Raw genomic sequence first — 48,021 nt, forward strand, 5'->3', positions numbered from 1 at the left:
AGGAGGTAATCATGTCGTCCCTTCCTTCCACCGTAGAGCCTTACTGGCGCGACTCCGTTTCGCTTCCGTCGTTTCCGAAGCTCGATGCGGACATTTCCGCCGACGTCGCAGTCATCGGCGGCGGCATTTCCGGGATTACAACAGCGTATTTGTTGTCGGCGCAAGGGGCGCGCGTCGCCCTTCTGGAAGCCGACCGGCTCCTGAACGGCACGACCGGCCATACGACAGCGAAAATCACCGCCCAGCACGATCTCGTCTATGATGAATTTCTCAACCATTTCGGTGCAGAAAAGGCGCGACTCTATTATGACGCCTGCATGGACGCACTCCAGTTTATCCGCCGCACGATCGAAGAACAACAAATAGACTGCGACTTTTGCGAGCAAGATGCCTATATTTATACGATGTCTTCCTCTTCTTTCCAAAAACTAGTGAAAGAATGGGAAGCGTACGAACGGCTCGGCATTGACGGCGCCTTCGTTGAGTCGATCCCGCTCCCGCTGCCGGTGGCGGCAGCGGTCGTGATGAAGAGGCAGGCGCAATTTCATCCGCTCAAATATTTGGCCAAACTCGTCGATTCGATCACACAGGCTGGCAGCGCCATTTACGAACACACACCAGCGGCGGATATTGAACAAGGAAAAAGGATGACAGTCATTACGCGAGACAAAAAACGGGTTGAGTGCGACCATGTCGCCGTCTGTTCTCACTTTCCGTTTTACGACGGCGGGTTTTACTTTTCGCGCATGTACGCTGAACGGTCGTACGTATTGGGAGTGACGATCACTGAACCGTACCCGGGCGGCATGTATTTAAGCGCCGATGAACCGAAACGCTCGATCCGCTCCGCAGCGGCAGGCAGCGAGACGCTTATCCTAATTGGCGGCGAAAACCATAAAACCGGCCAAGGCGTGCCGACGATGCGTCATTACGAGGCGCTGTCCTCGTTCGCTTCGCAGCTGTTTACGGTGAACGACATCCGTTACCGTTGGTCCGCCCAAGATTTGACGACGCTGGACAAAGTGCCGTACATCGGCCCGATGACGGCAGGGACGCCAAACATTTATGTCGCGACAGGGTACCGGAAGTGGGGGATGACGAACGGGACGGTCGCCGGGATGCTTTTGTCTGACCTCATCCTCGACCGCGACAACCGATACCGCGACTTGTACTCCCCGTCGCGCTTTTACGCTGATCCAAGCATGAAGCAGTTTTTCACGACAAACCTTGACGTCGCCAAACATTTGCTGGAGGGAAAGATCGAACCGGTTGTCCGCCGGCCGCAAGATTTGACGCATGGCGAAGGGGCGGTTGTCTCGGTCAACGGAAAGCGGGCTGGCGCCTATAAGGACGAAGCCGGGGTGCTCCATGTCGTCGACACGACGTGCACCCATATGGGTTGCGAGCTGGAGTGGAACAGCGGCGACCGGACATGGGACTGCCCATGTCATGGCTCGCGCTTCTCGATCGATGGCGATGTTATCGAAGGACCGGCGAAACAGCCGCTCGCGCGCATTGAACTTGATGACGCGAAGTGACGCGCTGACGCAGGACGGCGGCGCGTGCAGAACATCGTCGCAATCGGCATGTCGACCTTGAGTTCCAATGGGGGTTGGGAGCGTATGTTCCTAACCCCCTTATCGTTTTCATTTGCCGATAGCGCATTTCATGATAAGATGAAAATTAGAGTGGACTGCATGTTGTATGATGTTTTCGGGAGGGATGACGCATGGACCTTGAACCGATTTTTCTCACCCCTGTCTTCCAAGAACGGATTTGGGGCGGCACGAAGCTCGCCGAACGATTCGGCTACGACATTCCGTCTTCGCAAACAGGGGAATGCTGGGCGGTGTCCGCCCATCCGCACGGGCAGACGGTCGTCGCCCGCGGACCGTTTGCCGGGATGACGCTCGGACAATTATGGGAGGAACGCCGCGATTTGTTCGGCCACTTCCCGTCTGACCGCTTCCCGCTGTTGACCAAAATTTTGGACGCCAACGCCGACTTGTCAGTCCAAGTCCACCCGGACGATGAATACGCCAAAACGCATGAAGGCGGAGAACTCGGCAAAACGGAGTGTTGGTACATCATCGACTGCAAGCCGGGCGCTCAGTTGATTTACGGCCATTATGCAGAAACGAAAGAAGAGCTGCGCGCGATGATGGAAGCGGGGGAATGGGATCGTTTACTTCGGAAAGTGCCGATCCGCCCCGGCGACTTCTTCTATGTCCCAAGCGGCACGATCCACGCCCTTTGCGAAGGGACGCTCGTCCTTGAGACGCAGCAAAGCTCAGATACAACCTACCGCGTCTACGATTACGACCGCGTCGACAGCCAAGGGCGGAAGCGCGAGCTTCATCTCGAGAAAGCGATTGACGTCACGACCGTCCCGCATCGCGACATCGATGTCCACCCCCATGTCGCCGAATTTCCCGGCGCGACGGTGACGACCTTCGTGGAAGGAGACTACTTCGGCGTCCAAAAATGGGACGTCCATGACGCGTTCGCGTCAGAACAGACGAAACCGTTTCTCATCGTCAGCATCCTAAAAGGTGAAGGTGAGCTCGTTCATAATGAGCGGATATACGCGATCCGCCAAGGCGGCCACTTTATTTTGCCGCACCAATTTGGCCGGTTCACGATCCGTGGGATGCTTGAGGCGATCGCCTCATGGCCGCGGGCAGGCAAATAAACGACTGGCTTCCTCAACCAATGGGTTGCAACATACAAAAAAGGTGTCCTCTTGCCTTTGGGACACCTTTTTCTATTGTCCACCCGAGAAGGGGACGGCTGAACAGAACATGCCGTTCAACAATAGGATTTCACCCATGAAGAAATCCCATCATCTTCCCCGCTTAGGAGAAAGATGTCCCTTTCATTTGACCGAGACGATACACAGAGGCAATATGCCGCGCCGTTTGTGTCACATAATGTTCTGCCTGCTCCAACGCTTTTTCAAGCGGCACGACGCCGGGCACGATCGTAAACAGCGCGTCGATGCCATGATCCAACACGACGGCGCTGTCGTCGCCCAACGACCCGGCGATGCCGATGACGGGGACGCCGAACTGTTTCGCTGTCTTGGCGACGCCGATCGGCGTTTTGCCGAACACCGTCTGTCCGTCAATCCGCCCTTCGCCGGTGATGACCAAGTCAGCGTCTTTGACGCGCTCCGCGAGCTGAACCGTCTCGATCACAATCTCTACGCCGCGCTTTAGCTCGGCCGGGAGAAACGCGAGCAGTCCCGCCCCCAACCCGCCGGCCGCACCCGCTCCCGGGATGTCGCCGACTTGTTTGCCGAGATCGCGTCGGATGACATCTGCGTAATGCGCCAAATTCCGGTCGAGAACGGCGACCATGTCCGGTGTCGCCCCCTTTTGCGGACCGAAAATGGCCGACGCTCCGTTCGGACCGGTAAGCGGGTTGTCGACGTCGCACGCCACGTCAATGCGGACTCCCCCAAGACGCGGGTCGAGACCGGAAAGGTCAATCGCATGCAAATCGGCCAGCGCGCCGCCGCCCGGACCGATGTCGCAGCCGTCTTCGTCCAAAAGCCTTCCCCCGAGCGCCTGCACCATGCCGGCCCCACCGTCGTTCGTCGCGCTGCCGCCAATGCCGATGATGAGGTGGGTGGCGCCGGCATCCAGCGCTGCAAGGATCAACTCCCCTGTCCCTCGCGTCGTCGTCACCAATGGGTTGCGCCGGTCGCGCGGGACAAGGTGCAGCCCTGAGGCGGCGGCCATCTCAATCACCGCCGTCTTCCCATCGCCAAGCAAACCAAAAAACGCCCGCACCGGCTCGCCGAGCGGCCCGGTCACTTCCGTTTCGACGATGCGGCCGCCGGTCGCATCAACGAGCGACCGCACCGTCCCTTCCCCGCCGTCGGCCATCGGCACCTTAACGTATTCCCCCTCCGGAAACACCGTGCGAAACCCACGCTCGACCGCCTCGGCGACTTCGAGCGCAGAAAGGCTTTCTTTAAATGAATCAGGGGCAATAACGATTTTCATTCTTTTTCCCTCCTCTTTTGTCTCCATCCAAACCTTGAAAACGAAAAGTCATCGGAAACGGCTGTCTTGGCACAAACGATGACAATAGCCTCCACTATAAGTTGTTCGCCAACCGAAGCGCTGCTTCCTTTGAGCGCAAACAAATCGCCAACATACTTACGCCACGAACAAGCCATGGCTGCTCGTAGCCGTCATAAGCGGGAAAAGAGAAGCGCCAAACACCTCAGCCGCCGCAATCGTATTCGGATTCGGCGATATGATATTTCCGGCCTTTCCGTCGCCGACAACGCCGCAATCGCGCTAGCTGTACTGGAAGAACCACCTATGCTTTATCTGCTTCCCTTTTCATTCAGCGAAATAAGCACGATCCAGCTGTATAGTTCACGAAAGAACCGGCATCGATTGGAACCAACTTTCACTCAATATGTGTCAAATTTTGTGGAAAAAAGGCGAAAAACAATGCCATTTCGTCTATTTTCACAATTGTGTATATAGTACTATAATAGATGTAACCATATGTTCGTTTGTTCCAATTGGGAACATCTTGATTCTATAAAAAAGACGGTTTCCAAATTCACCGTTCGCCATCGCCGGCTATAATCCGTATTTTTGCTGAAAGCCACTGGCATGTGAGCAGCCTTCCTTTTCTTTTTTTTGGAATCACTTCATCAACGCCGAAGTTGTCAGAGGTCAGATTTATAGGAGAGAGAGCCGAGATGTTACTCCGAGCACGACCGATGATTTTTGCTGTTTTTTCCGCATCCATTGTTGTTGTTTTTGTGTCAGAACCGCCTTCCTTCGATCGCACCTATGTCATCGCTTTGCTGTTTTATTGGCTGTTTTCCAGCTTGTATTCACACTTGCGCGTCATAGACAAAACGAAAAACAATATTCCCGTTGATTACGGCATTAACTATAGTTTATCGTTCGCCTTATTTGCCGGCCCGTTCGGGCTGTTTATCTTTGAAGCGTTGTTTCGCTTGACTGAACATATAGCAAAAAAATATTTGAAAACAGCGGAACCCGATGAATGGCTGCACACATTGTACAACATCGGCTCGTTTGTGACGTTCAATTCGCTCGCGTTTGCCTTATACAATCTCCTTGGTCCGCTGTTTCAGTCTATTCCGTTCATTGGCTTCTGGCTGCTTTTATTCCTGCTCGTCATCGTCGTTTCCTTTTTGACTGACTGTTGCCTGATCATCATTTTTTATATAACCGGCGACATTCAGACACAGCGCGAGGCGTTGGATTTTATTAAGACGAGAAGCTGGATGGACATGGGAAAAACGGCGCTGACAAACGGTCTGTTATTTCTCTTTTTGCAAGAACAGCGGTGGGATATGCTTTTGAGCTTATTTTTGCTGAATTACTTCGTCAGCCGCTCGTTCTTTTCCAAATCGCAAAGCATCCAGCATAAACTAGAACGCGACCACTTCGAAAAAATGGCCTACACCGACTTTTTGACCGGCATCCATAACCGCGCCTACATGGATCAAACGATCGCCAAGCTAAACGGATCCGGTGAATGGATTGGCGTCGTCGTCGCCGATATCGACAATTTTAAAACGATCAACGACACGTATAACCATGCCGTCGGCGACGAGGTGATCCGCCATTTCGCCTCAACCTTGAAACAGTTTCTCAAAGAGGGCGATTTTTTGTTCCGCAGCGGCGGTGAAGAATTTACGATGTTTTTGCGTAATCGCACATTTGAAGAGAGCGTCCGGCTTGTCGAGGAGATTCGAGAAGCAGTGCGCCATAGCACTGTGTTGGTCGATTATATGGCGGCAAAACGTCCCATTGCCTATACGTCGTCGTTCGGTCTTTACTTTTGTCAAGCAGAAGGAACGATGTCAATTGAAAAAGCGTACATTTATGCCGACCATTTATTGCTCCGTTCGAAAGAAAGCGGCAAAAATAAAGTATCAGCCCAATGCGGGGGAGTTGCATAAATTAGGCGGCTCTCCCCTGACTTTTCCTTAGCGCAACCCTCTTTTCCTGCTATATTTCCCTAAACGTCATTTGGCATAACACCTTAATCAAGATTCGCGATCTGTCAAACCAATGCGGCGCCCCTTGAGTGAATAACCTAAAAATTCCTTAATTGAAAAAGATTTCCATAAAATAATGAGACCGCTTCATCATTACACAAACGGTGATTGATGAAGGATAGCCGTTGTGCTGCATTGGCGGCAACGGCTATTTGAATCAAATGTCTCATACTTTATCCCCCATATTCAACCGTAATGGATAAATCTGCGATAGAACGTCTTCATCCCATCATGAAACTAAGAAATGGAAAAACCCCATTTACTTATGATACGGTTCCCCGCGGTTAATGCGAAATGCGCGGTAAATTTGCTCGAGCAAAATGAGGCGCATCAGCTGGTGTGGAAACGTCATTTTCGAAAACGACAGCGTCTCATCGGCGCGCGCCATCACTTGTTTGCTTAAGCCAAGCGAGCCGCCGATGACGAACACCACTTTGCTTTTGCCGTAGGTGGCGAGCTCATCGAGACGGGCGGCGAATTGCTCGGACGATTGCATCTTCCCTTCAATCGCGAGCGCGATGACGTGAGCGTCATGCGGAATTTTCGCCAGCAGCCGTCCTCCCTCGCGCTCTTTGATTTGTTCCTCCTCAAGTTCGCTCGCCCGCTCCGGCGTTTTTTCATCAGCGACTTCGATGATGTCGATTTTGGCGTATGCGGACAGACGCTTTGTATATTCATTAATTCCAGCGATTAAATATTTTTCCTTCAATTTACCCACAGCGACAATGGAAATATGCACAAACAACCCCTGCCTTATAAACAGCTTATCAACAAGATTTATCCACATATACACAACACATATCCACATGTTGTGAAAAAACTGTTATCCTCCTACGACATATACAGCTTGTTTCGAGCAAAAATAGCACTGTTTTTCGCTGTTGTCCACAGGCAGGAGATCCGGCGCCTGTTCCGTTTCATCTACATATTGATCAATGGCGATGTCGACATGTTCTTCACATGTGAATATCATCATTCTCGCCCCTCTCCTTGTGGAAAAAAGAAGGAGCGTTTTCGCTCCCTCCATTCGTTTAATACGACTCACGCGCCAGCTTCATCGTGACCGTGCGTTTTTTCCCATCACGATAAAACGTGACTTCCATCCGGTCGCCGATCGATTTTTTCGTATACAAATATTTGCGCAAATCAAGCACGTTGCGGATTTTTTCGCCGTCAAGCGCCACGATGACATCAAACTGTTTTAAGCCCGCCTGTGCGGCCGGCGACATCGGCACGACTTGAATGACCGCCGCTCCTTCCGTTACGTTCGGCGGCAAATGGAGCGTCGCCTGCAAATGGTACGATGGGATGTCGCTCAGCGAGCGAAGTTCAACGCCCATGTACGGACGGCGCACTTGTCCGTATTTTTCCAAGTCCGAAATGATCGGAATGGCCGTGTTGATCGGGATCGCGAACCCGATGCCTTCAACCGCCTCTTGGGCGATTTTCATCGAGTTGATGCCGATGACTTGCCCTTTGATATTGACAAGAGCGCCGCCGCTGTTGCCCGGGTTGATCGCCGCATCTGTCTGCAATACTTCTGCGTTCCAGTCTGGAGCGCCGTCTTGGTCCAAATCGACTTCGACCGTCCGGTTCGTTCCGGAAATAATGCCTTGTGTCACCGAGCCGGCAAACTGCAAACCGAGCGGGTTGCCGATGGCAATGACTGGCTCGCCTGGCTTCACCGTATCGGAGTTGCCGAACTGGGCGACTTTTTTCACATGCTTCGCGTCAATTTCCAAGACGGCTAAATCCATAAGCACATCACTGCCGAGCAGCTTCGCCGGCACTCTCGTCCCATCTTTGAGGCTCACTTCGAGCTGACTGGCGTTTTCAACAACATGATGGTTCGTGACGATAAACGCCCGGCCTCCCGCTTTCTTGTAAATGACGCCCGATCCGACGCCAGCCTCGCCTCCTTGCGACCAGAAGCTGGCTTCTTGAATGTTGACAACGCCGACAACCGCATCCGACACTTGGTCGATCGCCTTTGTCACCGCCGTCGTCACATCTACGGAAACACTCTGCCGAATCGGTGGAGTTCCATTTTCCTCTGTTTTTGGCTCTTCCTCTGCTCTTTGATTCGGCACAACATCATACGGGAGGATATCCCAACGGGAAAGCGCCGGAATGGACATGAGGACGAGCAGCCCTCCTAACACGGCGCCGACAAGCGCGGAAACAAACGATCCGCTGCGCCGCTTCCTCCTCGTTTGTTCGTACGGCTCATAATGGTCGTCGTAGTATCCCATGCTCACCCTCCTTTCCACATTCGTCTCCATCCCTCATTATAATCATGAACAGGAGAAAAAATCCAACAAATGTGTCTCCCTCAGTTTCGGCAAAACGGGCTTTATACATACGCTAGTGCCGTCGCCCGACGCGGATCGGTATCATACAAACGAAAGCGGGCGCCGACCGCTAAGCCTTTCTGTTCCAACACTTGCGTCACGGTCATGCGCGCCAGCTCTTTCATATTGTTATCTTGGCTCAAATGGGCCAAATAAATTTGCTTTGTCCGGTCGCCGATCACGTCAGCAAGCGCCAAACCCGCTTCCTCATTCGAAATATGGCCGACATCGCTTAAAATGCGGCGCTTGACGCTCCATGGATATCTCCCCATCCGCAGCATGCCGACGTCATGATTGCTTTCAAACACGAACACATCCGCGTTTTCAATCGTCTTTTTGATCCGCTCGCTCACATAGCCGGTATCGGTGAGCAACGCAAGCTTTTTCCCTTCATAGTGGAAAACGTAAAACATCGGCTCGGCGGCGTCGTGAGAGACGCCGAACGATTCGACGTCAACATCGCCGAACGTCCTTACCGCGCCGAGCGGAAAGACAAATTTTTGCTCGGGCGGAATGTCGCCGACCGTTTGTTCCATCGCCCGCCACGTTTTTTCATTGGCATACACCGGCAGCCGATACTTGCGGGCAAGCACCCCGAGCCCTTTAATATGGTCGCTATGTTCATGGGTGACAAGCAGCGCATCAAGCTGCTTTGGATGGCGGCCGATCTCAGCAAACAACTCCTCAAGCTGCTTGCCGCTCAAACCGGCGTCAACAAGCAGGCGCTGGCGGTCTGTCTCAATGTAAAAGGCATTGCCGGTGCTGCCGCTGGCCAGCACACTAAATCGCATCGTCATGTTCTTTCACTCCAGCACATTTCCTTGATCATTGATCACTTGCCCTTCAAACGCATTGACGAAATAGTCTTCCTTCCGATTGACAACAATATGCCAAGTTGGAGTCAACACTTGGGATGCAGTAAATTGAACAAGCCCGTAATAGCCAAGCTCCACTTTCGTGACGCGGTCGCCCGGCTGCAAATGCCCTTTTCGGTACAACGTCTCAATGGCTTTAATCGCCGGGACGATATCTTGCTTCCGCTCGTACTTTTCCAAGTCGCTGAGCATCGTCTGTTCATACGACAGCGCTTCCCGTCTCCCGTTGACATGGATGACGAGCTTGCTGTTTTCATTGCCGTAAATCATCTTGCCGTCATACATTTGGTAGCAGGTCAAGATTCCTTGTTTTTCATCAAACGACCAAAAGGCATATTGCCCGCCGCCGATGATGTAGCGCTGCAAAAACTCACGCAGCTGGTATGGATCGTCAATCGGCAGCGCAACCGGATCGATGAACGTCCCTTTGACTTTCGTTTCTCCTTCGATTTTCACTTTTTGCCCGGGCAGCTTTTTTACATCCGCCATGGTGAATGAGCGGCTTTTGCCGCTGACATACGCCGCTTTCGTCACTTCTTTAGGCAGATCCACATACGTAATGCCGTTCGCCTCAAGCTGCTCTTCAATCGTCGTTTCCAAAATGACATCGAGCTGGCTGCTGTTTCGTTTTTCCATAAACTGATAGCCTAAAAAGCAGTCGAGGATGAGGAACACGATAATAAAAATCGTCTTCGTTTTACTCCAGTCCATTTGTTCCCCCTCCTCCCGCCTCATCGCCCATGTTTACCTTTTTCCACGTTTGTCCGTACAAGTAGAACCATGCCGGTTCAAGGCGGATGACTTTTTCCCGCTCCGGATCTTTGATGAGCTCATAGCCGATGGCGATATCTTTGATGAGCGATTTGCGAACGCCTTTCGTCTGTTCGAACCAGTTGACGACCTCATGGCCGGACGGCAGCGTTTTTGGTGTGCGGTTGCGATCCGCGATTTCAAGGCGGAAGAGCGGACGCTGGTATTTCATCAAATCGGACGCTCCCCACGTCTCCACGATTTCTGACATGCCGTATTCATTAAAGACTGGATAGCCGTTGACGACAAGCCGGAACGTGACTTTTCGATCCTCCTCGCTCCAGCGGGCGAAATGATACAGATCCGTCCAACCGCCATGCTCATTGACGAAATCAATGCTTTTTTGGATGATATGGGTTTCTTGCTCCGTTTGTCCCATATTCGAGACGCGCGCCGCTGGATTCACATACAGCAGCATCCGTTGAAGAAAATCGACGTCCATCAGCCGCGAACCGTCTGTATATTCTTCGCCAAACGGAATCAAATCTTTTTTGACAAAGCTTGGATCGCTAAAGAGCGCTTCTTTAAACTTGTCTGCGTCCAGCTCGTCGGTATAATATTGCAGACTGCTGAGCACCACTTCTTTTTCCGGCAAATACAACTGCTTCGTTTCGCTGACCGGATAAGCGAAATAACGCGGAAAATGGCTCGCTTCTTTCGCCAGCCGGCCGATCGCCGATAAGGAGGCATCGCTGGCAATCGCCTTGTAAATTTTGCGCTTGTCGGTCGCGATGAAGTAGATGGGGAACTCGTCCTTCCCGCCGAGCGGGACGAGCAGGCGGTCAAACGCCAAGCCGTCGAGCCCCCTGTCATCGATCGTGAAAATCAATCGGTATATGTCGATCGGCACCTCATCGGGGTAAATGATCTCAAGCCGCTCTTTGCCGTTTAAAAACGATAAAAACTTCCCTTGCGGAACAGAAGACGAAACATCTTCGAAATCATCAAGCGTCCATCTTCTCATTTCTTTCAGCACTTCATTTTTCTCTTCGTCTTTCGTCACAGCATAGGGGACGCCGTTTTTATGAATAAGAATCTGCTTTGGCTGCACGACCATCGCTGTATCCACTTGCGTATTGCTCACGGAGACGTGTTGAATGTATTCGTCGTTTTGCAGCACGTCGTATTTCGGATGATATGTCCATAAGGCAAACGTTAAGGTAATGCTGATGAGCACAAGCAACGTCAACACGATGGTTTTGATCGTTTCATACATCGCACCAGTCATCCTTTTGCTCGCGTTCTAGCGGCAGCGTAAAATAAATCGTCGTTCCTTTATGCTCCTTGCTTTCTGCCCAAATCGTCCCGCCATGGGCAAGAACGACTTCTTTGGCAATGGCCAGCCCAAGCCCCGTACCGCCCAATTTGCGCGACCTGGCCTTGTCGACCCGGTAAAACCGTTCGAAAATTTTTGCCAAGTCGGCTTTCGGAATGCCGACTCCTTCGTCGCTGACGCTGACAATAATTTCATCAGCAAGTTTGCGGACGCGAAATGTAATCGTCCCTCCTTGCGGAGAGTACTTCAAAGCGTTCGAAATAATGTTGTCTAACACTTGCGTAATTTTATCTTCATCAACTTCAATAAAAATCGCCTCGCGCGGAATTTTGCGAACGAACCGGATGTTGTCGCTTTTCGTCAACTCAAATCGGTCAATGACTTTATGGAAATAGGCTGAAAAATTGATCCACGTTTTCTTCAGCTTGTAGTCTTTGCTGTCGAGCTTGGACAGATGGAGCAAGTCGTTGACAAGCCGAATCATCCGTTCCGTTTCATTTTGCACGACTTGAATGAACCTCGGCGCGATGTCTTTATCTTGCCAAGCGCCGTCAGCGAGCGCTTCTAAGTAGCTTTTCATCGTGGTGAGCGGCGTGCGCAATTCATGCGACACATTGGCGACAAACTGCCGCCGCTCGCGGTCGATTTTTTCCTGTTCGGTAATGTCGTGCAAAACGACGATCAACCCGTTGACAAATCCGCCCTCTTTTTGAATCACCGACAACGACGCGCGCAAAATATACAGTTCCTCATCCGTGCTGAAATCTAAAATGAGCGAATCGCGCTCCTCAAGCAGCGTTTCAAACGTATACTGGTCGGCAATGCCAAGCACGTCGACGATCGAACTCGACAGCACTGTTTCACGTGAAACATTCAAAATGTTTAACGCTGCATCGTTAATGAGAATGACGCGCCCGCGACGGTCGGTCGCAATGACGCCATCAGTCATATGCGTCAAGACGGACTCGAGCTTGCGCCGTTCCCCTTCCGTCGTCGCCTGCGCTTCCTGCAGTTTTTTGGTCAGATTATTGAACGTCATCGCCAATTGGCCGATTTCATCATAGCCGTACACTTTGACCTTGCGGGAGAAATCTCCCCTCGTCATCGCCAGCGCTTGCCGGCGCATATCGGAAATCGGCCGGGTGATCGTGCGGGACAAAAAAATGCCGAGCACGGCGGTAATGGCGAGAGCGATCCCCGTCCCGGTCGCCAAAATCATATTGATTTGCCGCATTTGCGAAAAGACGTTTTCCATCGAGGCGATGACGTAAATGACACCTTTGATTTCGCCGCTCGTTTTGATCGGAGTCGACGAAATGTACATGCGATGACCTGTTTTCGAATCGAGCAGCATCCGGTCGACGATTTCGCCGGTGACGAGGGAACGTTTTACATAAATCTCGGTCGTCCGCTTTCCGACGATGTTTTGCATATACGGATTGGATGTCGCAAGCACTTTCCCTTTCTCATCGATGACGCGCACTTCGGAAATGTCTTGGGAAACGAAATCATGAAGAAGCGAACGGATGTCTTCTTCCAATGTCGGGCTTTTTTCATCGCGCTCCCGATTCATCGCCTGCTCGACGTTATAGGCGAGCAAGGTCACCCGTTCGTTTAATGAGTTTTTAAAGTTCTGCACAAGCTCCGTTTCCAGCTTGCGAACGAAGTACACGCCGATGATTTGCATGGCGACGAGAATCAGTAATACATAAATGATGACAAACTTAAAATGAATCGAACGGAATGGACCTACTTTTTTCATGCTGGCTCATGACTCCTGTTCCGGATTGCGCAAGTAATAGCCGACTCCCCGTCTTGTGACGATCCAATTCGGGTGGGAAGGGTTGTCCTCAATTTTTTCACGCAGACGTCTTACCGTCACGTCCACGGTGCGCACATCGCCATAGTAATCGTAGCCCCAGACGGTTTGCAGCAAATGCTCGCGCGTCATCACTTGGCCGATATGCTTCGCTAAGTAATGAAGCAGTTCAAATTCGCGGTGGGTCAGTTCAATTGTTTCCCCCCGCTTTTGCACGACATACGCGTCCGGACGGATGACGAGCGGGCCAATGACGATTTCATTTGTTTCGTTTTCTCCTTCTTCTTGGTTGGCCGTTTGCGCATGGCGACGCAAGTTTGCCTTCACCCGCGCCAGGAGCTCGCGCGTGCTGAATGGCTTTGTCACATAATCGTCCGCACCAAGCTCCAACCCAAGCACTTTATCAATCTCGGAATCTTTCGCTGTCAGCATAATGATCGGCATATCATACTTTTTCCGCACTTCACGGCATACTTCCATGCCATCTTTTAACGGCAACATAATATCCAATAAAATCAAGTCCGGCATCGTTTCTTCAACTTTTTGCAGCGCTTCTTCGCCGTCGTAGGCGCAAATGACTTCATATCCTTCTTTTTGCAAATTAAATTGCAAAATATCGGCAATCGGTTTTTCATCATCAACGACTAAAATGCGTTTTTCCATCTCGCTCACATCCTTCCTTTTGCGATGGAATCCTATCATTACTAATTTACCATGTTATGAACATGAAATCATCCTTTGCCGATTGCCATTTTGAGGAGCCTATCAAAGAAAAAAGCATAGACGCGCGCGCATCTATGCCTGTCGTTTGCCTTGTTTATACGCTGCCTGCCACCGTCCACTGTTGCCGCTTACGCGTAGACGCTGCGGACGACGTTCGTTTGCGAACGGTCCGGTCCGACGGAGAAAATCGAAAGAGGGATGCCGGTGAGCTGGGAAATGCGCTCGACGTAATGGCGGGCGTTCGCCGGCAGCTCGTCTAGACTTTTCACCCCGGTGATATCTTCCGTCCAGCCAGGAAGTTCTTCATAAATCGGCTCGCATTCGGCCAACACTTTTAAGCTGGCTGGAAATTCTTCGAGCACTTGGCCGCGGTAGCGATAGGCGACGCAAATTTTCAACGTTTCAATGCCGGTCAACACATCGATCGAGTTAAGCGACAAGTCCGTAATGCCGCTCACCCGGCGGGCATGACGGACAACAACACTGTCAAACCAACCGACGCGGCGCGGACGGCCGGTCGTCGTCCCATACTCGCGGCCGACTTCGCGAATGCGGTCGCCGATTTCATCGTGCAGCTCTGTCGGGAACGGCCCGTCGCCGACGCGCGTCGTATAGGCTTTCGCCACCCCGACGACATGCTTGATTTTCGTCGGCCCGACACCGGCGCCGATCGTTACCCCGCCAGCGACTGGATTCGACGACGTGACAAACGGATACGTTCCTTGGTCAATGTCAAGCATGACGCCTTGCGCTCCTTCGAACAAGACGCGGCGCCCTTCATCGAGCGCATTGTTCAATACGACCGATGTGTCGCAGACGTATTTGGCGATGTGCTGGCCGTACTCGTAATACTCCTCAAAAATGTCCTCCAACCGGAAGCCTTCGACCCCGTACACTTTTTCAAGCAGCGTATTTTTCTCCCTCAAGTTGCGCTCCAGCTTTTCGGCAAACACGTCGCGGTCAAGCAAATCAACAATGCGGATGCCGATGCGCGCCGCCTTGTCCATGTACGCCGGCCCAATTCCTTTTTTTGTCGTGCCGATTTTGTTTGCCCCTTTCCGCTCTTCCTCAAGCTCGTCCAATTTCAAATGATACGGCAAAATGACATGAGCGCGGTTGCTGATGCGCAAATTATCAGTCGAAATGCCGCGCTCGTGCAAATACGAAAGCTCCGCAACGAGCGCCTTCGGATCGACGACCATCCCATTGCCGATGACGCAAATTTTATCTTTATAAAAAATGCCCGACGGGATCAAGTGCAGCTTATACTTTTCCCCGTTGAACACGATCGTGTGTCCGGCATTGTTTCCCCCTTGATACCGGGCAATCACTTCCGCATTTTCCGATAAAAAGTCCGTAATTTTCCCTTTCCCTTCATCGCCCCATTGCGTGCCGACAACAACGACTGACGACATGGCGAGCACCTCCAGTTTCCTCGGTCTAAACATTGTCAGTGTACCAGTTTTCAGCCATAAAGTCAATGAAACACGAACATTAAAAGAAAATATCGTCTTTTTTATTCGTTTATCAATGATCAGGAAGGCTCCCTCTTTAACGCCGCGGGTGTAAACGAGGAAATAGTCAAAGGCCAAAAGAACAAAAAGGCGCCCGCCGCCGGCAGCGCGGTCCGTCTTACGCCCCCGGTGGAATTTGCGCCTCATCGAAACGGCGCTCTAAGTTGACGAATTTATTGTACTCTTTAATAAAGGCGAGCTGCACCGTCCCGACCGGGCCGTTCCGCTGTTTGGCGATAATGATTTCGATGATGTTTTTGTTCTCGGAATCTTTGTTGTAGTAGTCGTCGCGATACAAAAAGGCAACGATATCAGCGTCTTGCTCAATGCTCCCCGATTCGCGAAGATCGGACATCATCGGCCGCTTGTCCTGGCGCTGCTCAACGCTGCGCGACAGCTGTGACAAAGCGATGACCGGCACTTCGAGCTCGCGGGCGAGCGCCTTTAACGAACGGGAGATTTCCGACACTTCCTGCTGGCGGTTTTCCCGGTTGCGCCCACTTCCTTGAATGAGCTGCAAATAATCGATCACCACCATGCCGAGGCCGCTTTCCTGTTTCAAGCGGCGGCATTTGGCGCGAATGTCGCTGACGCGGATGCTCGGCGTATCGTCAATATAAATGCCGGCGTTTGACAAACTGCCCATCGCCATCGTCAGCTTGCCCCAATCTTCCGGCGTCAGCTTGCCAGTGCGCAAGTTTTGGGCGTTGATGTTGCCTTCGGCGCAAAGCATCCGCATCACAAGCTGCTGGGCGCTCATTTCCAAGCTGAAAATCGCGACATTTTCGTTCGTCTTCGTCGCCACATTTTGGGCGATGTTTAATGCGAATGCCGTCTTCCCGACCGATGGCCGGGCGGCGACGATAATCAAGTCGCTGCGCTGAAATCCGGACGTCATCCGGTCGAGTTCAGTGAATCCGGTCGGGATGCCGGTGATGTCCCCGTTCCGGTTATGGAGCATTTCAATGTTGTCATACGTCTGTACGAGAACATCTTTAATATTTTTAAAGGCGCCTGAATGTTTCCGTTGGGAAACCTCCATAATTTTCCGTTCCGCTTCATCGAGCAAAACGTCAATTTCATCTTCCCTTGTATAGCCATCTTGGGCAATCGATGTCGCCGTGCGAATGAGGCGGCGAAGCAATGATTTTTCTTCAACAATGCGGGCGTAGTATTCGACGTTGGCCGCTGTCGGCACAGAATCGGCAAGCTCGCTTAAGTAGGAGACACCGCCCACTTCCTCCAGCTGCTCCAAAGCGGCCAGTTCCGCCGTCACCGTCACTAAATCGACCGGCTCGCCTTTATCAGCGACGCGAAGCATGGCGTGGAAAATTTTTTGATGGGCCGCGCGGTAGAAGTCTTCGGGAATTAATCGTTCCGAGGCGAGCGTCAGCGCAGTGGGATCCAAAAACACAGCGCCAAGCACGGCCTGCTCGGCTTCAATGCTTTGCGGAGGAATTCGTTCTGAAAAAAGTTCGCTCATCGTCTCACCGCCTTTTCCCCCGTTTCATCTCCGTCGATAATGCCCCCGCCATAGCGGGCGGGGGCATCATTGCTGCCGTTATTTTTGTTCCTTGACGTGCACTTTTAAGGTCGCTGTCACTTCCGGATGGAGCTTCACCGGCACATTCGTATATCCGAGGGAGCGAATGGCATCAGCAAGCTCGATTTTCCGTTTGTCAAGCTTCAAGCCGTGCTGGGCCTGAAGCGCCTCAGCGATTTGCTTGCTCGTGATTGAACCAAACAAACGGCCTCCCTCGCCCGCTTTCGCCGGAATTTCCACCGTCAGCTTCTCGAGCTCTTCTTTCAGTTTTTTCGCATTGGCCAGTTCTTCCGCCGCTTGGCGCTGCTCTTTTTGTTTTTGCGCCTCGAGCGCTTTGATGTTCGCCGGCGTCGCTTCAATGGCGAGCCCTTGTTTGAACAAAAAGTTGTTTGCGTAACCGTCGGCGACGTCTTTGATTTCCCCTTTTTTCCCTTTTCCTTTCACATCTTTTAAAAAAATGACTTTCATGATGGCTTCCCCCCCTCGAAATAGTCATGAATGGCTTCACGCAGCTGCCGCTCCGCCTCTTCCACCGTCACTTCGGACAATTGGGCAGCGGCGTTTGTCAAATGTCCGCCTCCACCAAGCCGTTCCATAATGACTTGCACGTTGACATCGCCGAGCGAGCGGGCGCTGATGCCGACCGTCCCGTCGGACCGCTTGGAAATGACGAACGAAGCAACGACGCTGCTTAAAGTGAGAAGCGTATCGGCCGTTTGCGCAATCAACACTTGGTCGTGCACCTCGTTCTCGCCCCCTTTGGCGATGGCGATGCCATGCTCATCGATCACCGCCCGTTCGATCAATTTCGCCCGTTTGATGTAGTTGGCGATGCTTTCCCGCAGCAATTTTTGCACAAGCACCGTATCCGCTCCTTGGGCGCGCAAGTATGACGCGGCGTCGAACGTCCGCGAGCCGGTGCGGAGCGTAAAGCTTTTCGTGTCGACGACGATGCCGGCAAGCAGGGCGGTCGCTTCGAGCATCGTCAGCTTCATCCGTTTCGGTTGGTACTCTAACAGCTCGGTGACGAGTTCCGATGTCGAAGAAGCATAAGGCTCCATATAGACGAGAATCGGCGCCTCAATGAACTCTTCGCCGCGGCGATGGTGATCAATGACGACGATATGGTCGGTGCGATACAATAGCCGCTCTTCAATGACGAGCGACGGACGATGCGTATCGACGACGATCAAAAGCGTATCCTCGGTGACGAGCTCAAGCGCCTGCTCCGGCTTTAGGCATCTTGACCATAATTCAGCATGTTTTTTCATTTCCTCAAGCAACCGTTGCGCCCCGGCATCCGTTTTGGCCGGATCGACGACGATAAACCCTTCCTTTTGGTTCGATTGGACGACTTTTAAAACGCCGATCGCCGCTCCCATGGCGTCCATATCGGGATATTTATGGCCCATGATGAGCACTTTGTCGCTTCCTGCAATCAGTTCGCGAAGCGCATGGGAAATAACGCGGGCGCGGACGCGCGTCCGCTTTTCCATCGGGTTCGTTTTGCCGCCGTAAAACTTCACTTTTCCATTTCCTTGCTTAATCGCGACTTGATCGCCCCCGCGCCCCAACGCTAAGTCCAAGCTTGATTGAGCGAGCGCCCCGAGCTCCGGGAGCTGGGACACGCCGGCGCCGATGCCGATGCTCAGCGTCAGCTGGGCATGATGTTTTGCCGTCTGCTCTCGCACTTCGTCGAGAATGGAAAATTTGCTTTTCTCGAGCCGCCCAAGAATATGTTCGTTCAATACGGCAATAAATCGGTCGGATGACGTCCGCTTCAAAAAAATGCCATAGTCGTTCGCCCACCGGTTCAACACGGAAGTGACGAGGCTGTTTAGTTGGCTTTTTGCCTGATCGTCCATCCCTTGCGTAATTTCATCATAATTGTCAAGAAAAATAATGGCGAGCACCAGCCGTTCCGCTTCGTACTGCCGCTTCAATTCCAAATGCTCAGTAACATCAAAAAAGTAAAGAAGCCGTTCAGGGCGGCGAATGACCACTTTCAGCTGCTTTCCGTTCAATTCGACGATCTCTTCGTCCGTTTTTCCCCTTTTCACAAAAGCGGCCAACGATTCGGAAAGCTCGGCGAGAGAGCGGCCGACAAGCGTCTGTTCCTTAAAGCAGGCGGCCAAAAAACGGTTCGACCACTCGATTTCTCCCCCTTCATCGATGAGCATAATGCCGATCGGCATTTGCATCAACGCTTCCTCGCCTACTTTTTTCACCCGGTGCGACAAATTGGAAATATAGTGCTCCAACTCTTTATGCAAGGAGCGTTGCGCCCCAATGACATAATAAAGCACAAACCCGACGCCAAGAAGGGCGACGAGGCCAAGCAGCCATTGGAAGTAAAACAAGCCAATCGCCATAAGCACCGCCAGGGCGGCTAACGCATATAACGGATAGCGATACGCTTTCCTTTCATAAAAATGGGACATTCAAGTCAGCTCCTACACTGAAGAAATGACTCGCCTTATCCAATTATCATATGCGGCGGCGCAAATCAAATCCTAAATCAATTATACCGAATATCGCCACAAGATAAAGTAGAAAAGGCAGGAATAAGCAAACGACCGTCCCTGCCGCCACCACACCTTTGCCAACCCCTTTTTTGTAAGCGGCGTAGTAAAGAAACGAAAATCCTTGCACAATCATCGCCAGCTGCAACACATACGATAAGTTCAACACGGCGATATAGGCAAACGATCCTTCTTTGAACGGGAACAAGGAGAGAAGGAGCACAAAGACATACAACCACAATACAGTTTTCGGCCACATAAGCTCGCGAAACGGCGGCCATGAACCGACCGGCAGCTTCAGCCTCTTCATCACCGGCAGCGAGACGATGATCGTCGCGTACGCCAGCGCAAACGAAGCGATGACAAACAGCGTCGGAACCATATAGCCGATCAGCTTCAGCCCTTGTTCGAACTGCCTTTGCATCTCCAAAGGCGGCGCTTGTCCCATTCCCTTCATTAGATTCATTGCCGTGTCAAACGATTCTCGCACGAGCGCAAGCGTATCTTGGATCATATCGACGTGCAAAAATTGAATCGAGATGATGTAATCAAGCACGATATTCGCCAAAAATACAAGCGCGCCGACAAGAAGAACAAGATAACGGTTTTTCTGTTTCGAAAGCATCGCGCCGACTGCCATGCCGACGGTGCCGAACATAAGCGCCATCGGCAGCGACAAAAGCGAGCCGATCAAACCGGAGATGACAAGGGCCGCCGCCAGCAGCAACATAGCTGGAATCCACCCATGGCGCATCGTAAACACCATAAACGGAAGCGCTAAAAACAAAGCGGCGACAATCCCAATGACCGGCGCGTACAGCGCAAGCAAAAACAAAACAGCAAACAGTGCGAGCTCAATCGCCGCTTCGGTGAGGGCGTGCGTTTTTCGCAATGGACGTTCCCCTTTCTTTGTTTTTTGGTGATTTGACCTCCTTCCCCACTTTCACTCTGCTTGGGAGTGGGAGTCCGCTCAGTCAGAGGAGATAAAAAAAGCAGTAAGGATCCCCCCTTACTGCTTGCTTTCGGCTCACTCGTCCGCAACGTACGGCAGAAGCGCCATTTGGCGCGCGCGTTTGATCGCGACCGTCAATTTGCGCTGATATTTCGCGCTCGTTCCCGTTACACGGCGCGGCAAAATTTTACCGCGTTCAGAAATGAACTTTTTCAGCAAATCGACATCTTTGTAGTCGATATGCGTAATGTTGTTCGCCGTGAAGTAACATACTTTGCGGCGTTTGCCGCGGCCGCCTTTCCGTCCTGCCATGCTATTTCCTCCTTTCCGTTGCCATCGTTTCCTCATCGGTGGAATGGCCCGCTGCCTGCGCGTTGTTTAGAGACAGGGGCTTCAAGCGACTTGTTTATTAAAACGGCAAATCATCATCAGAAATATCGATCGGCTGGCCGTCATTGGCGAAAGGATCGTCATCGATGCGGCCAAACCCTTTTTCGTTCGGATATTGGTGGTTCTGATCTTGCCCGAATGGGAATGGATCCCCATAGTAGCCGCCTGCTGTTGCCCCTCGCTGCTCGCTCGTTCCTTTCGGCTCAAGAAATTGGACGCTATCAGCCACCACTTCCGTCACGTACACGCGCCGACCTTCTTGATTTTCATAGCTGCGGGTTTGCAGTCGGCCATCGACACCAGCCAAGCTCCCCTTTTTCAAAAAGTTGGCGACGTTTTCCGCCTGGCGGCGCCAAACGACACATTGAATAAAATCCGTTTCCCGCTCGCCCTGCTGATTTGTAAACGGACGGTTGACCGCGAGCGTAAACGTGGCAACAGCCACTCCGCTTGGAGTGTAACGCAACTCCGGATCTCTCGTTAACCTGCCGACCAAAATGACGCGGTTAATCATCAGAACCACCTCTTAATCATGTCGAAAAGATTATTCTTCTTCTTTGACGACGATATGACGGATGATGTCTTCGCTGATGCGCGCTAAGCGGTCGAATTCTTGCACCGCTTTCGGCTCCGATACGACATTGACGATCATGTAATAGCCGTCGCGGTATTTTTGAATTTCATAGGCTAAGCGGCGCTTGCCCCAATCCGTCACGTTCGTAATCTCCGCGCCGTTTTCTTTCAACACGTTGTTGAACCGTTCCACGAGAGCTTGTCTCGCTTCATCGTCCATGTTCGGGCGGATGATGTACATGATTTCGTACTTTCTCACGCTCGTCACCTCCTTTTGGTCTAAGCGGCCCTTCCATTCGAAGAGCAAGGAGCAATCACCATTACTCACATTTGTTGATTATACCATGACCGACAACGATAAGCAAGGCAGTTTGCCGCATTCCGTCGGCGCAAACATCTTCCATCCGTATGACCAAGCCAAAAACGGCCCCATGCCGTGACCTGCTGCATCCGCCCTGCCCTCGAACCGATGGTTACACGTTGAACCGGAAATGCATAATGTCGCCGTCTTGCACTTCGTAGTCTTTTCCCTCCAAGCGCACTTTTCCGGCTTCGCGCGCCGCCGCCATCGATCCAGCCGCGACAAGGTCATCGTACGACACCGTTTCCGCGCGAATAAACCCTCGCTCAAAGTCGGAATGGATGATGCCGGCGCATTGCGGCGCTTTCATCCCTTTGCGGAACGTCCACGCCCGCACCTCCTGCTCGCCGGCGGTGAAAAACGTCGCCAATCCGAGCAAGCTGTAAGCGGCGCGGATAAGCTGGTCAAGGCCGGACTGCTCGATGCCGAGCTCCTGTAAAAATTGCCGTTTTTCCTCATCGCTGAACTCAGCGATTTCCTCTTCGATTTTGGCGCAGACAACAATGACTTCAGCGTTGTCGCGCTTCGCAAACTCGCGCACGTCCTTGACAAACGGATTGCCGCTAGGGTCAGCGATATCTTCCTCGCCGACATTGGCGACGTAAAGCATCGGCTTTATCGTCAACAAATGCAGCTGCTTGACGACTTTCATCTCTTCATCAGTGAACTCGAGTGTGCGCGCCGGCTTGCCGTCTTCGAGCGTCTCCTTCAACCGCCGCAAAATGTCGTATTCAAACGCCGCCTCTTTATCCTTTTGCTTGGCGATTTTGCCGACCCGCTCGATTCGTTTGTCAATCGTTTCTAAATCAGCCAACACGAGCTCCAAATTGATCGTTTCGATATCGGCGAGCGGGTCGACTTTGCCCGCCACGTGGGTGATGTTTTCATCACTGAAGCAGCGGACGACTTGGCAAATTGCATCGACTTGCCGGATGTGAGACAAAAACTTGTTGCCAAGCCCCTCTCCTTTGCTCGCCCCTTTGACGATGCCCGCGATATCGGTAAATTCAAAAACAGTCGGCACCGTCCGCTTCGGCCGAAACATTTCCGTCAATACATCGAGCCGCTCATCGGGCACTTCGACGACACCGACGTTCGGCTCAATTGTGCAAAACGGATAGTTGGCTGACTCAGCACCTGCTTTTGTAATGGCGTTAAACAGCGTCGATTTGCCGACGTTCGGCAATCCGACGATTCCTGCTGTCAATCCCATTCGTTCCACTCCTCTTTCCCGTTCACATCTTTCCTCATTATATGGGCTGGCGCAGAAAATGACAAGCGCGCCGCAAGCGGGGAATGTTTCCTCTCCCACCCGCTTCAAAAAAGGCGGAAGTTTGCGCCCTTTTCCCAACACTTGGATGACAAAATCATCTTTTCGGATCAACAGCCTCAAACCGCATTTTGTCATCGACCATATCTTTTTTCTACTGATCCGAAGCAACTGTGAACCGCTTACTTTGCTTCCGACGTGACTTTTTCAATATTGACCAAACAGTCATACAGCGTGCTGCCGCAGCCGTTATCCGACTCCAAATCGGACGTGAGGACGTTGACCGGCCCGCCGAACACTCCCCATTGTCCTTCGTCAATGTTGATCGTGCCTGGATAGGCGCCATCAAGCACCTTGACCGTTCCCACGAGCGATCCACGGTCGTTGTAAACACGCGCCCGGTCGCCATCGGCAAGACCCTTTGCCGCAGCAACATCAGCCGCTACCTCAATGCGGACTGTCTGAAGCGCTGGGATGAGCGGATAATGTTGCGAATGATTCGAACGGAGCGGATGGATCGTCAACAGCCGATACGGATATTTGGCGGCTAGTGCCGGATTGGACTCCTCCGATTCGGCCGGATACATGATTTGCAGCCGGCCATCCATCCCTTTTTTCTTGGCGATGGTTGACGTAAATTCGTATTTTCCGCTTGGCGTTTGAAACCGGCGGTCGCGCCATGGCACCGGTTCGACAGGCAAAAGGACGCGGTGTTCTGTTTTCAATCGCTTCAGCGTAATGCCGTGATGCTCCAACGGCCGGAGCGCCATTGCAAGAAACTGCTCACGCGTATAGGCAAAATCATCCCCAAACCCGAGCCTTTTTGCCAGCTCCGTCCAAATCCACAAGTCCGGCTTCGCCTCACCCGGCGGGTCGACAAGCTTCGGCCCGTAGTTCAAATACGCATGGTACATCGATGAACAATAGACGTCTTCCTCTTCAAACGAAGCCGCTACTGGCAAAACATAATCAGCCATTGCAGCCGTATCGGTCATGAACTGCTCAAACACAACCACCGTTTCAATGGAAGCGAACGCTTTTTTCATCAAGTTCGTGTTCGGCACTTGAGCGAGCGGGTTGCCGCACGTGACGATCACCATGCCGATCGGTGGATCATCCGCCCGCAATATCTCTTCTCCCTGCTTCATCATCGTCCATGTGCGCGATGCCGTTTTCCGCTCTGGGAGCGTCAATGCGGCTTTATCAAAACACTCGCCCACCTGCAAGTTGCCAAAATTCGCCCCTCCACCCGGAATGCCAACGTTGCCGCTTGCGGCGACAAGGGCATCGATCCATCGGATTGTATTGCCGCCGTTCGCATAGCGTTGCATGCCAAGGCCAAGATACGTTGCGGTCGGCCGGTCCCCGTAAAGCCGGGCCAGCTTCGTCATTTGATCGCGGCTAACACCGGTATGCCGCTCAATCTCCGCCAACGAAATTGTCTGCAATAGTTGTTTGACATCATCAAACCCAATTGTGTGTTGCTTGATAAAGGCCCGGTCCTCCAACCCGAGTCGAAGCAGCTCTTTCATAATGCCCATCGCCAAAAAAGCGTCCATTCCCGGCTTGATGCATACGTACTGATCGGCGATGCGCGCCGTCGGGCCAAACAGCGGATCAATGACCACAATGGTCGCCCCGCGTTTTTTCGCGGCAAGCAACCGCTCGAATAAATGCATGTTCGTGCGGGCGACGTTTCGCCCCCAAATGACGATGTGGCGGCTGTTGTCGATATCTTCTGGCGCATGGCTGTAGGCGTTGCCAAAATCCCATGTCTGCGCCTCAATGCCCGCGCCCCAGCAAAGGCTGCCGATAAGCTCTGTTGCCCCACCATAACAATTAAAAAAACGGCGGTCCAGGTTTTTCAGCAGCCCGTTGTTGGCGTAATCATGGCTGTGAAGCACGGCTGTCGGCCCAAATTGTTCTTTCAACTTCCGCATTTTCCCAGCGATGTCATCAAGCGCCTCTTCCCAAGAAATGCGAACGAACTGCCCGTTTACTTTTTTCAACGGATAGAGAAGGCGTTCTTTGGCGTTTACCCGCTCTTTCAACATCCGCCCGCGTCCGCAAATGTTCCCTTTCGTGATGGGATGGTGTTCGTCGCCGTCAACCCGTACGACTTTTCCCTCGTTCACCGTCACCTTCAGCCCGCATACGTCCCAGCAGTTGAGCGGACATGATGTTACATGCGTCGTTTCCGTCATTTTCTCCCTCCCCTTCGCAACAAAAGAGCATGGCCTCGCCACCATGATTCATTTGCTTATTCTTCATGCTTGACGAGCACTTTTTTCATTTTGCGGATAAACTCTTTGCGCGGCAACAAAACGCTATGGGCGCACCCTTCGCATTTAATGCGGATGTCAGCGCCCAAGCGAATCACTTTCCAACGATTCGTTCCACATGGGTGCGGCTTTTTCATTTCGACGATATCGTATAGGCCGAACTGTTTCTCTTCCATCGATCCACCTCCCTATGACAACGATTGCTCCCGTTGCGGCTTTGCCTCGGGCTGCTCTTGTTCGTCGCGGCGATGCAGCACAAGCCGTGGGTATGGGATTTCGATTCCCCGTTCGTCCAACAGCAGCTTTACTTCCTTGCGGATCGCCCGAGCGACCGCCAGATGGCGCATCGGCTTCGTTTCGCACGTGATGCGCAATATGACTTCCGAGCTGGCTAAATTTTGCACGCCAAGCAATTCCGGCGGGGCGACCATGTCTTCATACTTCGCCGGCAGCTGCGGAAGAAGCTCGCGGATGGCTTCCTCCGCCTCTTCAATGTCTTCTTCATAGGCGATGCTGACGTCAACGACAGCGAGGCTGTTGTGCAGTGAATAGTTCGTCACTTGAGTGATGCTGCCGTTTGGCAAAATGTGCACTTCCCCGGTCCAACTTTTAATTTTCGTCACCCGAAGCCCAATCGTTTCAACATACCCTTCAAAATTGCCAATGCGCACATAATCGCCGACCGCAAACTGGTCTTCAAAAATGATGAAAAATCCAGTGATGATGTCTTTCACTAAGCTTTGTGCGCCAAAACCCACGGCCAGCCCGACGACCCCAGCCCCGGCGAGCAGCGCTTTGACGGGAACGCCAAACGTATCTAAAATCATCAAGAGCGCAATAAAATATAGTACGTACGTAATGACGTTGTCGAGCAGCCGAACGAGCGTCGCCTCCCGCCGTTCGGAAATGCGGATCGGCGCCTTCTGTCGCACTTTGAACATGTTATGAACGGCAATTTTCAACACTTTCACCGCAATGGCGCATATGAGTAGGATAAGAACAATCTTCAGCGTCCCTTTTCCGATCTGGAGCCACAATTTCTCATCTATCAAAAATGCGAACAATCGGCTCATCGTTTTTTCCATCGTGTTCAACGTTGGCGACACCTCAATCTTTTTTCTTGTTCTGCGCTTTTATTTTAACAAGACCGGCCGCTGATTTGTAGCCCGATATCCCGTTATCGCGAAGAAAAGGCAAGAAAACGAACAATGAAATGTATATCATTCTTTTATTTTCCGTATACTGTTAATACTTTTGAAACGAAAGTAGGAGTGAAGCGAATGAGCATACCATCGATATTTTACTCATCCAAGGAGGAAAGGGACCGCGTGTTTTACGATGAGCAAGGGGCGGTGTCGTCGATCGCTTGGCGGGTCGCCTCACTGCTTCCCGACCCGCTCGCTCAGCCGGTCGCTATCGTTTGCATCGGCACAGACCGCTCGACCGGCGATTCGCTTGGACCGCTCGTCGGCACGATGCTCAAAGAGAAGCCGTTGGCTCGCTTCCACGTGTACGGAACACTCGAAGAACCAATCCATGCCGTTAATTTGGAAGAAAAGGTAGAAGCCATTCGACTCATTCATAACGATCCGTTCATGATCGCGGTCGATGCCTGCCTCGGGCGGCTGAAAAGCGTCGGCGCCATCACGATTGCCAAAGGACCCGTCCGCCCTGGGGCTGGGGTCAACAAACAGCTCCTTCCCGTCGGCGACGCCCATATTACTGGGGTTGTCAATGTCAGCGGGTTTATGGAGTTTTTCGTCCTGCAAAATACGCGCCTCCATCTTGTCATGAATATGGCGAAAACGATCGCCAATGGCATTTACGAAGCGGAGCGGTTCATCCTCCGAAAAGAGCGGCTCGCTGCCCCTCCGCTCTCAACAGACCGGCATTCATTATGGTAGGCAGCAAATCCCCCTCTTGGTCAGCTGTTCAAGGAGGGGATTTCTTTTCTGTCCGGCCAAAACAACCGGTCGTTAAACGAGTGAAAGAATGAAAACGGCGGCTGCCGTAATGAGAATGCTCGGCAGCAAATTGGCCACGCGAATGTTCGTCAAACCGAGCATATTGAGTCCAATGGCCATAATTAAAATGCCTCCGGTCGCCGTTGATTCGGCGATGAACGAATCGAGCACTTCCTTCGGCACAAACCGTTCGATTTGCGTCGCCAACAGCGCGATGCTCCCCTCATAAACAACGACCGGCAAGGCGGAGAAGATGACGCCGATGCCGAGCGTCGTCGTCAAAATGACACTGGCAAAGCCGTCTAAAATCGATTTCGTATACAAGACGCTATGGTCGCCGCGCAGCCCGCTGTCAAGCGCTCCGACGATGGCCATCGCCCCGATGACAAACAACAACGTTGCGCTGACAAACCCTTTAGCGATGCTTCCTTGCCCGTTTCCGCTCACTTTCACCTCGAGCCATTGACCGAGCCGGTTCAGCTTTTCCTCCCAGTTCCACCACTCCCCGAGAATGCCGCCGAAAACAAGGCTGAAAATAACAACGAGAAACTGTTCGCTTTTCATTCCCATTTGTATGCCAAGCAGCGCCACCGCAAGCCCAATCCCCCCCATCACCGTTTCCTTCACTCGCTCGGGGATGCGATGAAGCCATTTTCCAATCAACGCCCCGGCGATAATGCTCACTCCATTGACAATCGTTCCTAACAACACCATGATGTCCAACCCTCTCTTGCAAAAAAATAAACCGGCCTTGATCAAAGGGCCGACTTACTCGTCGAACCGCACATCGAGCAGTTCTAATATTCTCTCTAAATCTTCCGGAGAAAAAAACTCAATTTCAATTTTTCCTCTTTTCCTCGTTTGTTTAATCGTGACGTTCGTCCCGAATTTTTCGCGCAGCAACGATTCGCTTTCCCGAATAAACACGCTTTTTTCCGGCGGTTTCCGCTTCGATGTTTCACGTGAAACATTTTCGTTCGCTTGTTGGATCAGTTTTTCAAGCTGGCGGACGTTCAACCCTTCGCGAATCGTCCGTTCCACGATCGATTTCATTTTGCTTTTTTGTTTCAGCCCTAAAAGCGCGCGGCCATGTCCCATCGAAAGTGTGCCATCAATGAGCAGCTTTTGCACATCTGAAGGGAGGGACAACAAACGCAAATGATTAGCGATGTGCGGACGGCTCTTCCCAACACGGCTCGCGACTTCCTCCTGGGTTAAGTGCAGCTTGTCCATCAACATTTTGTACGCCATCGCTTCCTCGATCGGGTTCAAATCCTCGCGCTGCAAGTTTTCAAGAAGGGCGAACTCCATCATTTGCTCATCAGTCAACTCGCGCACCACGACCGGCACTGACGGCAAATTCGCCTCTTTGGCCGCCCGATAGCGCCGTTCACCAACGACGATTTCAAATCCGTTCGGTACACGGCGGACGATGAGCGGCTGCAAAATGCCGTGCTGCAAAATCGATTGCTTCAACTCCTCAATCGCCTCAGGCTGAAACGTTTTCCGCGGCTGGTACGGGTTTGGATGAAGGTCGTGAATGCTTACTTCCCGCACCGTTTCCTCTTTCCCATTAAGTTCATTGAGAGAAAGGTTGTCAAACAGCGCACTGATGCCTTTGCCGAGACCTTTAGCCACGTTCAAGCACCTCCTTCGCCAGTTCCAAATACACTTCCGCCCCCCGCGATTTCACATCGTACAAAATGATCGGCTTGCCATGGCTTGGCGCCTCACTCAGCCGCACGTTTCGCGGGATGATCGTCTGGTACACCTTTTCGCGGAAATACTTTTTGACTTCTTGAATGACCTGCAAGCCTAGATTCGTCCTTGCATCAAGCATCGTCAACAGAACGCCTTCGAGGCGCAAATCATAGTTTAAGTGCCGCTGCACAAGCCGGATCGTGTTAAGCAGCTGGCTGAGCCCTTCTAACGCATAATATTCGCATTGGACAGGGATGAGCACAGAATTGGCCGCTGTCAACGCGTTGAGCGTCAGCAAGCCGAGCGAAGGAGGACAATCGATAATAATGAAGTCGTATTTGTCTTTCAGCGGCTCGATCGCGTTTCTCAGCCGGATTTCGCGGGAAACGACCGAGACGAGCTCAATTTCTGCGCCGGCGAGCTGGATCGTCGCTGGAATGACGTATAAATTTTCGATGTCCGTCGGTCGAATGACATCTTTTGCTTTCATGTCGCCAATGATGACATTGTAAATGCATTCGTCCACATCGCCTCGCTCAATGCCGATGCCGCTCGTCGCATTTCCTTGCGGATCGGCGTCAACAAGCAGCACTTTTTTTCCAAGATGCGCCAAACATGCCGATAAATTGACCGCCGTCGTCGTTTTTCCAACTCCGCCTTTTTGGTTTGCAATAGCAATGACTTTTCCCACGATGCCACCTACCTCTATCTCTTCCTCAATCCATTTTATTTTAGCACGAAAACAGGAAAATGACTTTGTTTTCTGAAAGAAAAAACCCCATCAGCAGTGCTTGATGAGGCAAAAGGTGACTTTCGTTATTTTTTCGCGATTCGAATCGTAATTTGATAGTAGTCATCGAATTCTTCTTCTTCCGATTGAACGGACACCCCGCTGCTTTCGACCATGGAAAGCGACTGGCGGATCGTGTTGACGGCGATGCGCATATCGCGGCTGAACGCCTTTCGCTTCGGTTTTGGCTTCCGTTCCCCCGCCTCGAGCAGCTTTAACACCCGATCTTCCGTCTGCTTGACATTCAACTGTTTGTCGATGATTTCTTGCAGCAGTTTCAGCTGTTTTTCTTTATCTTTCAAGGCAATCAACGCGCGCGCATGACGTTCCGTAATCGCCCGTTGCAAGAGCGCCTCTTGCACCTCTTGCGGGAGTTTCAGCAGACGCAGCTTATTGGCGATCGTCGACTGTCCTTTGCCGAGCCGCTGAGCGAGCGCTTCTTGCGTCAAATCATGGAGCTCGATCAATTTGGCGTACGCCATCGCCTCTTCAATCGGCGTCAACTCTTCGCGCTGTAAGTTTTCAATGAGGGCGACGGAGGCGGTTTCTTTGTCATTTAAGTTTTTGATGATCGCGGGGATTTCCGTCCAGCCAAGCTTTTGCACCGCTCTCCATCTCCGCTCGCCGGCGATGATTTCAAACCGTCCGTTCCCGCATTCGCGGACGACGATCGGCTGGATGATGCCGTGCGTGCGGATCGTCAGCGCCAACTCGTCGATCTTCTCTTCATCAAACATCGTGCGCGGCTGAAAGCGGTTCGGAATAATGCTTTTGACCGGAATGTGGCGAACTTCCTCCCGCTCTTGCTTTTCCTCCATTTCTTCCTGTTCTTTTTCTCCAAAGCTGAACAAGCGCGAAAATGGATGCTTCATCCCCCTACACCACCTTTGGACATACTTGGCCAAAATGTCTCTGTCTCGCCCGGCATACGCCGCCTTACGGTCGGTTTTTTGGCGCGGGACGAAGGCGGGGAGCGAAACAGCTTGTTTCTCTCTTTCAGCCGGCAAAGCCCTCCCCCGCCCGCAAAGACGCTACTGAATCGGTTGTTTGTTCGGCGTTCCCGGTTTGCGCGGGTATTGGTTCGGCGTTTTTCTCATTTTTTGGATGAAAATGATCGTTCGTTCGCCTTCGTCAAACGGCAACGTGAACGTTTCCGTCGCCGTCACTTCTCCGCCAAGCACAGAAATCGCCTTGTTTCCCTCTTTCAGCTCCTCGAGCGCCGAAGCAGCTTTCATCGCAATGAATGTCCCGCCCATTTTCACGAGCGGAAGGCAAAGTTCGACAAGCACTGGCATGCGCGCCACCGCTCTGGCCGTGACGACGTCAAATGATTCGCGCATCCCCTTTTGACGGGCGAACGTCTCAGCGCGTTCGTGGTAAAGCGCCACGTCCGCAAGCCCGAGCTCGGTGATCAGATGCTCTAAAAAACGGATGCGTTTTTGCAGCGAATCAACGATGGAAACGCGCAAATGCGGAAAACAAATTTTGAGCGGAAGGCTCGGAAATCCCGCCCCGGATCCGACGTCGCAAAGCGCAAGCGGCGCTGAAAAGTCGTAGTAAAAAGCCGGGGACACCGAGTCGAAAAAGTGCTTCACATAGACGCCGGGCTTGTCCGTAATAGCGGTCAAATTCATTTTCTCGTTCCACTCAACGAGCAGTTCGTAATAGCGCTCAAACTGCGCAAGCGCCCGGGAAGAGAGGAGAATTCCCCTCTCTTCGAGCATGGTTTGAAATTGTGTCGCCTCCATAAGCCAATCCTTTCCCTCATTGTTTATTCATTCGACACGCGCGCGATTCTTCCTTGTTCCAAATACACTAATAATATCGAAATATCGGCCGGATTGACGCCGGAAATGCGCGACGCCTGGGCGATCGAAAGCGGGCGCACTTGTTTGAGCTTTTGCCGCGCCTCGGTTGCAAGCCCTTGGATGGCGTCGTAATCGATATCTTCCGGGATTTTTTTGTTTTCCATTTTTTTGAGCCGTTCGACTTCTTGCAACGATTTTTGGATGTAGCCCTCGTACTTGATTTGAATTTCGACTTGCTCAGCCACTTCCGGAGCGATCTCCTCGTCAGCCGGCGCCAGTTTTCGGATGTGCTCGTACGTCATCTCCGGGCGTCGGAGCAAATCGGCGGCGCGAATGCCGTCTTTCAGCTCGCTTCCACCCGCTTCACGGATGACTTCCTGCACTTTTGGCGTCGGTTTGATGATCACCGTTTGCAGCCGCTTTTTCTCTCGTTCGATCGCCTCTTTTTTCGCCAAAAATTTTTGATACCGCTCTTCGGAAATGAGACCGATCCGATAGCCGAGCTCGGTCAGGCGCAAATCGGCGTTGTCATGGCGAAGCAAAAGCCGGTACTCGGCACGCGACGTCAGCAGGCGGTACGGCTCATTCGTCCCTTTCGTCACCAAGTCGTCGATTAAAACGCCGATATAGGCATCAGAACGGCTTAAAATGATTTCTTCGCGGCCGAGCGCACGGTGGGCGGCGTTAATGCCGGCCATAATGCCTTGGCCTGCCGCTTCTTCATAGCCGGACGTGCCGTTGATTTGCCCTGCGGTATACAAGTTTTTCACAAGCTTCGTCTCGAGCGTCGGCCATAGCTGCGTCGGCACGATGGCATCATACTCGATCGCATAGCCAGCCCGCATGAGCTGCGCCTTCTCAAGCCCCGGGATCGTCTCGAGCAGCTTGCGCTGGATATGTTCCGGCAAACTTGTTGACAACCCTTGCACGTACACTTCTTCTGTTTCCCGCCCTTCCGGCTCGAGGAAAATTTGATGGCGCGGCTTATCGTGGAACCGGACGACTTTATCCTCGATCGATGGGCAATAGCGCGGCCCGGTTCCTTTGATCATGCCGGAGTACATCGGCGACAAGTGCAAGTTTTCATCGATGATGCGGTGTGTTTCCTCCGTCGTGTACGTCAGCCAGCACGGCAGCTGATCAGTGATGTATTTTGTCGTCTCGTACGAAAACGCGCGCGGCTCCTTGTCTCCCGGCTGAATTTCCGTTTTGCTGTAGTCGATCGTCCGGCTGTTGACGCGCGGCGGCGTGCCCGTTTTGAAGCGAACAAGCTCAAACCCAAGCTCTTCTAAATGCTCGGACAGCTTAATCGACGGTTGCTGGTTGTTCGGGCCGCTCGAATATTTAATGTCTCCGATGATGATTTCCCCGCGCAAAAACGTCCCGGTCGTAATGACGACCGCCTTGGCGTAATAATGCGCCCCCGTGTGAGTGATGACACCTTTGCAAACGCCGTCTTCGACGATCAGCCGCTCGACTTTTCCTTGCAGAAGCGTCAAATTCTCTTGATTTTCGAGTGTTTTTTTCATTTCCCGCTGGTACAGCACTTTATCGGCTTGCGCCCGAAGCGCGCGGACGGCTGGCCCTTTGCCGGTGTTTAGCATCCGCATTTGAATGTATGTTTTGTCAATGTTTTTTGCCATTTCCCCGCCGAGAGCGTCGATTTCGCGCACGACGATTCCTTTCGCCGGGCCGCCGATCGACGGGTTGCACGGCATGAACGCGATCATATCGAGGTTGAGCGTAATGACAAGCGTCTTCGCCCCGATGCGCGCCGAAGCTAATGCCGCTTCGCAGCCGGCATGGCCAGCGCCAACGACAATGACGTCATACGTTCCTCCATGGTAATCCATATGGCATTTCCTCCTCGCTTATTTTCCTAAACAAAACTGAGCAAACAGCTGATCAATCAAGCTTTCATGGACCGTATCACCAATGATTTCGCCAAGCAACTCCCATGCCCGGCGCAAATCGATTTGGACGAGATCAACCGGCATGCCGGCGTCAATGCCGGCCAAGGCATCCTCGATCGCTGTTTTCGCCTGCTCGAGCAAGGCGATATGGCGAGAGTTTGAAACGTACGTCAAATCGCCGGCTTCCAGCTCACCCCCAAAAAACAGGTCAGCAATCGCCTTCTCCAGTTCATCAATTCCTTGTTCATGCAACAGGGATGTCCCCACGACCGGCCGGCCGGCCGCCAGCTCCTTGACCCGCTCCATATCGATCCGCCGGGGCAAATCGGTTTTATTCACAATGACGATGGCGTCCATTCCCTCGATCATGGCAAACAGCCGCTCGTCCTCTTCCGTCAGCGGTTCATGATAATTCAAAACGAGCAAAATTAAGTCGGCCCGCTTCAACATTTGCTGCGAGCGCTCGACGCCGATCCGTTCGACGACATCTTCGGTTTCGCGGATGCCAGCCGTATCGATCAAGCGAAGCGGTACGCCCCGGACGTTGACATATTCCTCGATGACGTCGCGCGTCGTCCCCGGAATATCGGTGACGATCGCCCGATTTTCATGGGCGAGCGCATTCAAAAGCGACGATTTGCCGACGTTCGGCCGCCCGATGATGACCGTTGCCAGCCCTTCGCGCAATATTTTTCCTTGCGCGGCGGTCGACAGCAGCTTTTCAATTTGCCCGCGCACATATTCCGCCTTTTCCCGCAAAAGGCGCGGCGTCATTTCTTCGACATCATCGTATTCCGGATAATCGATATTGACTTCAACATGTGCCAGCGTCTCCAAAATCGTCTGCCGCAACTCGCGAATCAATTTTGACAGGCGCCCTTCCATTTGCTGTAGGGCGACGTTCATCGCTCGGTCGGTTTTGGCGCGGATCAGGTCGATGACTGCCTCAGCTTGAGATAAATCGATGCGCCCATTTAAAAACGCCCGCTTCGTAAACTCCCCCGGCTCGGCGAGCCGCGCCCCGTTTGCCAGCACGAGCTGCAGCACCCGATTGACGGAAACAAACCCGCCATGGCAGTTGATCTCGACCACGTCCTCGCGCGTAAACGTCTTCGGTGCGCGCATAACTGATACCATTACTTCTTCAACGACCCGTCCGCTTTTCGGATCGATGATATGCCCGTAGTGGATCGTGTGTGATGGAACGTCTTTGAGCCGCTTTCCGCTCGGGCTGCGGAAAAGCCGGTCAGCGATCTCAACCGCTTGATCTCCGCTCAACCGAACGATGGCAATCGCCCCTTCGCCCATCGGCGTCGAAATGGCGGCGATCGTATCAAATTCCGTCAAAGCTGTTCACCTCTCTTTGCTCCGCTTTCTCTATATCCACAGCCCGTTTTGGCCGCTTTTTTTCCTTGTGCATATTCACTTAGTTCAATTTTAACTTATCCACATGTGAATAACAATACAGCGCGCTCAACGCGGTTGTTGAAAAATATAAGCGGCGGCCGTCAAAAAAAAAGTTGGTGGAAACTAGTGATTGCTTCACAATCATCTGGACGGATAGGCAAAAAAGACCGTTGCTGCGCTGTTTCCCCATTTGAAGAAGCTCTTGCTGGAGCGTTCCCCCATTTCCATCGCCAATCTTCCAGGCGGCGCCAATACCGTAAAAAAAGAGGCCGCCTCTCTACAGTTTAGCGAGGCGCCTCTTTTTTCGGCGACATTTTGCCTGTTTTCGGAGCGACGACAATCGAACGGTGCGGATCAACGCCAACGGAATAGGTCAAGACGTGCTTGTTGTCAGCCAGCGCTGCATGGATGATCTTCCGTTCATGCGCCGGCAACGGCTCCAACCTTACTTCTTTTCCCGTCTTCACCGCCCGGGCGGCCAGCTTGTGCGCCAGTTCGATCAGCGCCTTTTCCCTTCGTTCGCGGTAATTTTCGACATCGACGGCAATCGACACGTATTCGTCAGCATGGCGGTTGGCGACGAGCTGCGCCAAAAACTGAAGAGCGTTTAACGTTTGCCCGTGCTTGCCGATCAATAGACCGACCGGCCCCCCGTGCACATGAAGCGTCACCTGCTTGCCGCGGCGGACGGCTTCGATGCTTGCCCCTTCCGCCCCCATTTGCGCGATGACTTGCTGCAAAAAGCGAACCGTCTCCTCAACCGGGTCGATTTTCAGCACGGCTTTCACAACCGCCGGCCGGCCGCCAAACAAGCCAAACCAACCTCTTTTCCCTTCATCGAGCACAACAATAACCGCACGCTCTCGAGGCACGCCAAGCTGCGCGAGCGCCAACTGCACCGCCTCTTCGACTGTCCGGGCAGTCGCGGTCACTTCTTTCACTTTTTCGCTCCTCCTGAATGGGCGGCAATCTCCGGCCCTTTAATGAGATACGTTTGCACAATGGAGAAAATATTTCCGACGACCCAGTAAAGCGACAAAGCAGCTGGGAAGTTGATCGCGAAAATGACGATCATAATCGGCATCATCCAAAGCATCATCGCCATTTGTGGATTTTGCTGAGCGGAGCCGGCCATCATGATTTTCTGCTGGATGAACGTCGTCACGCCGGCAATGACCGGCAAAATGTAGTACGGGTCTTTTTCGCCAAGGTCAAACCATAAAAAATTATGTTGGGCAATTTCTCTCGTCCGCATGATGGCATGGTAAAATCCAATTAAAATCGGCATCTGGATCAAAATCGGGAAGCAGCCGGCCATTGGGTTGACGCCGTGCTTTTGGAATAAGAGCATCATCTCTTGCTGGAGCTTTTGTTGAGTTTGCGCGTCTTTTGAGCTGTATTTTTTGCGGAGCGCTTCAATTTCCGGCTGAAGCGCTTGCATCGCCTTCGCGTTGCGCGTCTGTTGAATCATCAGCGGCAAAATCAATAAGCGGATCAAAATGGTGACGACAATGATGGACAACCCAAAGCTTCCGCCGAGCAGCCCGGCGACATATTTGATCAGCCAAGAAAGCGGATAAACGATATACTCGTTCCAAAACCCCTTGCTTTCCGGGGTGATCGGTTTGTGAATTTCCGTGCATCCGGCCAGCACAGCCGCTAACGCACCGAACAAAATGATGAATCTGATTCGCCTTTTCACCTTCTTTTTCCTCCCACATATACAAGTTCACGTATGTATTTTACCATTTTTTTTGCCGCGTGGAGCATTTTTTCAAGCCGAATGCGACGGTTGGCCTCCTTTTTTCAGCCCTCCGGATTTCCGGAGCACATGGATTAAACTTTTTTTTACTTCCGCATAATTCATCTCCGCCACCGGCTGCCTAGCGATAACGACATAGTCTTTGCCAGGGGCAATCTCCTCTTTCAATTCGAGGAAGCATTGGCGGATGTAGCGCTTGATTCGATTTCGGACGACAGCCTTGCCAAGTTTTTTGCTGACAGACAGCCCGATGCGAAAATAAGGCTGCTCCGGGCGGTCAAGCGTGTAGATGACAAACTGGCGGTTGGCCGTTGAAGCGCCCCTCTGAAACACTTCCTGGAACTCTTCGTTTTTCTTGATCCGATACTTTTTTTTCATTCTCCCCAAACACTCCATTTGCCTAATTTCCCGGCGGCAAAATATTGAGAAAAAAGACCACTGAAACTTCAGTGGCCTATTATGCAGACAAAACTTTTCTTCCTTTGCGGCGGCGGCGCGCCAACACTTTTCTGCCGTTTCTCGTGCTCATGCGCGCGCGGAATCCGTGCACTTTGCTTCGTTTCCGTCTATTCGGTTGATACGTCCGTTTCATCTATGACACCTCCCTAGGGAATAACAGTTACGGGCAGTCTTTCTCATTATATTGAACAATCTTAGCAAATGTCAACCGCCTCTTCGTTTTTCCAACTCTGATCAGCGCTGTGGATAAATTTTTTCTCCCTATCAACAATCCACAACATTTATCGACATTTTTTTCACATGTTCAATGGTGTGGATAATGATTTTTTCACACCCTATCCATTTTGTGGATAATCAAAAAAATCCCGTTGCAACAAGCCGCTTTATTTGCTATTATTATTGTGTTTTCACTATGGATAATTATGTGGATAAGAGGAGTCTATCCACATTTTGTGGATAGATTGTGGATAGTTTTTTCACAACGCGTTAATAATGTTACCCACAGATGGTGGATTTTGTCGAAAAGCTTCTTTATTTCCTTAATATGCTTTTTCCACAAACTTATTTTTTTAAACAAACGATCATCCTCTGACTTAAGGGAGGGGCAACGGGTGGAAAATATCCATGACTTATGGGATCGCGTGCTCGCGGAGATTGAACAAAAAATCAGCAAGCCGAGCTTTGAAACTTGGCTCAAGTCAACAAAAGCCCACTCTTTACGAGGTGACACGCTCGTCATCGTAGCCCCGAACGAGTTTGCTAGAGATTGGCTTGATTCTCGCTACTCTCATTTGATTGCGGAAACGATCTACACCATCACGGGCGAAGAATTGGCCGTCAAGTTTATCATTCCGCCAAATCAGGATGATGAAGAACTAGAGTTCCAGTCATCTAAGAAAAAGCAACGGAAACCGTATGAAGAGACAAACGATTTCCCACAAAGCATGTTAAATCCGAAATACACGTTCGATACGTTTGTCATCGGCTCCGGCAACCGGTTCGCCCATGCCGCTTCACTGGCGGTCGCTGAGGCTCCGGCCAAAGCATACAACCCCTTGTTTATCTATGGCGGCGTCGGACTTGGAAAAACACACTTAATGCACGCGATCGGCCATTACGTGATTGAACATAACCCATCGGCGAAAGTGGTCTATTTATCTTCAGAGAAATTTACGAATGAGTTTATTAACGCCATCCGAGACAACCGCCCTGACGACTTTCGCAACAAGTATCGGAACGTTGACGTCCTACTGATCGATGATATTCAGTTTTTGGCCGGAAAAGAACAAACGCAAGAAGAATTTTTCCATACGTTTAATACGCTGCACGAGGAGAGCAAGCAAATCGTCATCTCAAGCGATCGACCGCCGAAAGAAATCCCAACACTCGAAGACCGCTTGCGTTCGCGCTTTGAGTGGGGGCTCATCACCGACATTACGCCGCCTGATTTGGAGACGCGGATCGCTATCCTCCGCAAAAAGGCGAAGGCGGAGGGGTTTGACATTCCAAACGAGGTAATGCTTTATATCGCCAATCAAATTGACTCGAACATCCGCGAGCTTGAGGGCGCTCTCATTCGCGTCGTCGCTTATTCGTCGCTCATCAACAAAGAGATCACCGCTGACTTGGCAGCAGAGGCATTGAAAGACATCATCCCGAGCGCAAAGCCGAAGGTAATCACGATTCAAGACATTCAGCGCGTTGTTGGACAGCATTTCAACATCAAGATGGAAGATTTTAAAGCGAAAAAGCGAACAAAATCGGTCGCGTTCCCTCGGCAAATTGCCATGTATCTCTCCCGCGAACTGACCGACTGTTCGTTGCCGAAAATCGGCGATGAATTTGGGGGACGCGATCATACAACCGTCATCCACGCCCATGAAAAAATATCAAAGCTTTTGCAAACCGATACGCAGCTGCAAAGGCATATACAAGAGATTCAAGAAAAGCTGAAGCAACTGTGAACAACTGTCTCGGTTTTATGCACAGCTTATCCACATGTGGACAGGCTGTGCTTGCTTCGCTTTTTTTGTTTATCCACATACTAACAAGCCATACGACTAGTACTACGGTTTTTATTTTTATATTTTTATAATTTATTTCCGACGATCTAAAGAAACGGGGAGGAACAGCAACGTGAACATTTCCATTGACCGCGAAGCGTTGGCCAAGAGCGTCCAAGACGTGATGAAAGCCGTATCGACAAGAACGACGATTCCGATTTTGACCGGAATCAAACTAACAGCAACCGCCTCGGGAGTAACGCTGACCGGAAGCGATTCCGACATTTCAATTGAATCGTTTATTCCGCTTGAAAAAGAAGGCAAGTTGCTCGTTGACGTGAAAAGACCGGGGAGCATCGTACTGCAGGCGCGCTTTTTCTCTGAAATCGTGAAAAAACTGCCGCAACAAACGGTGGAAATCGAAACGGAAGACAACTTTTTGACGATCATCCGCTCGGGGCACTCAGAATTCCGCCTCAATGGGCTAAACGCCGACGAATATCCGCGCCTGCCGCAAATTGAAGAAGAAAACGTGTTTCAAATCCCGGCTGATTTATTGAAAACCGTGATTCGGCAAACGGTGTTCGCCGTTTCTACATCGGAAACGCGCCCAATCTTGACAGGTGTCAACTGGAAAGTTGAACATGGCGAGCTTGTCTGCACAGCGACCGACAGTCATCGCTTAGCCATGCGCAAAGTGAAAATTGAGTCGGAAAATGAAGTATCATACAACGTCGTCATCCCTGGAAAAAGTCTTAATGAGCTCAGCAAAATTTTGGATGACGGCAACCACCCGGTGGACATCGTCATGACAGCCAATCAAGTGCTATTTAAGGCCGAGCACCTTCTCTTCTTTTCCCGGCTGCTTGACGGCAACTATCCGGAGACGGCCCGCTTGATTCCAACAGAAAGCAAAACGACCATGATCGTCAATACAAAAGAGTTTCTGCAGGCAATCGACCGAGCGTCCTTGCTTGCTCGAGAAGGAAGGAACAACGTTGTGAAACTAACGACGCTTCCTGGAGGAATGCTCGAAATTTCTTCGATTTCTCCGGAGATCGGGAAAGTGACGGAGCAGCTGCAAACGGAGTCTCTTGAAGGGGAAGAGTTGAACATTTCGTTCAGCGCGAAATATATGATGGACGCGTTGCGGGCGCTTGATGGAACAGACATTCAAATCAGCTTCACTGGGGCCATGCGGCCGTTCCTGTTGCGCCCGCTTCATACCGATTCGATGCTTCAGCTCATTTTGCCGGTGAGAACATATTGACCCACCGCCCTCCTATTGGCGAAAACCATTCAGCTTCAAGGGCAAAAGCCGCCCGACAACGCTGCTTTTTCTCAAGTCCGATGAGAAGGCGGGCAACATCTATGCCCATCCTTCCCATCGGCTTTCTTTGCGAGTGGGCGGATTTTTCGGTAAAATAAAAGAATAGGCAGTTTGAAGGAAAGCGAGCGATGACACGGATGGAACAACGGGTGACGATTACAACGGAAACGATTACGCTGGGGCAGCTTTTGAAACTTGTGCGATTGATCGATACTGGCGGTGCGGCCAAATGGTTTTTGCAGGAACATCACGTGCTTGTCAATGGAGAACGGGAAAACCGGCGCGGGCGAAAGCTGAGAGACGGCGACCGGATCGACATTGAACCGTTTGGCACGTTCGTCGTCGTAAAAGCGGAGTAGGTGAAGGTTCGGTGTTTTTGACCAACTTAACGTTGACGAATTACCGGAATTATGAGTATGAAACGCTGAATTTTGGTGAGGGCGTGAACGTCATCTTAGGAGAAAATGCCCAAGGAAAGACTAACATGATGGAGGCCATTTATGTTTTGGCTATGGCGAAGTCGCACCGCACGTCCAACGATAAAGACCTTATCCGTTGGAATGAAGAGTATGCTAAAATAGAAGGAAGAGCGGAAAAACGAAGCGGGTCGTTAACGCTTGAGTTGCTTATTTCAAAAAAAGGAAAAAAAGCAAGATGCAACCATATTGAACAGCAGCGGCTCAGCCAATACGTCGGCCATTTGAATGTCGTCATGTTTGCTCCCGAAGACTTGAATTTAGTCAAGGGAAGTCCGCAAGTGCGGCGCCGATTTGTCGATATGGAAATCGGGCAAGTGTCGCCTGTGTATATACATGATTTGAGCCAATACCAAAAGCTGCTGCAACAACGCAATCATTACTTAAAAATGATGCAGGCGCGCGAGCGGAGCGATGAGGCGGTTCTTGATGTGTTAACTGAGCAGCTTGTATTGCTGGCGGCCAAAATTACGCTGCGGCGCCGCCAGTTTTTGTCGCTGCTTGAGCAATGGGCGATGCCAATCCACTATGAAATCAGCCGCGGCGCCGAACAGCTTTGCATCCGATACGAACCGTCGGTCGACGTATCAGAAAAGGCGGAATTGTCGAGAATAGTAGAAGCATACAGTGAAACGTTCGCCGCCATGAGGGAACGGGAAGTTCAGCGGGGAACAACGCTGGTCGGCCCGCATCGTGATGACATCGCGTTTTTCGTGAATGGAAAAAACGTGCAAACTTTCGGTTCCCAGGGGCAACAACGTACAACCGCGCTAGCGGTCAAGCTGGCAGAACTTGAGCTCATCTTTTCCGAGTTAGGCGATTACCCCATTTTATTGCTGGATGATGTGTTGTCAGAACTTGATGACTTTCGGCAAACCCACCTCCTTGATGCCATCCGGAAAAAAGTGCAAACTTTTGTCACAACAACAAGCATTGACGGCATTAAGCACGATATCATTCAAGAAGCGGCTATTTATCGAGTCCATTCTGGTTCGGTAACCGCTCCTTCTTGACCGCGAGACCGTTGAACGTTTGCAAAGAAAGCGTAGGTGATCAGGCATGACAATGGAACAACGGGTTGAGCAGACGTACGATGCAAGCCAAATCCAAGTGCTTGAAGGCCTTGAAGCGGTCCGCAAGCGCCCGGGGATGTACATCGGCTCGACGGGGCCGAAAGGACTGCACCATCTCGTTTGGGAAATCGTCGACAACAGCATCGACGAGGCGTTGGCGGGCTATTGCACAAACATCGATGTGACGATCGGCAAAGACAACAGCATCACCGTCGCCGACAACGGGCGTGGCATTCCGGTTGACATTCACGAGGCGACCGGGCGTCCCGCCGTCGAAGTCATTATGACCGTCCTTCATGCCGGTGGGAAATTTGGCGGAGGGGGCTATAAAGTGTCCGGCGGCTTGCACGGCGTTGGCGCTTCGGTCGTCAACGCCTTATCGGAATGGCTCGAAGTTTACGTCTATCGGGATGGAAAAATCCATTACCAGCGGTACGAGCGCGGAGAACCGTGCACCGACTTGCAAGTCATCGGCGAGACAGACCGGACCGGAACGACGACCCGTTTTAAGCCGGACCCGGAAATTTTCACTGAGACGACCGAATTTGACTATGAAACGCTGGCCACTCGGTTGCGTGAGCTCGCCTTTCTAAATCGCGGCTTAAAAATCACGCTGACGGACGAACGGGTTGACAGCCGAAAAAACGAATATGTTTACGAAGGCGGCATTCGTTCATACGTCCGTCATTTGAACCGAACACGAGAAGTGCTGCACGAAGAGCCAATTTATATCGCTGGCGAGCGTGACGGCATTGCCGTAGAAATCGCCTTGCAGTACAACGACGGCTATACGAGCAATATTTATTCGTTTGTCAACAACATTCATACGCATGAAGGCGGCACACATGAATCTGGCTTTAAAATGGCGCTGACGCGCATTATCAATGATTACGCTCGCAAGCAGCAAATTTTTAAAGAAAACGACGCGAATTTGACTGGCGAAGATGTGCGCGAAGGGCTGACGGCCATCGTGTCGATCAAGCATCCATCGCCGCAGTTTGAAGGGCAAACGAAAACGAAGCTCGGCAACAGCGATGCGCGCACGGTGACCGACGCTGTCTTTTCCGAACAATTTGAAACGTTTTTGCTTGAAAATCCGACGATTGCCCGAAAAATCGTCGAAAAAGGCATGATGGCGGCGCGGGCGCGGCTGGCGGCGAAAAAAGCGCGCGAACTGACGCGGCGCAAAAGTGCGCTTGAAATTTCCAATTTGCCGGGCAAACTGGCTGACTGTTCGTCAAGAGACCCGTCGATCAGCGAGCTGTATGTCGTCGAGGGCGATTCGGCCGGCGGCTCCGCGAAACAAGGGCGCGACCGCCATTTCCAAGCGATTTTGCCGCTGCGCGGGAAAATCCTTAACGTGGAAAAAGCGCGCTTGGACAAAATTTTGTCGAACAATGAGGTGCGGGCGATTATTACCGCCCTTGGCACGGGCATTGGCGAAGAGTTTGACATCTCAAAGGCGCGTTACCATAAGGTCATCATCATGACCGACGCCGATGTTGACGGGGCCCATATTCGCACGCTTCTTTTAACATTTTTTTACCGTTATATGCGGGAATTGATTGAACACGGCTACATTTATATCGCTCAGCCGCCGCTGTATAAAATCGAGCAGGGAAAACAGGTGCGTTATGCTTACAACGACCGCCAGCTTGAGAAAATCCTTGCTGAGCTGCCGGACCAGCCAAAACCGACGATTCAACGCTATAAAGGACTGGGCGAAATGAATCCGGAGCAACTTTGGGAAACGACGATGAATCCGGAAACGAGAACGTTGCTGCAAGTGAGCTTGCAAGACGCCATTGACGCAGATGAAACGTTTGAAATTTTAATGGGCGATAAAGTTGAGCCGCGCCGCCAGTTCATCGAAGAAAATGCCCGTTATGTGAAAAACTTGGACATTTAGGATAAAAAAAGAGGGAATCAGCCGCCCTCCTCGCTTCACCTTGCCGACGGGGACACCCGGCGCGCGAGCGAAGCGGCGCCCGCCGTCCGTCCGCGTCCGCCTGGCCAGGCGGTCCGGACTGGAGGAGGTTTCAAAGGGAGGTTTGAACGAATGGCAGAACACGAACAACCGCGCATCCGCGAAGTGAACATCAGCCAGGAAATGCGTTCTTCGTTTCTTGACTATGCGATGAGCGTCATCGTTTCGCGCGCCCTGCCGGACGTGCGCGACGGGCTGAAGCCGGTGCATCGCCGCATTTTATATGCCATGCACGACCTCGGCATGACTGCCGATAAACCGTATAAAAAGTCGGCTCGCATCGTCGGCGAAGTGATCGGGAAATATCATCCGCACGGGGATGCCGCCGTGTATGACACGATGGTGCGCATGGCGCAAGATTTCAACTACCGCTACATGCTTGTCGACGGACATGGCAACTTCGGATCGATTGACGGCGACGCGGCAGCAGCGATGCGCTACACGGAAGCGCGCATGTCGAAAATCGCCATGGAGCTTTTGCGTGATATCAACAAAGACACGATTGACTATCAAGACAACTATGACGGTTCGGAAAAAGAACCGGTCGTGCTGCCGTCCCGGTTTCCTAATTTGCTTGTCAACGGTTCATCCGGCATCGCTGTCGGAATGGCGACGAACATTCCGCCGCACCAGCTTGGCGAAGTGATTGATGCCTTGTTGGCATTAAGCCAAAATCCGGAGATGACGGTTGCCGATTTGATGGAATACATCCCAGGACCTGACTTTCCAACCGCTGGACAAATTATCGGCCGCAGCGGCATCCGCAAGGCGTACGAAACGGGTCGCGGCTCCATTACATTGCGCGCCAAGGCCGAAATCGAGCAGCAGCCAAACGGCAAGGAAACGATCATTGTGACCGAGCTCCCTTACCAAGTAAACAAGGCGAAACTGATCGAGCGGATCGCCGAACTTGTGCGCGACAAAAAAATTGACGGCATCACCGACTTGCGCGACGAGTCGGATCGGAGCGGCATGCGCATCGTTATCGAAGTGCGGCGCGATGCCAACGCGAAGGTTGTGTTGAACAATTTGTACAAACATACGGCATTGCAAACGAGTTTTGGCATCAACATGCTTGCTTTGGTAAACGGCGAGCCGAAAGTGCTGAACTTAAAAGAGTGTTTGGAGCATTATTTAAACCATCAAAAAACCGTCATCCGCCGGCGGACGGCGTTTGAGCTGAAAAAAGCCGAGGCGCGTGCTCACATTCTGGAAGGGTTGCGCATCGCCCTTGACCATTTGGATGAAGTGATCGACCTCATCCGCCGCTCACAGACAACGGAGGCGGCGCGCGAAGGGCTGATGGCGCGGTTCTCACTCAGTGAACGGCAAGCGCAGGCGATTTTGGATATGCGCCTGCAACGGTTAACCGGCCTTGAGCGGGAAAAAATCGAACAAGAATACCAAGACCTTGTCCGTCTGATCGCAGAACTGAGAGGCGTATTGGCCGACGAAGAGAAAGTATTGCAAATCATTCGCGATGAACTGAGCGAAATTAAGGAGCGGTTCAACGATGAGCGGCGCACGGAAATCGTTTCAGGAGCCGTTGAGCAGTTCGATGACGAGGATTTAATTCCACAAGAGCATGTCGTCATCACGCTTACTCATAAAGGCTACATCAAGCGCTTGCCTTTATCGACGTACCGGAGCCAAAAACGCGGCGGACGGGGCGTGCAAGGCATGCATACGGCGGAAGACGATTTTGTCGAACATTTGCTCATTACGTCGACTCATGACACCGTGCTGTTTTTCACGAATAAAGGGAAAGTATATCAGGCAAAAGGCTACGAGATTCCGGAATTCGGCCGCACAGCCAAAGGGCTGCCGATCATCAACTTGCTTGAGCTCGATAAAGATGAGTGGATCAACGCCATGATTCCGATTGAAAGCGAGTTTAGCGATGAACGCTACCTCGTGTTTGCGACAAAGCAAGGAATTGCCAAACGTTCCCCGCTTTCAGCGTTCGCCCATATTCGCAACAACGGGCTTATCGCCATCCATTTGCGCGAAGGGGATGAACTGATTTCTGTCCGGCTGACGGATGGCAAAAAGCATTTGATCATCGGTACGAAAAACGGCATGCTCATCCGTTTTCCGGAAACCGACGTGCGGGCGATGGGCCGCAGCGCGACTGGAGTCAAAGCGATCACGCTTGATGACGGGGATGAAGTAGTTGGCATGGAAATTTTAGAAGACCATCATGATGTGCTTGTCGTCACGAAAAAAGGGTTCGGCAAGCGCACTCCGGCCTCGGAATACCGCGTGCAAAGCCGCGGGGGCAAAGGATTGAAAACGTGCAACGTCACGGATAAAAACGGTCCTGTCGTTGCGGTGACAACCGTCGTCGGCAATGAAGACGTCATGGTGATCACGACCGGCGGCGTGCTCATTCGCATTGCCGTCAGCGATATTTCTCGGACGGGAAGAATCGCCCAAGGCGTTAAGCTCATTCGCCTCTCTGGCGAAGATGGGCATGAGTGCGTCGCTACGGTGGCGAAAGTGCCTGAGGAAGAAAGGGACGAGGAATAAAGAAGAAGATCATTCAGCCTAACGGAAACGGCGCTTCGCCTATAGGCGCGGGGCGTCGTTTTTCTGTTTCAAAAGCCTGCCATCGCGGCCAAAATCATGTTACGATAGAAATACAGAGAAAAAAAGACAAAGGGGGCACTAATCGATGGTCCGTGTGAAACGCTCCCAGCTTCGCGAAGGATGCGTGCTCGCTGAAGATGTGCTCGGCAAGACGAAACGTCCAATTATACCGAAAAACACCGTGATCACGAAACCGTTGCTACTCGTACTTGAAAAATTCCTCGTTGAGGAAGTGGACGTTGAACCATTGCTTGCTAACGGTGAACCATTTCCCAACGTCGATTCCGCATCAACGGCGGTTGCCAAACAGCCGATGGCCTTCTACTTAGAGGCGGTCCAACGATACAAAACATGGTTTCAATCGTGGCAAGCCGGTTTGCCGGTTGATATCGGCGAAATCAGAGGGGTCATCATTTCGCTTTTTGAACGAATGGCGGGCCAAAAACGGGAGTTGCTTATGTTGCATCATTACGCAACAAAGGACGAATATTTGCACCATCATGCCGTCAGCGTCGGGCTGCTCGCGGGCTTTTTGGCCATGCAGCTTGGATACAGCGAAGGGGAATGCCACCAAATCGCCCTTGCCGGTGTGCTAGCAGACTGTGGCATGGCGAAAGTAAGTAAGAGAATTTTGACAAATCCGTCAGCGCTCACTGAAGCCGAGTTCAATGAAGTAAAGCAGCACCCTGTCTTCAGCTACCGCATGGTGCAAAAAATCCCTGCGCTAAACCATGGGGCAAAACTTGCTGTGTTGCAACATCATGAACGAAATGACGGCAGCGGCTACCCGCTCGGAGTAAAAGCAGAAAGAATTCACCCTTACAGCCAGATCGTTGCCGTCGCTGATGTCTACCATGCCATGACTTCAGAACGGTTATACCGTCGCAAACAGTCGCCGTTTCGGGCCATTGAAACGATGCAAAGGGAGCAGTTCGGCAAACTGAGTACAGAAGCTGTCGCCGCGCTGGTGAACAATCTCATCGGCCTACAAACAGGAGCCGTCGTCAAACTCTCCAACGGCGAAATGGCTGAAGTTATGTTTATTCCTTCGGACGAGCCAGCCCGGCCAATCGTCAAGATCATCGAAACCGGACAGTTGCTGTCACTAAGCGTTCAGCGGGACATATATATCGAGGAAATGGTGCAAGGTTGATCAGTGTCAGTTCCAAAAAATACTATTGCCTAAACAACATCCACATGATACAATCAACATTGCTTGTGACGGTAAAGAAATAAAAAAGTTGTTGACTTTTCGTTGTCCATGGGTTATTATTTAATAGCTGTCATCATTAAGGGACAGCGAAAAAGCTCCTTGAAAACTAAACAAAACGCAAGCGTCATAAGAAAAGCTGAGGCTCGCGGGTCGCCGCGATGGGCAAATGTTCTTCGCCTGCAGGGATTTACAATCCCGAAGGCGAAGGTTATTTGACCCCG

Annotated in this window: 43 protein-coding genes; 11 read left to right on the forward strand and 32 right to left on the reverse strand. The window is 51.9% G+C overall.

What is annotated here, in order from left to right:
• The first annotated feature begins 11 nt into the window (after positions 1-11).
• Together ABS784_RS11550 and manA are read left to right on the forward strand one after the other, a co-directional pair.
• Complete coding sequence (locus tag ABS784_RS11550) at positions 12-1,538, forward strand: FAD-dependent oxidoreductase (RefSeq protein ID WP_021321298.1); 1,527 nt, start codon at positions 12-14, stop codon at positions 1,536-1,538.
• A 191-nt stretch (positions 1,539-1,729) separates the two neighbouring features.
• Positions 1,730-2,692: a mannose-6-phosphate isomerase, class I gene (manA, locus tag ABS784_RS11555; protein ID WP_042381195.1), complete on the forward strand. Its 963-nt coding sequence runs from the start codon at positions 1,730-1,732 to the stop codon at positions 2,690-2,692.
• 163 nt (positions 2,693-2,855) lie between these two features.
• Here the strand turns inward: manA and ABS784_RS11560 are convergent, their stop codons facing one another.
• Positions 2,856-4,010 (reverse strand): glycerate kinase, encoded by a 1,155-nt coding sequence (locus tag ABS784_RS11560; RefSeq protein ID WP_318538528.1) that lies wholly within the window; start codon positions 4,008-4,010, stop codon positions 2,856-2,858.
• A 716-nt stretch (positions 4,011-4,726) separates the two neighbouring features.
• Between ABS784_RS11560 and ABS784_RS11565 the strand changes: the two genes are divergently transcribed.
• Positions 4,727-5,965: a GGDEF domain-containing protein gene (locus ABS784_RS11565; RefSeq protein ID WP_011232930.1), complete on the forward strand. Its 1,239-nt coding sequence runs from the start codon at positions 4,727-4,729 to the stop codon at positions 5,963-5,965.
• Between the two features lie 358 nt (positions 5,966-6,323).
• Here the strand turns inward: ABS784_RS11565 and rlmH are convergent, their stop codons facing one another.
• From rlmH to ABS784_RS11665, 20 genes are all read right to left on the reverse strand, one after another.
• A complete protein-coding gene (rlmH, locus tag ABS784_RS11570) occupies positions 6,324-6,803 on the reverse strand; it encodes a 23S rRNA (pseudouridine(1915)-N(3))-methyltransferase RlmH (RefSeq protein WP_011232931.1) in 480 nt (159 codons plus the stop codon).
• Positions 6,804-6,887: 84 nt separating this feature from the next.
• Positions 6,888-7,040 carry a CxxH/CxxC protein gene (locus ABS784_RS11575; RefSeq protein WP_011232932.1) on the reverse strand — a complete coding sequence of 51 codons (153 nt, stop codon included), beginning with the start codon at positions 7,038-7,040 and terminating at the stop codon, positions 6,888-6,890.
• Between the two features lie 55 nt (positions 7,041-7,095).
• Positions 7,096-8,316, reverse strand: a complete 1,221-nt coding sequence (locus ABS784_RS11580; protein WP_011232933.1) for a S1C family serine protease — start codon at positions 8,314-8,316, stop codon at positions 7,096-7,098.
• A 101-nt stretch (positions 8,317-8,417) separates the two neighbouring features.
• Positions 8,418-9,212, reverse strand: a complete 795-nt coding sequence (locus ABS784_RS11585) for an MBL fold metallo-hydrolase (protein ID WP_011232934.1) — start codon at positions 9,210-9,212, stop codon at positions 8,418-8,420.
• 6 nt (positions 9,213-9,218) lie between these two features.
• Positions 9,219-10,001, reverse strand: a complete 783-nt coding sequence (locus ABS784_RS11590; protein WP_011232935.1) for a two-component system regulatory protein YycI — start codon at positions 9,999-10,001, stop codon at positions 9,219-9,221.
• Positions 9,988-11,316 (reverse strand): YycH family regulatory protein, encoded by a 1,329-nt coding sequence (locus tag ABS784_RS11595; protein WP_011232936.1) that lies wholly within the window; start codon positions 11,314-11,316, stop codon positions 9,988-9,990. The genes ABS784_RS11590 and ABS784_RS11595 overlap by 14 nt, the downstream gene beginning before the upstream one ends.
• Entirely contained in the window at positions 11,309-13,138 is a 1,830-nt protein-coding gene (gene walK, locus ABS784_RS11600; RefSeq protein WP_011232937.1) for a cell wall metabolism sensor histidine kinase WalK, read from the reverse strand. Before walK ends, ABS784_RS11595 begins: the two co-directional genes overlap by 8 nt.
• Positions 13,139-13,144: 6 nt before the next feature.
• Positions 13,145-13,858 (reverse strand): response regulator YycF, encoded by a 714-nt coding sequence (gene yycF, locus ABS784_RS11605; protein WP_011232938.1) that lies wholly within the window; start codon positions 13,856-13,858, stop codon positions 13,145-13,147.
• A gap of 188 nt (positions 13,859-14,046) precedes the next feature.
• Positions 14,047-15,333, reverse strand: coding sequence for an adenylosuccinate synthase (locus tag ABS784_RS11610; RefSeq protein ID WP_011232939.1), 1,287 nt, complete (start codon positions 15,331-15,333; stop codon positions 14,047-14,049).
• Positions 15,334-15,550: 217 nt separating this feature from the next.
• Positions 15,551-16,915, reverse strand: a complete 1,365-nt coding sequence (gene dnaB / locus ABS784_RS11615; protein WP_011232940.1) for a replicative DNA helicase — start codon at positions 16,913-16,915, stop codon at positions 15,551-15,553.
• Between the two features lie 78 nt (positions 16,916-16,993).
• Complete coding sequence (gene rplI / locus ABS784_RS11620) at positions 16,994-17,443, reverse strand: 50S ribosomal protein L9 (RefSeq protein WP_011232941.1); 450 nt, start codon at positions 17,441-17,443, stop codon at positions 16,994-16,996.
• Positions 17,440-19,416, reverse strand: a complete 1,977-nt coding sequence (locus ABS784_RS11625) for a DHH family phosphoesterase (protein WP_011232942.1) — start codon at positions 19,414-19,416, stop codon at positions 17,440-17,442. The genes rplI and ABS784_RS11625 overlap by 4 nt, the downstream gene beginning before the upstream one ends.
• A 46-nt stretch (positions 19,417-19,462) precedes the next feature.
• On the reverse strand, positions 19,463-20,389 hold the full coding sequence (locus ABS784_RS11630; RefSeq protein ID WP_011232943.1) for a YybS family protein: 927 nt from the start codon (positions 20,387-20,389) through the stop codon (positions 19,463-19,465).
• 135 nt (positions 20,390-20,524) lie between these two features.
• Positions 20,525-20,761, reverse strand: coding sequence for a 30S ribosomal protein S18 (gene rpsR / locus ABS784_RS11635; RefSeq protein WP_008880812.1), 237 nt, complete (start codon positions 20,759-20,761; stop codon positions 20,525-20,527).
• Between the two features lie 97 nt (positions 20,762-20,858).
• Complete coding sequence (ssb, locus tag ABS784_RS11640) at positions 20,859-21,353, reverse strand: single-stranded DNA-binding protein (protein ID WP_011232944.1); 495 nt, start codon at positions 21,351-21,353, stop codon at positions 20,859-20,861.
• A 30-nt stretch (positions 21,354-21,383) separates the two neighbouring features.
• Positions 21,384-21,671, reverse strand: a complete 288-nt coding sequence (gene rpsF, locus ABS784_RS11645) for a 30S ribosomal protein S6 (RefSeq protein ID WP_011232945.1) — start codon at positions 21,669-21,671, stop codon at positions 21,384-21,386.
• Positions 21,672-21,885: 214 nt separating this feature from the next.
• Complete coding sequence (ychF, locus tag ABS784_RS11650; RefSeq protein WP_011232946.1) at positions 21,886-22,986, reverse strand: redox-regulated ATPase YchF; 1,101 nt, start codon at positions 22,984-22,986, stop codon at positions 21,886-21,888.
• Positions 22,987-23,225: 239 nt separating this feature from the next.
• Positions 23,226-25,247 carry a molybdopterin-dependent oxidoreductase gene (locus ABS784_RS11655; protein WP_014197030.1) on the reverse strand — a complete coding sequence of 674 codons (2,022 nt, stop codon included), beginning with the start codon at positions 25,245-25,247 and terminating at the stop codon, positions 23,226-23,228.
• 56 nt (positions 25,248-25,303) lie between these two features.
• Entirely contained in the window at positions 25,304-25,501 is a 198-nt protein-coding gene (locus ABS784_RS11660) for a DUF951 domain-containing protein (protein WP_011232948.1), read from the reverse strand.
• Positions 25,502-25,513: 12 nt separating this feature from the next.
• On the reverse strand, positions 25,514-26,419 hold the full coding sequence (locus ABS784_RS11665) for a mechanosensitive ion channel family protein (protein WP_011232949.1): 906 nt from the start codon (positions 26,417-26,419) through the stop codon (positions 25,514-25,516).
• A gap of 186 nt (positions 26,420-26,605) precedes the next feature.
• On the opposite strand from ABS784_RS11665, the gene yyaC reads away from it, so the two are divergent.
• Entirely contained in the window at positions 26,606-27,229 is a 624-nt protein-coding gene (yyaC, locus tag ABS784_RS11670; RefSeq protein ID WP_011232950.1) for a spore protease YyaC, read from the forward strand.
• Positions 27,230-27,301: 72 nt separating this feature from the next.
• Here the strand turns inward: yyaC and ABS784_RS11675 are convergent, their stop codons facing one another.
• The 11 genes from ABS784_RS11675 to rpmH all read right to left on the reverse strand — a co-directional run bounded on the left by ABS784_RS11675 (position 27,302) and on the right by rpmH (position 37,262).
• Positions 27,302-28,003, reverse strand: coding sequence for a DUF554 domain-containing protein (locus ABS784_RS11675; protein WP_011232951.1), 702 nt, complete (start codon positions 28,001-28,003; stop codon positions 27,302-27,304).
• 54 nt (positions 28,004-28,057) lie between these two features.
• On the reverse strand, positions 28,058-28,927 hold the full coding sequence (locus ABS784_RS11680) for a ParB/RepB/Spo0J family partition protein (RefSeq protein ID WP_011232952.1): 870 nt from the start codon (positions 28,925-28,927) through the stop codon (positions 28,058-28,060).
• Positions 28,920-29,681, reverse strand: a complete 762-nt coding sequence (locus tag ABS784_RS11685; protein WP_014197033.1) for a ParA family protein — start codon at positions 29,679-29,681, stop codon at positions 28,920-28,922. Before ABS784_RS11685 ends, ABS784_RS11680 begins: the two co-directional genes overlap by 8 nt.
• 125 nt (positions 29,682-29,806) lie before the next feature.
• Complete coding sequence (gene noc / locus ABS784_RS11690) at positions 29,807-30,652, reverse strand: nucleoid occlusion protein (RefSeq protein WP_011232954.1); 846 nt, start codon at positions 30,650-30,652, stop codon at positions 29,807-29,809.
• A 159-nt stretch (positions 30,653-30,811) separates the two neighbouring features.
• On the reverse strand, positions 30,812-31,528 hold the full coding sequence (gene rsmG, locus ABS784_RS11695; protein WP_011232955.1) for a 16S rRNA (guanine(527)-N(7))-methyltransferase RsmG: 717 nt from the start codon (positions 31,526-31,528) through the stop codon (positions 30,812-30,814).
• Between the two features lie 23 nt (positions 31,529-31,551).
• A complete protein-coding gene (mnmG, locus tag ABS784_RS11700; protein WP_011232956.1) occupies positions 31,552-33,441 on the reverse strand; it encodes a tRNA uridine-5-carboxymethylaminomethyl(34) synthesis enzyme MnmG in 1,890 nt (629 codons plus the stop codon).
• 18 nt (positions 33,442-33,459) lie between these two features.
• Positions 33,460-34,848, reverse strand: a complete 1,389-nt coding sequence (gene mnmE, locus ABS784_RS11705) for a tRNA uridine-5-carboxymethylaminomethyl(34) synthesis GTPase MnmE (protein WP_011232957.1) — start codon at positions 34,846-34,848, stop codon at positions 33,460-33,462.
• Between the two features lie 344 nt (positions 34,849-35,192).
• A complete protein-coding gene (gene jag / locus ABS784_RS11710; protein ID WP_011232958.1) occupies positions 35,193-35,849 on the reverse strand; it encodes an RNA-binding cell elongation regulator Jag/EloR in 657 nt (218 codons plus the stop codon).
• On the reverse strand, positions 35,846-36,610 hold the full coding sequence (spoIIIJ, locus tag ABS784_RS11715; RefSeq protein ID WP_011232959.1) for a YidC family membrane integrase SpoIIIJ: 765 nt from the start codon (positions 36,608-36,610) through the stop codon (positions 35,846-35,848). The genes jag and spoIIIJ overlap by 4 nt, the downstream gene beginning before the upstream one ends.
• A 72-nt stretch (positions 36,611-36,682) precedes the next feature.
• Positions 36,683-37,048, reverse strand: coding sequence for a ribonuclease P protein component (gene rnpA, locus ABS784_RS11720; protein WP_011232960.1), 366 nt, complete (start codon positions 37,046-37,048; stop codon positions 36,683-36,685).
• 79 nt (positions 37,049-37,127) lie between these two features.
• On the reverse strand, positions 37,128-37,262 hold the full coding sequence (gene rpmH, locus ABS784_RS11725; RefSeq protein WP_003253900.1) for a 50S ribosomal protein L34: 135 nt from the start codon (positions 37,260-37,262) through the stop codon (positions 37,128-37,130).
• Between the two features lie 478 nt (positions 37,263-37,740).
• Between rpmH and dnaA the strand changes: the two genes are divergently transcribed.
• The 7 genes from dnaA to ABS784_RS11760 all read left to right on the forward strand — a co-directional run bounded on the left by dnaA (position 37,741) and on the right by ABS784_RS11760 (position 47,740).
• On the forward strand, positions 37,741-39,093 hold the full coding sequence (gene dnaA, locus ABS784_RS11730) for a chromosomal replication initiator protein DnaA (protein WP_011229517.1): 1,353 nt from the start codon (positions 37,741-37,743) through the stop codon (positions 39,091-39,093).
• Between the two features lie 172 nt (positions 39,094-39,265).
• A complete protein-coding gene (gene dnaN / locus ABS784_RS11735) occupies positions 39,266-40,402 on the forward strand; it encodes a DNA polymerase III subunit beta (RefSeq protein WP_011229518.1) in 1,137 nt (378 codons plus the stop codon).
• Positions 40,403-40,590: 188 nt separating this feature from the next.
• Complete coding sequence (gene yaaA, locus ABS784_RS11740; protein WP_012820418.1) at positions 40,591-40,821, forward strand: S4 domain-containing protein YaaA; 231 nt, start codon at positions 40,591-40,593, stop codon at positions 40,819-40,821.
• Positions 40,822-40,832: 11 nt separating this feature from the next.
• Positions 40,833-41,951, forward strand: coding sequence for a DNA replication/repair protein RecF (gene recF / locus ABS784_RS11745; RefSeq protein WP_011229520.1), 1,119 nt, complete (start codon positions 40,833-40,835; stop codon positions 41,949-41,951).
• A 46-nt stretch (positions 41,952-41,997) separates the two neighbouring features.
• The gene (gene gyrB / locus ABS784_RS11750) at positions 41,998-43,920 is read left to right on the forward strand and encodes a DNA topoisomerase (ATP-hydrolyzing) subunit B (RefSeq protein ID WP_012820420.1); all 1,923 of its coding nucleotides are present in this window, start codon (positions 41,998-42,000) and stop codon (positions 43,918-43,920) included.
• A 150-nt stretch (positions 43,921-44,070) separates the two neighbouring features.
• Complete coding sequence (gene gyrA / locus ABS784_RS11755) at positions 44,071-46,527, forward strand: DNA gyrase subunit A (RefSeq protein ID WP_011229522.1); 2,457 nt, start codon at positions 44,071-44,073, stop codon at positions 46,525-46,527.
• A 145-nt stretch (positions 46,528-46,672) separates the two neighbouring features.
• On the forward strand, positions 46,673-47,740 hold the full coding sequence (locus ABS784_RS11760; protein WP_014194554.1) for an HD-GYP domain-containing protein: 1,068 nt from the start codon (positions 46,673-46,675) through the stop codon (positions 47,738-47,740).
• The last annotated feature ends 281 nt before the right edge of the window (positions 47,741-48,021 follow it).

It is taken from the genome of Geobacillus sp. G4, from assembly GCF_040327975.1.
Taxonomy (GTDB): Bacteria; Bacillota; Bacilli; order Bacillales; family Anoxybacillaceae; genus Geobacillus; species Geobacillus thermoleovorans.

Coding starts and splice junctions, on each gene's coding strand:
- rpmH (WP_003253900.1), bottom strand. CDS start 37,262: ATGAAACGGACGTATCAACCGAATAGACGGAAACGAAGCAAAGTGCAC.
- ABS784_RS11760 (WP_014194554.1), top strand. CDS start 46,673: ATGGTCCGTGTGAAACGCTCCCAGCTTCGCGAAGGATGCGTGCTCGCT.
- ABS784_RS11560 (WP_318538528.1), bottom strand. CDS start 4,010: ATGAAAATCGTTATTGCCCCTGATTCATTTAAAGAAAGCCTTTCTGCG.
- yyaC (WP_011232950.1), top strand. CDS start 26,606: ATGAGCATACCATCGATATTTTACTCATCCAAGGAGGAAAGGGACCGC.
- yycF (WP_011232938.1), bottom strand. CDS start 13,858: ATGGAAAAACGCATTTTAGTCGTTGATGATGAAAAACCGATTGCCGAT.
- ABS784_RS11655 (WP_014197030.1), bottom strand. CDS start 25,247: ATGACGGAAACGACGCATGTAACATCATGTCCGCTCAACTGCTGGGAC.
- rpsR (WP_008880812.1), bottom strand. CDS start 20,761: ATGGCAGGACGGAAAGGCGGCCGCGGCAAACGCCGCAAAGTATGTTAC.
- ABS784_RS11575 (WP_011232932.1), bottom strand. CDS start 7,040: ATGATGATATTCACATGTGAAGAACATGTCGACATCGCCATTGATCAA.
- ssb (WP_011232944.1), bottom strand. CDS start 21,353: ATGATTAACCGCGTCATTTTGGTCGGCAGGTTAACGAGAGATCCGGAG.
- ABS784_RS11565 (WP_011232930.1), top strand. CDS start 4,727: ATGTTACTCCGAGCACGACCGATGATTTTTGCTGTTTTTTCCGCATCC.
- dnaB (WP_011232940.1), bottom strand. CDS start 16,915: ATGAGCGAACTTTTTTCAGAACGAATTCCTCCGCAAAGCATTGAAGCC.
- ABS784_RS11590 (WP_011232935.1), bottom strand. CDS start 10,001: ATGGACTGGAGTAAAACGAAGACGATTTTTATTATCGTGTTCCTCATC.
- ABS784_RS11580 (WP_011232933.1), bottom strand. CDS start 8,316: ATGGGATACTACGACGACCATTATGAGCCGTACGAACAAACGAGGAGG.
- rsmG (WP_011232955.1), bottom strand. CDS start 31,528: ATGGAGGCGACACAATTTCAAACCATGCTCGAAGAGAGGGGAATTCTC.
- walK (WP_011232937.1), bottom strand. CDS start 13,138: ATGAAAAAAGTAGGTCCATTCCGTTCGATTCATTTTAAGTTTGTCATC.
- ABS784_RS11550 (WP_021321298.1), top strand. CDS start 12: ATGTCGTCCCTTCCTTCCACCGTAGAGCCTTACTGGCGCGACTCCGTT.
- ABS784_RS11625 (WP_011232942.1), bottom strand. CDS start 19,416: ATGTCCCATTTTTATGAAAGGAAAGCGTATCGCTATCCGTTATATGCG.
- gyrB (WP_012820420.1), top strand. CDS start 41,998: ATGACAATGGAACAACGGGTTGAGCAGACGTACGATGCAAGCCAAATC.
- ychF (WP_011232946.1), bottom strand. CDS start 22,986: ATGGGATTGACAGCAGGAATCGTCGGATTGCCGAACGTCGGCAAATCG.
- rnpA (WP_011232960.1), bottom strand. CDS start 37,048: ATGAAAAAAAAGTATCGGATCAAGAAAAACGAAGAGTTCCAGGAAGTG.
- ABS784_RS11595 (WP_011232936.1), bottom strand. CDS start 11,316: ATGTATGAAACGATCAAAACCATCGTGTTGACGTTGCTTGTGCTCATC.
- ABS784_RS11610 (WP_011232939.1), bottom strand. CDS start 15,333: ATGTCGTCAGTCGTTGTTGTCGGCACGCAATGGGGCGATGAAGGGAAA.
- manA (WP_042381195.1), top strand. CDS start 1,730: ATGGACCTTGAACCGATTTTTCTCACCCCTGTCTTCCAAGAACGGATT.
- ABS784_RS11675 (WP_011232951.1), bottom strand. CDS start 28,003: ATGGTGTTGTTAGGAACGATTGTCAATGGAGTGAGCATTATCGCCGGG.
- gyrA (WP_011229522.1), top strand. CDS start 44,071: ATGGCAGAACACGAACAACCGCGCATCCGCGAAGTGAACATCAGCCAG.
- ABS784_RS11660 (WP_011232948.1), bottom strand. CDS start 25,501: ATGGAAGAGAAACAGTTCGGCCTATACGATATCGTCGAAATGAAAAAG.
- noc (WP_011232954.1), bottom strand. CDS start 30,652: ATGAAGCATCCATTTTCGCGCTTGTTCAGCTTTGGAGAAAAAGAACAG.
- mnmG (WP_011232956.1), bottom strand. CDS start 33,441: ATGGATTACCATGGAGGAACGTATGACGTCATTGTCGTTGGCGCTGGC.
- yaaA (WP_012820418.1), top strand. CDS start 40,591: ATGACACGGATGGAACAACGGGTGACGATTACAACGGAAACGATTACG.
- ABS784_RS11585 (WP_011232934.1), bottom strand. CDS start 9,212: ATGACGATGCGATTTAGTGTGCTGGCCAGCGGCAGCACCGGCAATGCC.
- rplI (WP_011232941.1), bottom strand. CDS start 17,443: ATGAAAGTCATTTTTTTAAAAGATGTGAAAGGAAAAGGGAAAAAAGGG.